Source organism: Vibrio sp. 10N.222.55.A1, assembly GCF_041473835.1.
Lineage (GTDB): Bacteria > Pseudomonadota > Gammaproteobacteria > Enterobacterales > Vibrionaceae > Vibrio > Vibrio crassostreae_C.
Genome location: NZ_JBFRSX010000012.1, coordinates 57,672 through 110,694, shown reverse-complemented (window position 1 = coordinate 110,694; position 53,023 = coordinate 57,672). Strand labels below are relative to the sequence as shown.

Annotated in this window: 48 protein-coding genes and 1 pseudogene (1 of these 49 running past the window's edge); 18 read left to right on the top strand and 31 right to left on the bottom strand. The window is 44.0% G+C overall.

Annotated features, from left to right (window positions below; genetic code table 11):
- Positions 1 to 631: 631 nt before the first annotated feature.
- The 5 genes from AB4493_RS03865 to AB4493_RS03845 all read left to right on the top strand — a co-directional run bounded on the left by AB4493_RS03865 (position 632) and on the right by AB4493_RS03845 (position 3,112).
- Positions 632 to 1,054, top strand: a complete 423-nt coding sequence (locus AB4493_RS03865; protein WP_372154544.1) for a hypothetical protein — start codon at positions 632 to 634, stop codon at positions 1,052 to 1,054.
- A 14-nt stretch (positions 1,055 to 1,068) separates the two neighbouring features.
- Complete coding sequence (locus AB4493_RS03860; RefSeq protein WP_372154543.1) at positions 1,069 to 1,533, top strand: hypothetical protein; 465 nt, start codon at positions 1,069 to 1,071, stop codon at positions 1,531 to 1,533.
- Positions 1,534 to 1,637: 104 nt separating this feature from the next.
- Entirely contained in the window at positions 1,638 to 2,042 is a 405-nt protein-coding gene (locus tag AB4493_RS03855; protein ID WP_372154542.1) for a DUF1801 domain-containing protein, read from the top strand.
- A gap of 194 nt (positions 2,043 to 2,236) precedes the next feature.
- Positions 2,237 to 2,518 carry a hypothetical protein gene (locus AB4493_RS03850; protein WP_017059577.1) on the top strand — a complete coding sequence of 94 codons (282 nt, stop codon included), beginning with the start codon at positions 2,237 to 2,239 and terminating at the stop codon, positions 2,516 to 2,518.
- 78 nt (positions 2,519 to 2,596) lie between these two features.
- The gene (locus AB4493_RS03845; RefSeq protein ID WP_171732990.1) at positions 2,597 to 3,112 is read left to right on the top strand and encodes a GNAT family N-acetyltransferase; all 516 of its coding nucleotides are present in this window, start codon (positions 2,597 to 2,599) and stop codon (positions 3,110 to 3,112) included.
- Between the two features lie 253 nt (positions 3,113 to 3,365).
- On the opposite strand, the gene AB4493_RS03840 is transcribed toward AB4493_RS03845, so the two are convergent.
- The 17 genes from AB4493_RS03840 to AB4493_RS03760 all read right to left on the bottom strand — a co-directional run bounded on the left by AB4493_RS03840 (position 3,366) and on the right by AB4493_RS03760 (position 23,226).
- The gene (locus AB4493_RS03840) at positions 3,366 to 4,025 is read right to left on the bottom strand and encodes a sugar transferase (protein ID WP_017063903.1); all 660 of its coding nucleotides are present in this window, start codon (positions 4,023 to 4,025) and stop codon (positions 3,366 to 3,368) included.
- Positions 4,026 to 4,034: 9 nt separating this feature from the next.
- Positions 4,035 to 5,222: a glycosyltransferase family 2 protein gene (locus AB4493_RS03835; RefSeq protein WP_229647965.1), complete on the bottom strand. Its 1,188-nt coding sequence runs from the start codon at positions 5,220 to 5,222 to the stop codon at positions 4,035 to 4,037.
- A complete protein-coding gene (locus AB4493_RS03830) occupies positions 5,219 to 6,319 on the bottom strand; it encodes a glycosyltransferase (protein ID WP_372154541.1) in 1,101 nt (366 codons plus the stop codon). Before AB4493_RS03830 ends, AB4493_RS03835 begins: the two co-directional genes overlap by 4 nt.
- 414 nt (positions 6,320 to 6,733) lie before the next feature.
- Entirely contained in the window at positions 6,734 to 8,158 is a 1,425-nt protein-coding gene (locus AB4493_RS03825) for a Wzz/FepE/Etk N-terminal domain-containing protein (RefSeq protein ID WP_017063900.1), read from the bottom strand.
- A complete protein-coding gene (locus AB4493_RS03820) occupies positions 8,155 to 9,273 on the bottom strand; it encodes a glycosyltransferase (RefSeq protein ID WP_017059584.1) in 1,119 nt (372 codons plus the stop codon). The genes AB4493_RS03825 and AB4493_RS03820 overlap by 4 nt, the downstream gene beginning before the upstream one ends.
- Entirely contained in the window at positions 9,266 to 10,051 is a 786-nt protein-coding gene (locus AB4493_RS03815; protein ID WP_017059585.1) for a DapH/DapD/GlmU-related protein, read from the bottom strand. The genes AB4493_RS03820 and AB4493_RS03815 overlap by 8 nt, the downstream gene beginning before the upstream one ends.
- A gap of 92 nt (positions 10,052 to 10,143) precedes the next feature.
- Positions 10,144 to 11,520: an O-antigen ligase family protein gene (locus AB4493_RS03810; RefSeq protein ID WP_372154540.1), complete on the bottom strand. Its 1,377-nt coding sequence runs from the start codon at positions 11,518 to 11,520 to the stop codon at positions 10,144 to 10,146.
- A gap of 252 nt (positions 11,521 to 11,772) precedes the next feature.
- The gene (locus AB4493_RS03805; protein WP_372154539.1) at positions 11,773 to 12,879 is read right to left on the bottom strand and encodes a glycosyltransferase family 4 protein; all 1,107 of its coding nucleotides are present in this window, start codon (positions 12,877 to 12,879) and stop codon (positions 11,773 to 11,775) included.
- Positions 12,860 to 14,371, bottom strand: coding sequence for a sigma-54 dependent transcriptional regulator (locus AB4493_RS03800; RefSeq protein ID WP_017059588.1), 1,512 nt, complete (start codon positions 14,369 to 14,371; stop codon positions 12,860 to 12,862). The genes AB4493_RS03805 and AB4493_RS03800 overlap by 20 nt, the downstream gene beginning before the upstream one ends.
- 223 nt (positions 14,372 to 14,594) lie before the next feature.
- The gene (locus AB4493_RS03795; protein WP_017066737.1) at positions 14,595 to 14,999 is read right to left on the bottom strand and encodes an Hpt domain-containing protein; all 405 of its coding nucleotides are present in this window, start codon (positions 14,997 to 14,999) and stop codon (positions 14,595 to 14,597) included.
- Positions 15,000 to 15,393: 394 nt separating this feature from the next.
- A complete protein-coding gene (locus AB4493_RS03790) occupies positions 15,394 to 16,626 on the bottom strand; it encodes a glycine betaine/L-proline ABC transporter ATP-binding protein (RefSeq protein WP_017059590.1) in 1,233 nt (410 codons plus the stop codon).
- Positions 16,619 to 17,518: a proline/glycine betaine ABC transporter permease gene (locus AB4493_RS03785; protein WP_017059591.1), complete on the bottom strand. Its 900-nt coding sequence runs from the start codon at positions 17,516 to 17,518 to the stop codon at positions 16,619 to 16,621. Before AB4493_RS03785 ends, AB4493_RS03790 begins: the two co-directional genes overlap by 8 nt.
- 147 nt (positions 17,519 to 17,665) lie before the next feature.
- A complete protein-coding gene (locus AB4493_RS03780; protein ID WP_372154538.1) occupies positions 17,666 to 18,658 on the bottom strand; it encodes an ABC transporter substrate-binding protein in 993 nt (330 codons plus the stop codon).
- A gap of 555 nt (positions 18,659 to 19,213) precedes the next feature.
- The gene (locus AB4493_RS03775) at positions 19,214 to 19,903 is read right to left on the bottom strand and encodes a chromosome partitioning protein ParA (RefSeq protein WP_372154537.1); all 690 of its coding nucleotides are present in this window, start codon (positions 19,901 to 19,903) and stop codon (positions 19,214 to 19,216) included.
- Positions 19,903 to 22,002, bottom strand: coding sequence for an SLBB domain-containing protein (locus AB4493_RS03770; RefSeq protein WP_372154536.1), 2,100 nt, complete (start codon positions 22,000 to 22,002; stop codon positions 19,903 to 19,905). Before AB4493_RS03770 ends, AB4493_RS03775 begins: the two co-directional genes overlap by 1 nt.
- Entirely contained in the window at positions 21,999 to 22,835 is an 837-nt protein-coding gene (locus AB4493_RS03765; RefSeq protein ID WP_372154535.1) for an OmpA family protein, read from the bottom strand. Before AB4493_RS03765 ends, AB4493_RS03770 begins: the two co-directional genes overlap by 4 nt.
- Before the next feature lie 61 nt (positions 22,836 to 22,896).
- Complete coding sequence (locus tag AB4493_RS03760) at positions 22,897 to 23,226, bottom strand: STAS domain-containing protein (RefSeq protein ID WP_017059596.1); 330 nt, start codon at positions 23,224 to 23,226, stop codon at positions 22,897 to 22,899.
- A 311-nt stretch (positions 23,227 to 23,537) separates the two neighbouring features.
- Between AB4493_RS03760 and AB4493_RS03755 the strand changes: the two genes are divergently transcribed.
- Positions 23,538 to 24,380 carry a DNA ligase gene (locus AB4493_RS03755; RefSeq protein ID WP_372154545.1) on the top strand — a complete coding sequence of 281 codons (843 nt, stop codon included), beginning with the start codon at positions 23,538 to 23,540 and terminating at the stop codon, positions 24,378 to 24,380.
- Between the two features lie 101 nt (positions 24,381 to 24,481).
- Here the strand turns inward: AB4493_RS03755 and AB4493_RS03750 are convergent, their stop codons facing one another.
- On the bottom strand, positions 24,482 to 25,852 hold the full coding sequence (locus tag AB4493_RS03750) for an MATE family efflux transporter (protein ID WP_372154534.1): 1,371 nt from the start codon (positions 25,850 to 25,852) through the stop codon (positions 24,482 to 24,484).
- 161 nt (positions 25,853 to 26,013) lie between these two features.
- On the opposite strand from AB4493_RS03750, the gene AB4493_RS03745 reads away from it, so the two are divergent.
- Positions 26,014 to 26,622 (top strand): riboflavin synthase, encoded by a 609-nt coding sequence (locus tag AB4493_RS03745; RefSeq protein WP_017065861.1) that lies wholly within the window; start codon positions 26,014 to 26,016, stop codon positions 26,620 to 26,622.
- A 108-nt stretch (positions 26,623 to 26,730) separates the two neighbouring features.
- On the opposite strand, the gene AB4493_RS03740 is transcribed toward AB4493_RS03745, so the two are convergent.
- Together AB4493_RS03740 and AB4493_RS03735 are read right to left on the bottom strand one after the other, a co-directional pair.
- On the bottom strand, positions 26,731 to 26,934 hold the full coding sequence (locus tag AB4493_RS03740; RefSeq protein WP_017059600.1) for a CPXCG motif-containing cysteine-rich protein: 204 nt from the start codon (positions 26,932 to 26,934) through the stop codon (positions 26,731 to 26,733).
- Positions 26,935 to 26,997: 63 nt separating this feature from the next.
- On the bottom strand, positions 26,998 to 27,864 hold the full coding sequence (locus AB4493_RS03735; protein ID WP_017059601.1) for a fructosamine kinase family protein: 867 nt from the start codon (positions 27,862 to 27,864) through the stop codon (positions 26,998 to 27,000).
- A 585-nt stretch (positions 27,865 to 28,449) separates the two neighbouring features.
- Between AB4493_RS03735 and AB4493_RS03730 the strand changes: the two genes are divergently transcribed.
- Positions 28,450 to 28,794, top strand: a complete 345-nt coding sequence (locus tag AB4493_RS03730) for a DUF3802 family protein (protein ID WP_010440912.1) — start codon at positions 28,450 to 28,452, stop codon at positions 28,792 to 28,794.
- A 108-nt stretch (positions 28,795 to 28,902) separates the two neighbouring features.
- Here AB4493_RS03730 and AB4493_RS03725 read toward each other — a convergent pair whose 3' ends face one another.
- The gene (locus AB4493_RS03725) at positions 28,903 to 29,388 is read right to left on the bottom strand and encodes a C40 family peptidase (RefSeq protein ID WP_050634347.1); all 486 of its coding nucleotides are present in this window, start codon (positions 29,386 to 29,388) and stop codon (positions 28,903 to 28,905) included.
- A gap of 104 nt (positions 29,389 to 29,492) precedes the next feature.
- Between AB4493_RS03725 and AB4493_RS03720 the strand changes: the two genes are divergently transcribed.
- Positions 29,493 to 31,538 (top strand): methyl-accepting chemotaxis protein, encoded by a 2,046-nt coding sequence (locus tag AB4493_RS03720; RefSeq protein WP_372154533.1) that lies wholly within the window; start codon positions 29,493 to 29,495, stop codon positions 31,536 to 31,538.
- Positions 31,539 to 31,653: 115 nt separating this feature from the next.
- On the opposite strand, the gene AB4493_RS03715 is transcribed toward AB4493_RS03720, so the two are convergent.
- Positions 31,654 to 32,463, bottom strand: coding sequence for a sterol desaturase family protein (locus AB4493_RS03715; protein ID WP_171733000.1), 810 nt, complete (start codon positions 32,461 to 32,463; stop codon positions 31,654 to 31,656).
- A gap of 68 nt (positions 32,464 to 32,531) precedes the next feature.
- Between AB4493_RS03715 and AB4493_RS03710 the strand changes: the two genes are divergently transcribed.
- Positions 32,532 to 33,278: a tRNA-uridine aminocarboxypropyltransferase gene (locus tag AB4493_RS03710; protein ID WP_372154532.1), complete on the top strand. Its 747-nt coding sequence runs from the start codon at positions 32,532 to 32,534 to the stop codon at positions 33,276 to 33,278.
- Positions 33,279 to 33,441: 163 nt separating this feature from the next.
- A complete protein-coding gene (nagK, locus tag AB4493_RS03705) occupies positions 33,442 to 34,350 on the top strand; it encodes an N-acetylglucosamine kinase (protein ID WP_017059606.1) in 909 nt (302 codons plus the stop codon).
- A gap of 174 nt (positions 34,351 to 34,524) precedes the next feature.
- On the opposite strand, the gene AB4493_RS03700 is transcribed toward nagK, so the two are convergent.
- The 6 genes from AB4493_RS03700 to AB4493_RS03675 form a co-directional block, all read right to left on the bottom strand.
- Positions 34,525 to 34,791: a DUF2960 family protein gene (locus tag AB4493_RS03700; RefSeq protein WP_017063882.1), complete on the bottom strand. Its 267-nt coding sequence runs from the start codon at positions 34,789 to 34,791 to the stop codon at positions 34,525 to 34,527.
- 299 nt (positions 34,792 to 35,090) lie between these two features.
- Entirely contained in the window at positions 35,091 to 36,908 is a 1,818-nt protein-coding gene (locus tag AB4493_RS03695; RefSeq protein WP_017071478.1) for a bifunctional molybdopterin-guanine dinucleotide biosynthesis adaptor protein MobB/molybdopterin molybdotransferase MoeA, read from the bottom strand.
- A complete protein-coding gene (gene mobA, locus AB4493_RS03690) occupies positions 36,908 to 37,492 on the bottom strand; it encodes a molybdenum cofactor guanylyltransferase MobA (protein WP_004733776.1) in 585 nt (194 codons plus the stop codon). The genes AB4493_RS03695 and mobA overlap by 1 nt, the downstream gene beginning before the upstream one ends.
- On the bottom strand, positions 37,470 to 38,189 hold the full coding sequence (locus AB4493_RS03685; RefSeq protein ID WP_108166541.1) for an energy-coupling factor ABC transporter ATP-binding protein: 720 nt from the start codon (positions 38,187 to 38,189) through the stop codon (positions 37,470 to 37,472). The genes mobA and AB4493_RS03685 overlap by 23 nt, the downstream gene beginning before the upstream one ends.
- A 10-nt stretch (positions 38,190 to 38,199) precedes the next feature.
- Positions 38,200 to 38,898 carry an ABC transporter permease gene (locus tag AB4493_RS03680; RefSeq protein WP_136974279.1) on the bottom strand — a complete coding sequence of 233 codons (699 nt, stop codon included), beginning with the start codon at positions 38,896 to 38,898 and terminating at the stop codon, positions 38,200 to 38,202.
- A gap of 231 nt (positions 38,899 to 39,129) precedes the next feature.
- Positions 39,130 to 39,936 (bottom strand): substrate-binding domain-containing protein, encoded by an 807-nt coding sequence (locus AB4493_RS03675; RefSeq protein WP_017077255.1) that lies wholly within the window; start codon positions 39,934 to 39,936, stop codon positions 39,130 to 39,132.
- Between the two features lie 302 nt (positions 39,937 to 40,238).
- Here AB4493_RS03675 and AB4493_RS03670 point away from each other — a divergent pair, with 302 nt between their 5' ends.
- The 3 genes and pseudogenes from AB4493_RS03670 to AB4493_RS03660 all read left to right on the top strand — a co-directional run.
- The gene (locus tag AB4493_RS03670; RefSeq protein WP_372154531.1) at positions 40,239 to 41,702 is read left to right on the top strand and encodes a sigma-54-dependent transcriptional regulator; all 1,464 of its coding nucleotides are present in this window, start codon (positions 40,239 to 40,241) and stop codon (positions 41,700 to 41,702) included.
- Positions 41,692 to 43,719 (top strand): cache domain-containing protein, encoded by a 2,028-nt coding sequence (locus tag AB4493_RS03665; RefSeq protein ID WP_372154530.1) that lies wholly within the window; start codon positions 41,692 to 41,694, stop codon positions 43,717 to 43,719. The genes AB4493_RS03670 and AB4493_RS03665 overlap by 11 nt, the downstream gene beginning before the upstream one ends.
- A 281-nt stretch (positions 43,720 to 44,000) precedes the next feature.
- Positions 44,001 to 44,564, top strand: a pseudogene (locus AB4493_RS03660) (methyl-accepting chemotaxis protein); the annotation flags it as partial.
- A 130-nt stretch (positions 44,565 to 44,694) separates the two neighbouring features.
- On the opposite strand, the gene AB4493_RS03655 reads toward AB4493_RS03660, so the two are convergent.
- Positions 44,695 to 45,582 carry a mechanosensitive ion channel family protein gene (locus AB4493_RS03655; RefSeq protein WP_017059614.1) on the bottom strand — a complete coding sequence of 296 codons (888 nt, stop codon included), beginning with the start codon at positions 45,580 to 45,582 and terminating at the stop codon, positions 44,695 to 44,697.
- A gap of 1 nt (position 45,583) precedes the next feature.
- Positions 45,584 to 47,929, bottom strand: a complete 2,346-nt coding sequence (locus AB4493_RS03650; protein ID WP_372154529.1) for an ATP-binding protein — start codon at positions 47,927 to 47,929, stop codon at positions 45,584 to 45,586.
- 462 nt (positions 47,930 to 48,391) lie between these two features.
- On the opposite strand from AB4493_RS03650, the gene AB4493_RS03645 reads away from it, so the two are divergent.
- The gene (locus tag AB4493_RS03645; protein WP_372154528.1) at positions 48,392 to 49,975 is read left to right on the top strand and encodes an ABC-F family ATPase; all 1,584 of its coding nucleotides are present in this window, start codon (positions 48,392 to 48,394) and stop codon (positions 49,973 to 49,975) included.
- 222 nt (positions 49,976 to 50,197) lie between these two features.
- Here the strand turns inward: AB4493_RS03645 and fdhD are convergent, their stop codons facing one another.
- On the bottom strand, positions 50,198 to 51,019 hold the full coding sequence (gene fdhD / locus AB4493_RS03640; protein ID WP_137001783.1) for a formate dehydrogenase accessory sulfurtransferase FdhD: 822 nt from the start codon (positions 51,017 to 51,019) through the stop codon (positions 50,198 to 50,200).
- Positions 51,020 to 51,474: 455 nt separating this feature from the next.
- Here fdhD and AB4493_RS03635 point away from each other — a divergent pair, with 455 nt between their 5' ends.
- From AB4493_RS03635 to AB4493_RS03625, 3 genes are all read left to right on the top strand, one after another.
- On the top strand, positions 51,475 to 51,936 hold the full coding sequence (locus AB4493_RS03635; protein ID WP_017059618.1) for a DUF3305 domain-containing protein: 462 nt from the start codon (positions 51,475 to 51,477) through the stop codon (positions 51,934 to 51,936).
- The gene (locus AB4493_RS03630; RefSeq protein WP_372154527.1) at positions 51,926 to 52,573 is read left to right on the top strand and encodes a DUF3306 domain-containing protein; all 648 of its coding nucleotides are present in this window, start codon (positions 51,926 to 51,928) and stop codon (positions 52,571 to 52,573) included. Before AB4493_RS03635 ends, AB4493_RS03630 begins: the two co-directional genes overlap by 11 nt.
- 299 nt (positions 52,574 to 52,872) lie before the next feature.
- A protein-coding gene (locus tag AB4493_RS03625; RefSeq protein WP_372154526.1) for a 4Fe-4S dicluster domain-containing protein crosses the window boundary here: on the top strand, positions 52,873 to 53,023 show its 5' end (the start). Its footprint extends 1,517 nt past the window's final position; 151 of the gene's 1,668 nt are visible here — the first part of the coding sequence; the start codon lies at positions 52,873 to 52,875; its stop codon lies off the right edge, out of view.

The window sequence follows — 53,023 nt, the reverse complement described above, 5'->3', positions numbered from 1 at the left end:
TTTTAAGTCATCGGGTTTCATGGGGTTACTCCTGTGAACGACCATCAGGGTGATGGTGTTACAAGAGTATGGTTTGCACTCGTTTTACTCTGCCGCGTAGCGGCTTCGTTCAACAAAGCATTTAAGACTGATTCCCAACGCTTGGCATTTTTCATTCCATCGTTGGGTTTTGTGTTTACGGTGGTATGGTTGGGTTTCGTGGTTGCGTTGCTCACACCTTAACAGGGCGATATGACCCCCTCTGTCAATAAGAGCGTAGAAGTTTCTGCTCCCGCATTTATAGAGCCTTTCTTGTTATTTAAGGGATAGTGTTATTACATAGATGAAGCAAGTAATGTCGTCGGTTCTCATGCTGATATACGTGGATTGCTCATCGTTTGATGAGTAGAGCCTACCTTACTTGTTCCGTCGTAGCACCTGTCTTCAGTCTATGCTCGTGGTTCAATATAGCCGAAGCTATATTGCCTAGCTTGTGTTCTAAGTCTTCCGTTACATTGGGTTTATGAAAGTCTGAGTCGTCCATCGAATAGTCGTGTAACAAGGGCATTTCTCATGCCGTATTTTTGGTAATTAGTTCTTCCTGTCGATTATCGAATTTGTCCTAAACCCACTATTAAGGCAGGGAACCCCAATGAATAGAACGCTATGGTTCGCACTCATTTCGCTTATGTTTTCAATGACAATGGTATTTTGTACATACAGTTATGGCATAGAGAGCCACGTTGAAGTCATCACACTCACTTTGGTACTGTCTGGCCCTCTGATTTTTACCTTTGCGCTTGTTGTCATTTTTTGTGGCGCACCTGTCATTAGCAAGTACAAGTTACTTGGAACCGTCGCAATTTGTGTGCATGGATTTACAGCCTCACTGCATGTGCTGTGGAACGGATTTATGTTTGTCGATGTGATTAATAAACAAGGCTTAGGTCCGGGACAAGGTTATTCTGGTTTGATACTTTGGGTTGGTAGTATCAAGGCGATGCTACTTGGTTTGGTTGTGGGAGTATGCCTGCATTACTTGCTACGATTATTTAGAAAGGCCGCAGTAAGATAGCGGTTGGCTAGTTAATGGGTTGTTCGTTGTCTATAGGAGTTGTCGCTGTGTTTTATAGTAAGGAATTCAACAAGGGATTGTTGCTCATCCTTGTTGCGATAAGTGCTTTCATTGTCGTTACCTCGGATAATAACCCTGGGACATTAATCGCTCACGCCATCAATGGTTTAATTGCTTTGCTCTTTTTCTCTATGACCATTGAGGTCAAAGACAATGTACTAAGCTGGTATTTCGGCTTTGGCTTTTGGCGTAAGAATGTAGAAGTGTCAGACATTACCGAGACATCGTTCTATCAAAGCAAGTGGTATCAAGGTATTGGTATCCGAATGCTGAGCGATGGTTGGTTGTATAATGCATCGATAGGTTCAGCGCTTAAGTTAAGCCTAAGCAATGGAAAGCATGTTTACATTGGTTGTAAGGATACAGACGGTTTAAAGCTGGCCTTGAAAACCGCTAACGAACAGATAACTCAAAATTGATTTACGAGGCTTGGCACTTTTCGTTTAAAGTTGGGCTAATGTTTAAGGTTCTATGCTTTAAGTGAGCTGGACTTTAATATCACAACAAATGAATCGGAGGTTGAATGGACAGAGCAATCAAAACACATTTCGACGAGTATCCCGATGATGTTCGAGCTCGGCTTGAAGAGTTGCGTTCATTAATCTTTGAGCTTTGCTCTGATTTGGATTTAGGTGACGTCGAAGAGTCTCTGAAATGGGGCGAGCCGAGTTACAGCGTTAAGACGGGTAGCCCAATTCGAATCGACTGGAAATTGAAATCACCAAACAACTATTTCTTGTTCTTTAACTGTCAAACAAAGCTAATCGACACATTCAGAGAATTGCACGATGGCACATTGGTATTCCAAGGTAATCGGGCAATCGTATTGAACCTAACTGAACCACTTCCCAAGGCACCGATTAAGCAGTGCTTAGAGCTAACCTTAACTTATCAACAACGAAAACATCTTCCGTTTCTTGGAGCGTAACTCTTACGCGCTGTCATTATATTTCTTAAACCGGTTATCTGTGTTCTAGCTATCACTCTTTAAAGCGCTAAGACTGTACCATCTTGATTAGTATCAAGAGGCTAGGGAATCTCTATAACCAACGCTGATTGTATTGCTTACCGTTTAAAAAGGTGTTCTAGTCACCTTGTATTTCAAACTTAAAAGGAAGTTGTATGAATTTAGATAAAGCCAAAAAACGTATCGCAAAGCAGGTTAAAAAAGGCGACCACGGATACCCAAAAATCACGTTAGCGTATTACGGGACGACCAAAGATCTCGCAACGGAAGTCGCGGTTCAATTTATGCTGGGTGAGGGCGATGGTGTTCAAGAAGAGCGTTTTTCTTGTGAAACCGAAATCCGAGATAATGAATTAGTTCAAACGACGTTACTCAAGATAATCGAGCGAGCAAATGTTAACTCAGTGATTGAAGTTGAAGGCGTGGCAGTTCTTTAGTTTGCTTTAGCCTGGAAACGAAGCCAACACGAGAACTCAGGTGTATAATCCACATTTTTATCGAATTAGGCAGGACACATGGCGATCTCGTTTGAAACTCAAAGACTAAAAGTAGAAGAAGTCGCAGGTGAACTTACTGTTCCTGAACGTTCGGCTCTGCTTGAGCGAGTACCTGGCATTCTAATCCCGTCAGTCGTTGAAAACCTTCCACCATACTTTCACGGTATTGTGTCAGGTGAGCTGGCTGAAATTTGGCTCGACCGAATGTTGTCGGGGAGCCGCTTACTTCAAGTGAAATCCAACGATAATCAATTGATTGGTTTTCTGTTCGCTTATGTAGAAGACGAAAGTGATGCTCATATTGGCTACTTGCTTGCAGAAGAGTTCTGGGGCAAGGGTTTAGCGAGTGAGCTACTGAAGGGTTTCATCACAGAAGTCGCTAAAATGGAGTCATGGTCAACACTGATTGGCGGTGTCGATCGTTCAAACATAGCCTCTGCCAACTTACTTAAAAAGCTAGGTTTTGTTGAGCAAGCCTCTGACGAAAGTGCTGTGGTTTTCTATGAATATAAGCTTTCTCGTCTTAACTCTTAATTCTTAACTCTGAGCTCTCAGCTCTTAATTTCTAATCTCTAACTCAAGCCACATCTGCGTTATACATTCATTGCCAATGTTTACGTCAATTGATAGGGAAGAAACCTTATTACACCATTCAACTGAGAACCGAGAGCAGCGAGTCTAGTTAACGTGGGCTAATTCGGCACTCTGTGTTTCATTAGCGACTTTCCAATCGCCCCCTAAGGCTTTATAGAAAACAGGCTTTGTATCCACATTAGACCATACTGGTTTAGCGACCTCGACCATCTACCATTACGATGATTGTTTTAGAGATGATGCTGAGATCAGCGGCAATCCAAGACTTAACCGAACATAGGCTTAGTGCATAACTGTGGTCAAAACCTACTTTACGACGTACATCATCAATACAGGTGTCGTAACCTTGATTTACTTGTGCAAGCCCTGTAATACCAGGCATTACACCGTATGTGCGGTCGGCAAAGTAAGGAATTTCGTTCTCTAGTTTGGTGTAAAAAGTAGGGCGTTCAGGGCGCGGGCCAATTAGAGACATTTCACCTTTCAGTACATTGATCAGTTGTGGCAGTTCATCAAGACGTGTCTTTCTCAAAAAGCGGCCAACAGGTGTGATTCGTGGGTCATTCGCGGTAGCCCAAACTGCACCAGAGCGAGTTTCTGCATCCTCGTACATGCTACGGAATTTCATGATCTCAAAGATTTCCATTTTCTCCGGTGTCGATTTACCAACGCGCAATTGACGGTAGAAAATAGGGCCACGAGAAGTGAGTGCAATCGCCATCGCAATCAACGGAAATACGGGCGCTAGCAAAATCAAAGCAATCAGTGAGCTTACAAAATCGAAAGTACGTTTAGCACGTGAGATTTTGTATTGGTATAGGTTTTGGGTAGATAGCTGTTCGATGTTCATCATAATAAGTCCTTAATGATTTGCTCGTGTCCAAGGTGAGTTTTCTAGTCCGATTAGGTAACGAATGCCACCAATGAAGTTGGCGTAGTGTCCAACTATCAAATAAGAGATTAATGAAATAGGTTTGTTTACTAGACGCTTTGGCAAGATGCAGCCAAGGACGCCAATGGTATAAACGGCAACTTGAGCCCATAACAGCGCTTCAAATACCAAGTAGTTGCTAAGTAAGATTGAGCACACTAAGCACACAATCATTAAATAGGGAGTGAGCAGGCGAAGTCCTTTTCCTGAAAAGAACGCAAACGCGATGCCTTTGAACTTCGGGCTGAACAAGGCAAATAATCGAATCGCTTGTTGCATGTTACCCGCTGAAATACGAAGTCTTCTTTTGAAGTCCGTTTCTAGGTTCGATTCCTCTAGCTCTAATGCCACCATTTGGGTTTCGTATTCTGCGATGTAACCTTGTTTAACGATTTGCATCGGTAAGATGAAATCATCATTAATAGTGTTGAGTGGAAGCAGTTCAAACAGGTGTGTTCTAAACAAGTAGAAAGCGCCATGAGAACCCAAGCTAGAACCTAACGAAGCCTCAGACTCTTTAACCGCGGTTTGGTACTGCCAATACGTGTTTTCGCCTTCATTGCCTGTTGGACAAAGTTGATACGTTGCGTTTACCACTCCAACCTTGTCACTTTCAAAATGAGCGGCAGCTATAAGCAAAGCATCCAATGAAATAAGGGCAGAAACATCACTCATCGCCGTGATATCACTGGTTATACGTGTCACTTCTTCATTAACAACCGCGACTTTACCTCGGTTTACTTGATGGTCATGTATCTCAAAATAGACATCACTGCACATCGCTTCTTGTATGGTCATTTGTGCAATGGCGACTGTGTTATCGGTGCAACCATCGCAAGCGACAATGACTTGCAGCTTCTTTTTGGGGTAATCGAGTGAAGCAAGGTTACGAATCTTGTCTGCGATCCACTGTTCTTCGTTAAATGCAGGAACAAGAACGGTGATGGTCGGCAACGTGCAATCTTGCTGTTCCTCTTTGTAGCAACGATGACTCTCTTCAACTTTGCGTGCGGGGTGGCTTTTCGCATACCAACGCAGTAACAAAGGGTAGGCTGCGTGATGATAGACAATCAACGCACCTGAAAACAAACAAAGTCCCGCAAGCAACCAATCAATCATGCGTAAGCTCCTTCTGATATATCGTTGTAAGACGAAACCATTTTGATGATGTCGAAGTTTTCGAGTACGTAACGACGAGGTGACAAAAAGCGTTCATTTTGCTTTTCTAATAGCGCACTAGCTAACCCCACAATGCTGCCGCTTTTGACGAGGGCGCCGCTGACTGGACATAAGGTTTCATCGACGGCACCAACGTCCATTGCGACGGTTGGAATATTGCATGCTTGAGCTTCAAGTGTAGAAAGCGGCAGCCCTTCGTGGCGTGAAGGTAGGCAGAACGTATCCAACGCTCCGTAAAACGTGGTCATGTCTTCAACTAAGCCAAGAAAGATGACTCGGTCACTCAGATTCAAGCGGCTAGTCAGTTGCTCTAGTTGATTGCGTTTAGTACCGCCGCCAGCCAATGCGACAACCATGTTTGCAGGTAAAAGAGTCAGTGCTTTAATAAGTTGGTCTTGGCCTTTGACATGTTCTAGTCGACCTGCACAACCGATGATGTGTTTGTCTGTCGGCAGGTTTAGTTTTGCTCTCGCGTGTTCTTTCGACATTGGCTTAAACTTCTCACAATCAACGCCATTTTTGATGGTAATGATGTTCTCATAAGAAAAAGCAGTGCGTAGTTGGTTATAAACACGTGTCGCGTCGGCAACTAACGTTGGTTGAGCAGCTTTTAAAGCAAGCGCTTGTAATCGACGACGTTTGTTGTTGTTCAGATGCCAAGCGTCATGTTCGGTATGGATTCGAGTTGGAACCCCGGTTACGCGAGCGGCATAACCAGCGTATAACAGTGGGCCAATATGATGGGTATGAACCACATCAGGGCGAATCGCGTTGAAGGCTTTAATTAGCTTAATAATGATATTGAATTGTACGCCTGGTGCTTTATCCAAAAAGACGATTTGCTTTTTGTATGGCTCTAGCTTCGGCCAGCTGTTTATAGACTCTTGTTTAGTACCCTCTAAACTGACAATCAACACTTGGTCTGTTGGTTTAGCAAGGCGGAGCAAATCCAGAGTTAGGGTTTCTAATCCACCCGGTGCAAGGTGCTGAACAACGTGTATGATCTTTTTGCCATGCTTCGTTAAATGCGTATTCATAGTTTGGACCCTGCCTTTATAATTGTTGTTTCGCCTTTCTGACGTTTCTATTGAAGTAAATTCTTTAAAACGTTTAACTACACAAGGAGATTGCAGAAGTTGTGCCAACTAAATAATCTTTATTTTTCAGTTACTTATGTTATTCAATTCCAGTGCGGTTTTCATTTCTCAAAATGGGAATCAAAACAAAATACGATTGAATGGCAGGTTGAATCATAGGGCTTGGGTAAATCGAGAGTAGCATTAGAACTTGGGGCTTTAAACAAACAAAACGCCAACCGAGTGTTGGCGTTTTGCTCTAGGATGCACGAAGCTTGGAAACTAGAAAGCTAGAAAGCTAGAAAGCTAGAAAGCACGAAGCTAAGAAATTAGAAAGCTGTGAATCTAGCAAGTCAAAAATGGCTTTGAGGCTGACTAGCTCATTTTAGGGATCACCGTTATCACAGGGACACCCAAGATATCTTCGATTTCGTCTTTGCGTTTGATTGAAGAATCAAACAGTTCAAACAATACCGCTAAACCAATACCCAAACCGATACCTGCAACGAATCCAGCCAGAATAAAAACAAAAGTCGGCATGTTAGATTTGACACTCGGTGTGAAAGGCAAATCGATAATCTTCACACGTTTGTTTTGCTCGAATACACCAAGCGAACCCGTTAGTTGAGCCATTTCATAACGCTCTGTCAGTTCATCATATAGTTGACGTTTGATTTCAACTTGACGTTTAAGGCGGTACATCTCTTTTGCATTTTCGCCGAAGTTATTGGCCTTGTGTTCTAATTCGAAAATCATAGTTCGAAGGCTTTTGGTCTCTTCAGTTAAAGACTCAAAGCGAGCACGAACCAGCTGTAGGCTGTGTAATTGAGTGACCAGAAGAGGTTGGGTATCAGAAAGTTTGTTCAGTGTCGTACTACTTGCGATGTCCCAAAGCTGGTCGCTGTTCATCGTTGGCTGGGTTACCTCGAGCAAACTCTTACGTTCATTCTCTAGTCTGTCTAGCTCACGCACTTTAGCTTGCACAGCACTGTGCTTGTCCGTGTATTTAGCTTGTAACAAGGTAAGGTCGCTACGAATGTCGATGATCTGGTCTTCTAATTTACCGATCACAGGGTTGGTTCTTGAAAGTTGTTGGTCGATTGACCCTAAACTTTTTTCGACACCCGATAACTCGGCCTCTTTTTCTGCCAGTGTTTGTTTGAGTGAAGCTAAGCGATTCAAACTTTGGCTCTGTACCTCAGGCGTCGAATGAACATTCTCATTCATGTATGCAGCTAGCGCTTCTTCTGCTTCTGCAAGCTCTGCACTACGTTTGTCGATATGGATTTTCAAGAAGTTACTTGAATCTTCAATCGATGAACGTTCCGGTGCAAGTAACTGTTCAATGAAATGTTCACTTACCGAGCGCAGCGTCGCTTCCATTCCATTTGGTGTGTTCGACGTTAGACTTATCTTTAGAAAATCTTTTCCAAGCTGAGTCACCGTTAGACGTTGAGACAGGTCAGTAATGATCTCTTGTTTCTCAATTTCAGGCATATCTGGCGTGGTTAATTGCAGTTCATCAGCGACCGAGTAAAGCACATGTCGACTGTGAAGCAGTGTTCTCAATGCGTTAAGTCGATCTTTGAGCATCGTCGAAACGGCAATGTCTTCCAAGAATGGATTCATCTTGGCCGTTTCTTGAATCAACATACTGGTATGCGCGTCATATTTAGTTGGAGCCAACTTGCTCACACCAAAGCCTACAAAGGGCAAAATAAGCATTGGCAGAACGATAACGTAGCGTTGGCGCCACATCGCATTGATGATGACTAATAACCGCAATTTCAGATTATTCATAATAGCTCCAACATCCAATGTACGAAGTTACCACGGTTCTGCCAGCTCTCTTGTTCGACGACAGAGATAGGTGAGTTGCTTAGCTCGCGTGCATGATCAAGCGCCCAAATCATTTGGTTGGCACTGCCAACCGTGGTTACGTGCCCTTGATATGGAACCAAAGCAGGGAACGGTGTTGTGATAATGGGTGTGCCCGCCGCAAGGTATTCCATTAGTTTGAGTGGGCTACACGCTCGGATCTGCTCGTTATCAACAAACGGCAACAAGCTCACATCCCAGTGTTGAGAATAGCTTGGTAGCGTGTGGTGTGGACGAGGGCCAAGGTAATGTACGTTACTCAACTTAGGCAGCATGAGCGTATCAAGCTCGTTTGGACCTATGAAAACAAAGTCCCATTCCGGCATCGCATTCGCAACATGATCAATCATTTCATAATCAAGCCACTTAGAAAGGCTGCCATAAAAACCAGCAATAGGGCGGTGGTTGCTTGGTAAATCTTTTGCTCTTGGTGCGGGTGTTGAAAATAGGTCTACGTCGACACCATGTGGTAGCAAGTGCGCTTTATGCTTTGGAAATTTATCCATCAATTTTTTGCTAGCCGCGAATATAAGCGTTGATTTTTCGATTAGCTCTGATTCGTGCTGTGCAACGGTGTCATGATCAACACCAGCCAGCGCGCTAAAATCATCACCGCAGTAATAGACCACAGATGACTCGCCTAAGTGTCCGCACAAATCAACAGCGGTCGGAAGAGAAGTCCATAGGATAGGCGCGTTCAGATTAAGCTCTGCAATAACCGGTTTTAGTTGGTGCAACATCATTTGCTGAGCCAACTTTCTAGAAAATTTAGAAGCAGGCGCAGGGATTGTCTTTAAGTTAACGATAGTAATGTTGTCGTGTCCCTCAGAGTCGAGCATGTTTTGAGTTACGGCCTTGGTTTTACCAAACAACTTGTTGAACGCTCGGCTAACATCTTTGGCGGACAGCTTCGGTTGTCTTAAGCCAATTGAGTTGACCCATAAGACTTTGTGCTGCTTAGCAAGGTGACGAACTAAATGTTGAGTCGATGAAGGCAGGCCACCAAAGTCTTCACCAAATACGATTAAATCACGCATGGTCACCTCCATGAGTCTCTAACGAATCGAACATATCGGATTCTGTCACTTCAACGGGTTTGATGTGACCGACAACTCGAGCTGGGTTGCCACCTGCGATTGCGAAGGCAGGAATATTCTTTGTTACTACGCTGCCTGCGGCTATTACGGCACCTTCGCCGATGGTTACGCCACCTTTGACCGTCACATTCGTGCCCAACCAAACATCGGGTTCAAGAATGATGTCACCGATTTGCTGAGGGTCGTCACCTTCACCTAGCGCTCGGCGTTTTGCATCAAGCGGGTGTCCAGAGTATCCAAATAGAAAAGCGCCGCCTGCGATTCGTACGTTGTCAGAGATAACCACTTTACCTCCAACAGCGATAGTCGACTGCCAACCAATGTCGACGTTATTGCCAATCGACAATAGTGGGTGTTCCAAGCCTTCAAGTTGTTGAGTACAACCAGAGAATGTCGTGTGGCCAGAGATACGGCAGTTGTCGCCAATCGTAATTTGCACCGGACCGCTGACAAAAGGCAGTCCACCATACAAATACAGGCGTTTGCCACATTGAGCCACACGACCTTTGAAAGCCGGAGTCCAGTAGAAGAATCGCGTAAAGCCAGAAACCAGATTCACCACTAGCTTGTGCGCTTGATATAGACAGCGATTAAATAGTTTAGGGGTAGGTAGCTCTGCGCTTCTGATGTTTTTCAAAATGAAAAACACATTTCTAATTCGAGAATTAGGATGAAACTTAAGCCAATGTTTGAATTGATGTATAGATACTGACGTCATAATGAAAATCCTCTTTTTTGTTATATAGAAGTACTTTCATATATTGTGCCATCTAATAAATATAATGTTTTCAATAGGTTAAAATGTGTCTTTTAGGTTTTCTCATTTTGACAGGCAGTTTGAGATACATTTGAGACGCAAACTGTGAGTGCTGCGAGGATATAAATCGGCCAGTTGAAGCCTTGAGTCAAAAATGTACCCGACACGATTGTTCCAATCAGACCTGCATAGATCGCATAGGCGACCGCATTGAGTTCGGGGGCGATTTCTGTGGCCGAGTTTTTTAACCTCGTTAGCGTAGAGCGAGAGGTTTTGATCAAAGCAACGATAAGGCAGACAAAAATGATCAGACCAATAAAGCCTGTTTCTGCCAACACACCAAACCAGGTACTGTGAACGGCGTGATTCAGTCCGTCCCAATGCGAACTGTAAAAGAAGTAGTTCGAGAAGAAGTTGTTCAACCCTACGCCGGTCAGTGGATTCTCAACTGCCATCTTTATTGCTGCTTCCCAAGCATAGATTCGACCCATTGCAGATTCATCGATACCTTGTTCAGCGGCACCACCAGAAGATCTGTCTGAGATACCAGCAACTAAATAGAGCACCACGGCCGCGACAGTTCCCACTGAGATTAAGAGAACTTTAGAGCGCACTAGCTTCCACGCAAAAATACCAATCACCGCAATACAACCCAGTAATCCGCCACGGCTTTGAGTGGCAATAATGGCGGCGAGCAGTAACAGACAAATTAAGGCACTGATTAAACGTTTGGATCGTGAGATGCCAGTCGTGGTGGCTTGGCTTATTGTAAAGGCGAGTGGGAACATCAGTACCAGTGCTAGGTCGTTCGGGTCACCTAACATAGAGCCAAAATCGCGGCCAATAGTCACGCGTGAGCCCTCGACAAGCCCAATACCATTTACTGAGTTGTACACGGCAATAGAGCTGACTAAAGCGCCAGCGTAGATAATCGTCATCGCGGTTTTTGCGAGATTTTCCGTGGTGTTTACTAGCCAAGTAATCGCAAGCGTCATCACTATAATTTTCCAATAAACGCCCTTGAATTCTGCTAGTGCTATTGGCCTGTTGGACGCGAAGATAATACCAATGAAAACCAATACCCAAAATATGGCGAGCCAATTTAAACAAGGGTGCCAGAAGATTTTAAGTTCTTTACTGATTAATGCATGCCATAGAAGAGCCGACAGAGCGCCTAATGAAAGCATCAGCGGTATTTTTAGCGAATAGAGCTGAGGTATAGCTTCGTGAATTCGGAAAAATGAAAAGACAACGAACAGTAAAACTAACCAGAATGTTTTGTTTAACACGAATAACCCGGCCAATGGCACAAGAGCGAGCGCCACAATGACAGCAGGGTGAGGCACAAAGTACCAAACAACACCAAGCCCAACACACAAGGTGCTGATCGTGATGATGACTGGCAATCTATTGGCTTCAGGGTTGACCATTGTGACCTCTATTGGCAAATAAACTCTTTAGGACTCGGCTCGTAATCTTTTTAAGACGTAGTTACGCCTGATGTTAAAGATTGCAAAGTGAGTGCCAGTTATGCATTTTGTTTAACTTACTGATTTAATGTTGGATTATTAAGTGAGGGCGTAGCCTTGAGGTGAGTTTTGTCATTTTGAGAATCAGTATAAAACTGACTAAAGTACTTAAATCATCAAGCCCAAATAACCAGTTATCGACTAAGGCTAGAATTAACGGTCGAGTTGATAGATTTCCAACAACTGCGGGACAACGGCTTGTGGAGAGTATTGGTTTTTCACGGTTTCTATCGCGTGACTCTTGAGAGAGTCACGTTGCTCGTTCGTCAATGACATCCACAAAGATAAAAACTGTTCTAGCTCAGCTTCTGAATTTGCAAGGTAGCCGTTAACTTGATGCTCGATGAGTTGAGGCAAGTTACCAACTGAGGTGGCGAGAACGGGAATGCCACGAATCATGGCTTCTAATGCCGCCATAGGTAAGCCTTCAAAGCGAGAAGGGATGATTAACAGATCGATTTGGCTCCAGACGTCGTCCATATTGGTCTGATGCCCATGAAAGGTCACATTATCAGGCTGCGATTTAACTAAGATGTCCATTTCTGGCCCGTCACCAAAAAGCTCAAACCGAACATCAGGAAACTGTTTGGCTAATGCAACAAATCGATCAGGCGCTTTTTCATGGCTCAATCGCCCCACAAAACCAACATGGAATGGGCTTGATGAAGGGGAGCTTGTTAACCCGGTTGGCATTTTAACAAAGTTATTCAATTGATGGGTTTGACTCGGCACTTTCGCTTTAATCTTTTCACTGACCACGAGCGACTGATCAGAAAGAAAACTGCTGTAACGGTCGAGCCAATCATAAAGCCATACTTTGCCTGTTGGGTTTTCACCTGCGTGATAAGTGGTGATTTGCTTTGTGTTGTTGAAACGAGGCGGAAGCTTGATTAACTTGCTGACCAAACTGGCTTTGTAACCATGAGCATGGATAAGCCTTGGTTGATAATGTTGAACTGCACGTTTCAGCTGTGTCGCGCTATTGCCATTTGAATCTACAGAACATGAGGCTAAATCGGAGAGGTAACTAAAAGGGATGTTCAGCGCATTCAACTTTTCAACGATGATCGCTTCAGGATTAAACTTAGTCAAAAGAACGATACGAACAGCCTCTGAATACTGAGCGCTTTCCGATATCAGGCCTTGTGCTAATTCTAAAACATGCGTTTCTATGCCTCCAAAAGTTTGGCTGTCGATCAACAGCCAAATCTCATGAAGGTTTATGTCGAGTACACCTTGGTTAGGCTTGATTGTACTCATCTTCCGATTCCCAAGCCTGTTTCTTACGATAAACAGTAGAAGGGCTAAGTTCTAACAGCACAGCAGCGTTTAACACATTCCCATCGCAATGATTGATGGCATGTTGAATGGCTTCACGTTCTATTTGCCACATTGGACGAATAGCACCTTCGCTTGTGGTAAATGCAGGCGTCATCGGCTCATTGTGAGCTTGAGCAACTGACGATTGTTCCAACTCTTCCGGAGTAATCGGTGGCAACTTAGCTTCTGGTGCTTCAACAACTGCAGGTTGAGGCGCAGTTACTCGAATTGGTGTCACTGATTTAGATGATGGAGCGGCATCTACTTTATTAATCGGAGGCGGTAACATGTCTTTAGTCACGCTCGTTTCATTGTTCAACACCACGATGTTACGGATGATGTTTTGCAACTGACGCACATTGCCTGGCCACGCATAACGTTTAAGTAGATTCTGCGTTTCTTTGTCTATTGATTTGAACTTCTTCTTGTCTTGCTTCGCGTACAGTTTCAAGAAGTGATTAGATAGGGTGACAATGTCACTTCCTCGTTCACGAAGCGGTGGCATTTCGATAGGCACAACGTGAACACGATAGTAAAGGTCTTCTCTAAAACGTCCTTCTTCTACTTCAACCAGTGGATCGCGGTTGGTCGCACAGATAATTCTGACATCCACTTTAATCTCGCGGTTGCCACCGAGTGGAGTAAACGTACCAGTTTGCAAAAATCTGAGGAGCTTCTTCTGCATCTCCAGTTCCATTTCACAAAGCTCATCGAGAAATAGGGTACCGCCATGCGCTTGCATTGCTGCACCTTTCCGGTCGGTTGTCGCACCGGTAAACGCACCTTTAACGTGACCGAAGATTTCACTCTCCATTAGGTCTCGAGGGATAGCGCCGCAGTTAATGGCCACGAAGGGTTTACCATTACGCTGACTCTCTTGGTGAATCGCTTCCGCACACACTTCTTTACCTGTACCACTTTCGCCGTTAATAAACACGCTGGCAGTGGTTGGTGCTACCGAATCAATGATCTTGTAAACCGCCTGCATGGGTAGGCAAGAGCCAATGAAATTATGAAAACGATCACGATCGAATTTGCTTTGCATGTTATCGACGAGGTTTTCGAGTTTCGCTCTTTTTAGATGCAAGCTAACAGAGGTCTTGAGTCGATCGGCTTGAATGGGTTTCTCTAAGAAGTCTTCTGCACCGCGTTGGATAAGGTCTACCGCGATGTTTACTGAACCATGCGCTGTCGCGATGATGACAGCGGTCGGTATTTCGTTAGCAGTAATCCAATCTAAGACTTCTTCGCCTGGCATGTCAGGAAGCTTAAGGTCGAGAATCACAAGCTGTGGAGAGTGCCTTTCAATGAAGGTCTTAGCTTCCGCGCCGGTTTCGACGTGGAAAATATCATAGGGCTCGTCTTTTACGTACTGCTTGTAGAGTACGGCGAGTGAGGTGGAGTCTTCAACTAACAATACCTTAGGGCGCATTGTGTATTCCTTTTGAAACTTTATCCTAACCAATCAATAACATAGTGATATGCAACCATCAATACGAGTCTTGTGTATTTGTTATCTACCACATGCAATCTTTTAAGAAGCGGCCTGTATAACTTCTCGCATTGCTGTTCATGATGGAGCCCATCTTATGGCGACTATATTAATAACGACTGTTTTGAGTTTTTAATCTGATACCGATAATGAACATGCAAAGCTAGCTGAAGCCTGCCTCTTTCCTTTCAAGCAAGGCTTTTATTGAACGCTCTGCGAGCTCTAGTAATTCATCAACTTGTCGAAATGCCGCATCATGACTCTGTTCTAAACATAGCTTTTCTAAAGCTCGAGCTAATTCACCCAAAGGGCGATTACCTAACGAAAGCGCTGTGCTGCCGAGAGTGTGGACCTCGAACTCAAGTGTTTGAGCGTCTTTCTGCGTGACAGCCTCTTTTATGGCGACCAAGCGTGTTTGTGATTCTTCGACATAATGGTCGATCAAGATAGGGATAATGTCCGCACTTGTATCGCGAATCATTTGCTCCAGAACGCTTTCATCGACAAGCTTGCTCACTTGTTGTGAGTTTAGATTTGTAGCTGCGTCTGACGCTAAAGTAGAATTCATCAAACTAAGTCCTTTTATTGAGCTTAATATCTGTTAATACTATTAAGTTTTAGTCATTTTCTAGAATAATTTCAACTGGTTGCCGTACAAATAGAGCATTTAATTGGCATCTCACTCATCTTGCTATTGGGTTTGTGACAAACCTAACGGACTGATTTTATTTTGTTTTCTCTTATGAAATATAAACTTAGGTGCCTATAAAGCCTAAGGTGCGGGTAGATCTCAGAAGAAAACGAGCCCGATACAAATAAAAAAGACCACTGCAGTGAAATAACAACAGTGGTCTTAGAGCGGTTTATGTAGTTTAGGCTAATCTAAATAGCAATAACTCAAATAACGATAACCCAAACAATGATAATTTAAACAGCCGTGCTTTAAATCACGAAAAGTAGGACTACGAAGCTTTATCAATTTTTGGCTTTGGGTCGGCTTCTACTTCTTCCTCGCTACTTTCTGAGAAGATATCAGCAACAGCGCTTCTCTCGAGTTCACCTTTTAGATTACCGTCTTCATCAACAACTGGAAGAGAGTAGTCACAAGACATAGTGTCCGGTAGCACTTCTTCAATCACCGCATCTGGTAAGATGGCAGGGACTTCTTCGTATATCTCATCACTAAAATCATGTACCGATGAATCTTCAACGGCGTCTTGTAGACTTTCTTGTGTGACTAGGCCTTGATAGCCGTCATCTGTTACGTGATAAGCGTAATCGTTTTTAAGCATCTTCATTTGTGCCAAAGCACCTTCAATTGTTTCTGATGTGATTCGATACAGAGGAGGCTGCATAACGGTTTCAACGGTCAGTGCACGAGCACGGTTTACGTCTTTCACGAACGCTTCCACGTAATCATCGGCTGGATTTAGCAGAATCTCATGTGGTGTGCCTTGTTGTACTAACTCGCCGTCTTTCAAAATTGCGATTCTATCGCCTAGGCGGAGTGCTTCGTCCAGATCATGTGTGATGAAAACAATCGTCTTATGAAGCTTCTCTTGAAGTTCAATAAGCTGGTCTTGCATTTCACTTCGAATCAAAGGGTCGAGTGCCGAAAAGGCTTCATCCATTAACAAGATTTCAGCGTTAGTACACAGAGCGCGCGAAAGCCCAACACGTTGTTGCTGACCACCTGAAAGTTGCGCTGGGTATTGCTTGCCGTAACCTTTTAAGCCCACCGTTTCTAACCATTCGTTGGCTTTCGCTAAACGGTCTTCTTTTTTGATGCCTTGTACTTCCAACCCGTACGCAACGTTTTCAACCACAGTGCGATGAGGCATTAAGCCAAAGCGTTGGAATACCATCGACATTTTATGACGACGGAACTCTTCTAGCTGTTTAGTGTTGAGGCTCATCACATCAATGCCTTCAACCATGATTTTACCTTGAGTCGGGTCAATCAAACGGTTGAAGTGGCGAATCAGCGTCGATTTACCCGAGCCAGAAAGCCCCATGATAACGAAGATTTCACCACGGTTAATCTCAAGGTTGATCTCTTTCAAACCAACGGTATGACCCGTATCCGCAAGAATCTGATCTTTGTGTTCGCCGTTTTGAACTCGGTTCATAACAGACATTGGTTTCGGTCCAAACACCTTGTACAGACCACTAATTTCAATCAATGGTTTAGTCATGCTTGAATCCTCCTAAATGCGCATTAGTTCTTCTTGCGTACGCTTGTGAAGCGCGGTCAAAAAGGATTGCGAGGGCCACAATGGCAAAGCCATTCATCAAACCTAATGTGAAGTATTGGTTGGTGATCGATTTAAGAACCGGTTGTCCTAGGCCTTTCACACCAATCATGGATGCGATAACAACCATAGACAGCGCCATCATGATGGTTTGGTTAATACCCGCCATGATCGTTGGCATTGCTAGAGGAAGTTGAACACCCCATAAGCGTTGCTTTTTGCTCGCACCGAAAGCGGTAGCGGCTTCAAGGACTTCTTTATCAACTAAGCGTATGCCTAGGTTAGTTAGACGAATTACAGGTGGGATCGCGTAGATAACCACGGCGATTAGCCCTGGAATCTTACCGATGCCCAGTAGCATTACCACTGGAATCAAATAAACGAACGCAGGCATGGTTTGCATGATATCGAGCATCGGCGTAACAATTGACTGAGCTCGATTTGAACGAGCCATCGCAATACCAATCGGAATGCCCAAGAATATTGAAACCAAGGTACATACAGTGATGATACTGAGCGTCCGCATGGTGTCTTCCCACATTCCAAAGTAACCAATGAGAAGTAGAGAAGCAACACAGCCTAGAGCCAGTTTCCAAGAACGGCTTGCTGCGTAGACAAGGCTGGTACACACAGCCAGGACTATAATCCAAGGTGTTGAGATAAGGAGTTTTTCAAACCAAACGAGGAATGAAAGAAGAGGGTCAAAGAGAGATTCAATCATTTCGCCGTATTCACGGGAAAATTCACGGTATGCGCCATCTAGCGTCTTTTTTATGGTTCGTAAATCACCGCGTTCCATCTCTGGAAAGCTTGATAACCAATTGCTGTCAGCCATTTTATATCCTTATAGTTCGGAGCCACTTGTCCATGCGATAAGAAAATCGCTAATGAAAAGGGCTCCGAATCATGAATAACATCAAGTATAGCGACGTTATTTCTGTTTTATTGTTGAAGCGTAATTACTTGTTATTAAATCAAGCTCTTACAGCTGAGCTTCAACTTTCTTAGCCACTTCTTCAGAAACCCATGGGTGCCATACTTCTGGGAATTCACTTAAGAAATGCAGACTCGCTTCTTCGCCATCAGCTTGGTTGTCTTCCATCCAAGCAAGTAGCGAGTTCATTTTGTCGTTTGTGAAACCACGTTTAGTAAAGTAGTCGTATGCTTCAGGAGCACGTGACGCAAAACTTTCAGTGGTAATCGTGTGGACAGGTGAAGGCGGGTACATGGTTGCTTTTGGCGATTCACAATCTTCTTTGGTGGTACAGTTAAGGAACTCTTCCTCATTAACGCCACTGCCAAAGTCGACTTTAACCATGTCGTATTTACCTAGAACAGCGGTCGGTGCCCAGTAGTAACCAAACCAAGCTTCTTCACGTTCATAAGCTTTTGCGATAGAGCCAGATAAGCCGGCACTCGAGCCTGGATCAACAATCGCGAAACCGCTGTTTTCTAGCTCAAGAGCATTAAACAAGTTTCCGGCGCTGATCTGACAGTTCCAGCCTGCAGGGCAGCTGTAGAATGCAGATGTATCTGGGTCTTCAGGGTGTTTAAATAAGCTTGCGTTTTTGCGTACGCCTTCGATGGTTGCCATTTCAGGGTACTGTTTTACTAGGTAAGCTGGAACCCAAAAGCCTTCTTCGCCGCCGTTCACAAGTGCTTTACCTGCGTAGCGAAGACGTTTTTCTTCAACACCTTTATCTAATGCGTCTTTTAAGCTGTTGCTCCAAAGTTCAGGTGCAACATCAGGCTGGCCTTTTTCGATCATAGACGTGCCTGTTGGCATAGTGTCGCCAGGGATAAGTTCAGCATCACACCCATAACCATGTTCAAGGATGAATTGGTCGATATTGGCGATCAGTGTTGCAGAGTTCCAGTTCATATCTGCGATTGTTACGCTGCCACATTCTCCAGCGTTAGCATTACCGCTGGCTGCTGCTACTAACAAAAATACGGAGCTTAACTTGTATTTCATATTGAGTTTCCTTTCTCTTTAATAATACAACTAAGGTAACCAAGGTAAATTGATTATCTAAATTGCTCGATGGTGATCCTTTCCGTGTATTTGAACCATTTGAGCAGAAGGAGGGATGGGTGAAGTTTGAATAGATAAACGTGCAAAGTCAGTGAAGTGTGATTTGCCAATTCATCCACTGTGTTTCAACAGCCATCGGATAACTTTGTCAAACTATTACAAATTCGTCAAAAACCACCTCTATTTATAATCTTAGGGAATAATCGTACGAATTCCATCTTTGATGCGATTTACATGGCACTTTAACCGTCTGTGTCACATTACCGCTAAAGTTAGGTGTGGGGCTGTTTATTTTTGAAGGAATTTAAAGGTGGTAAGACCATGAATGACGTGTGTGAAATGCGTTGAATGGTTTTTAAAATCTTATTTTTAATAACAATTTCGCCAAAAACACCCAATTTGGTTTTGAATCATTCAGAGCAGTTGGAGCTTGAAGTCTAATAGGATAGGTGGCTGTCATGGTTTTAATGACAGCCAGAAAGTAGCAAAAGAAAGTTACATAGGAAGGTTCAAAAACTCATTTTGATACAGCTTGTTTGCCAAGCTATCGCGAAGCTTAACGGGGATAAATTTCATTCGATTGATTTGTCTGACCAACTCTTGTGCAAAGCTAGGCTTTTGTTTCATGTTCATCACGCAGCCCATTAGGTTGATACTTTGTGCATCAAGCAGCTTTTTCGCTTGTTCTAGGTGGTGACTCGACGTTTCTCCATAGGCGACAACAATTAGTGTACTACCACAAGCGCTCGCGACAGACTGCGCCGGAATATTGCCTTTGTTTATGTTGAGAAGCGGTGAGGTATCAATGATGACTCTGTCGTATTTCTCTAACCATTTGTTGACCACGTTTTGTAACGTTGTCGGATCTTTATAAGCCAATTGCGTTGAAGCAACTTGTGGAGCAGGTACACCGATAAACGTACGCTGAGATTCAACATGTTCAATCAATTGACCTTGCTGATTATCTTCTAGCATATTCAAATCTTTGAAAGCAGGGTTGAATAAGTTGAGGTCAACATAAAGTGTTGAATGACCCGCAAGAAGAAAACGCTCAGCTAGTGCGGTTGCAATAGATGTTACGCCGTCACCTGAATGGCAGGCGGTGACGCATATTGATTTTTGGCCGTTAAGTTCAGAAGCTAAATACAGTTGCTCGACTTCGGCATGGGTCGCTGAAATTGTCATTATAAAGCTCCTATTAATACGATGGTGGTGGTGATACGCAGTATGTCATCAAGTCCGACGCGTGCTTTTTCAATAAAGCTTTCGCGACGGTCTGGGATGTAAATCGTGTCACCAGCGCGTAGCACCGGCAAGTTGTAAATGTTCGCCGTTTTGCTGAATTCAACAAGGTCAAAAGTACGAGCCTGACCTTGGCAGCAAGACATATTGACGATGGTAATTTTTTCTACATAAGCATTGTCGGTAGGTCCTGCTGCTTCTGCCAGAATATCTAGAATGGTCATGTTGTCGTTGAACACATAACGCCCCGGATTGTTAATCGCACCAAGCACACGAACGGTTTCTTCTTTCGGTGTATCTAACCAGTTTTTGCCTTTCTCTGGGATGTAAATCGTGTCGCCAGTGGTTACGTTTGGCAGTAACGATTCGTCACCGGTTTCGAAGTACAGTGATAAGTTAAGTTTGCTTACTTGCGAATAGGTTTTGTCACGATGCGTTACTCGAACGTTGTGGATGTCGGCATCCTTTGTTGGACCGTCAGCCGCAGACAAGATATCAAGGAAGTGCATGTCTTTGGTGAAGCGGTAACGACCGGGTGCATTCACTTGTCCAAAGATGTAGATCGAAGCATCAGAGCTTTGACGAACCCATTGTGATTTATTGTCTGAAGGATCTTGTGGCAAGTCGTGAACACGGACGATAGAGCCCGCTCGAATTTGTGGCATTTGGTCACGTGGCGCACCATTTCGAATAAAATCATCAAGGTTAAACACAACTAGCTTTCTACCAGTAACAACTTCGATTTTCGATGTGTCAGCGCGTAGCGTAGGGCCACCGACGTGTGCCAATAATCCCATGAAATTCATTTCATCTGACCATTCAATACGACCAGGTCGATTCACCTCACCAATCACGTTAACTGCTCTGTCTGGCGTGATTTTCAACCAAGACTTCTCGTTCATGTCGGTTTTTTCGGGAACGAAAATCGCGTCACCAGCTTTGATGCTAGGAGGGTTAGAGTTAGGTAAGCCTTCAGTGTAAGCCGCTAAATCGAATTTAAGCACTCTGCCATCTGCTTTGATAACACGGATTTGTCGTGACTCTGCAAATCGAGTTGGGCCGCCCGCATTCGCCAAGATATCCATAAAGGTCGCGTCTCTTTTGCCTTCAAAAGCACCAGGGGCTGCGACTTCGCCCATTACGTAAACCATGTTGGCGCCGGATTTGATCTCTTCTTCTTGCTTGGGAACGAAAATGGTCGCACCCGGGCGTAAAATTGGAAGCAGACTTTCGTCACCAGAATCTAAGTAACGTTTTAGGTTGAATAGCGTTGGGGTGTTGTTCGAAATCACTCGGATTTGCTCAACACTGGCATAACGAGTTACGCCGCCCGAACGCATAAGTACGTCGACAAGGTCGGTGTTCTCTTTGTAAGTGAACGAACCCGGCGCGTTCACCTCACCAAACACTTTGATGGAGTTACGAGAATCAGCACTGTCACCTGAGTTAGCAAGCTTTGCTGCGTCAAACTCTTGCTCGATGTTACCGACTAATGGAGAAGCTGGAACGAATAGTGAATCCAGTGATTGAAGAGTAGGTAATGCTGACTCGTCTCCTGAATCAAGGAATCGTTTGTAGTTAAACTCTTTCTTATCTGCGCCTCGCTTAAGAATCAGCTTATCCAGTTGCGCGCCCGGGCGTAAACCACCCGCAGCGTAAAGTGCCATTTGGATGCTAGAACCTAATGAGAGCGTGTATTCGCCAGGCTGTTCTACATAACCTTGCACGTAGATGATGATTTGCTGCTCTTTTACATACACTGAAGCGTTCGAAAGATCTTTGTAAGCGGTTGCCAGCGACTCTAGAACCACTTTGTTAAGCTGTTCGCTGTCGTAACCCGCAACAAACACAGCGCCTACTTCTGGAAGAGTAATACGGCCACGCTTATCCACTTGGAACCCCGTGTTTAAGGTACTTTCACCGGGTACGTTAACTTGGATTAGATCACCGACTTGAACCGCGTCTGAAAACTCATCGTTAGCATTGACGACATTCTCAAAGCATAACGATAGGGTGATGATAAAAGCGATCAAGGATTTCATAATCCACCTCCCATTTTCTCGGCATTCTTAGGCGAGATAATTTCAATACTTACTCGGCGGTTCGTTAAACGCGTGCCGTCGGATTCACCTTCAAAAAGAGGGACGGTTTCGCCAACAGAGACGGCTTTGATTCGTTGAGCGCCTAGTCCAAAAATAGTCAGGTAGCGTTCGACTTGTTTCGCTCGTCCAAGTGCTAACTTGTCGTTGTATTCTTCGGCACCCGTTGCATCAGCATGGCCGGTAACAACAAGGTCTAGGGATTTGTGTTCTTTAAGTAAAGTGGTCGCCTCGGCCAGTCTTCCCATATATTTAGGATTTACTTCAGTCGAGTTTTCCGCAAATTGGTTGTCAACATTAAGCAGGTCATACAACTGTTCAATAACCGACAGTTGCATTCTAAATTGATTTTCATTTTTTGGTGGCTCACAGCGGGCTTGTGAAGTTACGTAATCCAGTTGGACCTCAAGTTCATTTAGGCGTTTTCTTTGGATCACTAAGTCGTTGGCTGCATCCAGTAGTAGACCGCCTTGAAGTTCACGAGCAATACGGTTTTGCTTTTCGATTGCTTGAACAACAGCAGCGGGGAAACACCAACGAGCACCTTCTTGGATCAAAGCATCAAGGTGCAATTTAGCGAGCTGCCAATCAAAGCGTAATCCATGTTCTGGACCAAGAGGCTCGTCTGGCATGACAGGAGAGAAGTCTGAGTTTTGATAGTTAATAGAATCGTAACTTTCAGCCAAACCCCCTGTGCCTTGTTCAGGATAGCTAGTACAGCCACCCAGAACGAGAGCGGACAGAGAAAGGGCTATGTAGTTTTTCAGTATTTTCATGCCAACGTCCTATGTTTCTAATTTTTCTTATTATTTTTGTTACTTCTAGCTTAGTGGGTCTTCATGAATTTGCAGGATTTTTTGAATTTACTGGGATAGCGTGGCCAATACGTAGTAGGTTCATAATTTCAAGAGGCTGACCAGTCACATTTTCAAGTCGCATGTTGCGTTCGCGCTCAGTCAGACGTTTGAACATATAAACAATCGCGCCAACACCAGATGAATCTAAAAACTCAACCTGGCTAAAATCAACTTCGATTTCAGGGTGACCATCGTTAGAAATCACATCATCGATGTCGGTTTGTGCATCACGACTGCCTGCTGCATCCAGATCACCGAAAATAGAAAGTGTCAGTGTCGTTGTGTTTAAATCAGTCTTACGTAGTTCCATAGCGATATCTCCTTTTAAGTATGTATGGACAACTGCACTGAATGTGCCAACTTTTATGTTGTTATTTTTCAATAACTTATGTTTAGTGCGAATTCCTATCTCAAATTGAGAAAAGACGTTTCTCAATATGAGAACTAAAAACGGCGGAATATATGAGAGTCATAAGTCATTAATTCAATGAATAGATGAAAGGGTTAGATAAGGTTGGTGAGTGGATCGCATCTTCTAGCAAAGATTGTCTAACTGGGTGCTAGAGCACTTAGGATTAAAGGTATTTGTTGACCACTACAGTTATTAATACGGAGCAGATGATGAGATTAACCAAACTGGCTTTAGCCACTCTATGGGCGTGTTCGCTTTCTTCTCATTCATCCTATTTACCGCCCGACTATTTGGTGCTTGCAAACTCTTACCAGCAAGGCATAGATGTTTCTGAATACTGGAAGAGTGAAAAACTTGATGGGATTCGGGCTCTATGGGATGGACAACACCTTTATACACGCAATGGTAATCGTATTTACTCACCGAAGTGGTTTACGGAAAACTTACCTAAGGTCCATCTCGAAGGAGAGTTGTGGGCAGGAAGGGGCAAGTTCCATCTCGTTCAATCTACCGTTCTAGACCATACGCCGAGTGACACAGCATGGCGCCAAATCGATTTCATGCTGTTTGATATGCCAGGCGCCGCAGGAGATTACCAAAAGCGCTATTACAACATTTTGCATTGGGTAAGCGTGATTGGAGAATCTCATGTCAGCTACATAGAACATGTACCAATTCACAGTGAAGAGGCTTTATTTCATCAACTTGATAATGTCGATGAGCGTAATGGCGAAGGTTTGATGCTTAGAAAGATCACCAGTCGTTATCAAGCAGGCCGAAGTAATGACCTGTTAAAGCTCAAAAGGCATCACGATGCCGAAGCCACAGTTATTGGATACAAGAGCGGGACAGGGAAGTACAAAGGGATGATGGGGTCAATTTTGGTTCACACAGAAGAGGGTGTGGAATTTTATATAGGCAGCGGGTTCAGTGACCAAATGAGACTCGCACCGCCAGAGATCGGAAGCCGTATTACCTTTCGCTACAATGGTTTTACTCAAAACGGAAAACCCAAGTTTGCGCGCTTTGTTCGAGAGAAGAGTGAATACTAAGGCAGATGCGATCTACCTGACCATTAAACGAAAAAGAGCCCTGAAAATCAGAGCTCCTTTTTGTGTTCGAAATCAGATAGACCGACTTAGCGAGTACGAATCTAGCGAGAACTAAATTCTAACTGAACGTCATCGTCCTGCTTGTGCATCCAGTGTAGACGCATACCCAGCATAATCGCGGCTGACGTTAGACCGACGATGAAACCAATCCAGAAGCCGTGCGCACCCATAGGGTCAACAATCCAATCTTTCATACCCAAGATGTAACCGATAGGAAGACCAAGCAACCAGTAAGCCACAAAGGTGATGTTGAAGATTGAACGCATGTCTTTGTAGCCACGCAGAGCACCCGCAGCGATAACTTGGATGGCGTCAGTACATTGATAAACCGCCGCGAACAACAGCAACTGCATTGCAACCATAATTACTGCCGTGTTCTCTGTGTAAAGTAATGCAACCTGTTCTCTAAAAAGAATCGTTAACGCCGCTGTCATAAGGGCTGTCACTAAACCAACAATGATACCCACGTGTGTCGCGATCTTCGCACCTTCGGTGTTGTTTTCGCCCAACTTATGGCCAACACGAATACTCACGGCTGCACCGATACTCATTGGAATCATGAAGACCAGCGAAGAGAAGTTGATCGCGACTTGGTGCGCGGCAACAATCAATGAACCCAATGGTGCAACTAACAAAGAAACCACCGCAAACAGAGTTACCTCGAAGAAGATAGCGGCCGCCACAGGGAAACCAAGTCTAAACAGACGAATTTGAGCTTTAAGTTGCGGTTTATGGAACGTACCGAAGATGTTGATTTTCGCCAAACGCTTTGATGTTAAAACGTAAGCGAACAGTAGTGCAAACATCACCCAATATACGATAGCCGTTGCAACGCCACAGCCAACACCACCCAGAGCAGGAGCACCAAGTTTTCCGGATACGAACATCCAGTTCAGCGGGATGTTTAATAGCAAGCCAATAAAACCAATCACCATCGCAGGCTTGGTTAAAGACATACCATCGGTAAAGCTTCGCAATGTTTGGAACAACAAAAACGCAGGTACAGCAAACATCACCGCATTCATATAGCCGATGGTCTTTTCCGCCATGAGTTGTTCAATGTCCATCCACTCCAATATCAATTGTGTTTGAAAAAGCACACCAATGATTGGAAGGGAGATGACGAGCGCTAAAAATGCGCCTTGTTGAATTTCGAATGGAATTTTTACTTGTCGACCAGAACCATTCAGTTGTGCAACGACAGGAACCAACGCCATCAATAGACCAACACCAAATAGGATTGATGGTAGCCAGATACTTGCTGCAATCGAAACCGCCGCCATATCGATAGCACTTACGCCACCGGCCATCACGGTATCAACAAAACCCATTCCAGTTTGTGCAACAGATGCGATCAATACTGGGGTCGCAAGTTTGATTAGATTCGAGGATTCTTCTTTGTAACGATGCACAAACAACTCCAAATAAGAGGGAAAATTAGAATAATAGTGTAGGAAAGGACATTCTGAAGGAATCAGAGACAATGATCTTAAGCTTCCACTGGACGAATCATAAAGAAATGTCACAATAACTGCTATGAAAAACTGTTACTAAAATGCTAAATAGGAATCTTATGTTTACAGGTATCGTTCAAGGCATGGCAACACTGGTTGCTATCAACAAAAAAGAGTCGTTTCAAACTCATACCATTGAGCTAAGCGATGAAATGGTTGAAGGATTAGCAATTGGTGCTTCAGTAGCTCATAACGGTTGTTGCTTAACGGTAACGGAAATTTCTGGCAACCAGATTGCTTTTGATTTAATGCAAGCAACATTGCGATTGACGAACTTAGGCCAGTTGAATGTTGGTGACAAAGTGAATGTTGAGCGTGCAGCAAAGTTTGGTGACGAAATTGGCGGGCATAGCATGTCTGGCCACATTACTTTGATGGCTAATCTCGTTGATGTGATTAAGACAGAAAACAACCGCACGCTTTGGTTTGAGCTGCCCCAAGAATCAATGAAGTATGTGTTGAGCAAGGGCTACATCGGCGTTGATGGTTGTTCATTGACGATTGGTGAAGTGGAAGAGAACCGTTTCTCTGTTCACCTGATCCCAGAAACACTGAATCGTACTCTGTTTGGCGGCCGTGAAGTAGGCGACCAAGTAAACATTGAGTTCGATCCACAAACGCAGGCAATTGTTGATACTGTCGAGCGTGTATTAGCGAACCAGAAATAGCCACTAAGCGCATTGAATCGGTGGCAATAAAATCACACCGATGACCAAATTAAAAAAGAGCACGTGAGGTGCTCTTTTTTGATCATGGTTTAAACGAGAAACTGATTGTCAGAATACTTGTTCATCATCGGCATCAATCGAAAGGTTGATTCTGTCTCTTACTTCGTCAACCTGCATATCCAAATGAATGGCATTGCAACACGCTGGACAATCATCATAGAAGTCTTGGCTACCATTAGATGCATCAAGCGTGATGTTAATACCGTGCCCACAATGCGGACAGGAGACATGTTTCTCTGTGTATTTATGCATGGCAAATTCTCCTCACTGTAACTGATACCAATCGTATTCGGTTATAAACAGCTGTAATTGGTATTAAACGGCCTGTATCTTCTGAATGCATGCTTCAGTGTGTGCTAAATATTCGCCGCCAAATTGATTGCAGTGGTTAAGAAGATGGTACAAGTTGTAAATGTCTTTCCGATCAGTATAGCCAACGTCGAGTGGATTGACGCTCTGGTAACCTTCATAAAACTCTTTAGGGAAACCTTCAAACAATTCCGTTAATGCCAAATCACACTCATGGTCCCCCCAGTAACAAGCAGGGTCGTAGCAAATTGGGCCAAACGCAGAGTTAGCAACATTGCCATTCCAAAGATCCCCATGAAGCAAAGAAGGGCGAGGGTTGTGGCCAGCAAGACGCATATTCACCACATCAACGATGTCATCGATATCACCAAACTCGATGCCTTTCTCTTTGAGCAGTTGCAGTTGGAAACCAATGCGTTGCTCAGAGAAAAAGCGACCCCATTTCTTATGCCAAGGGTTGGGTTGAAGTGTGCTGCCGATATAGTTGTCTTGGTCGCAACCAAACTCTTTTTGCTCGCCCCATTGATGAAGCCGCGCAAGCTGAACGCCGAAATCGAAGCTATTGTTGCCCGTCTCGAGCGGTTTGGTCGGCAAGTAATTCAGAATAATGAACGAGCACTCTTTGGTTTTGCCAATAAGCACCAACTCAGGAACGTAAACAGTGGAGGTTTCTCTTAACAAGCGTAAGTTCTCAGCTTCAATTTCAAACTTAGGTAAAAATTCTCGCTGATTCACTTTCACAAAGTAACGCTCATTACCATCGCTGATCATATAGCAATCGTTAATGTCGCCACCAGAAACCTTGGTACGTTCAGTAATCTGAAAGTTAAATAGAAGAGTATCTGAAAGTTGTTGAGAAATGGCCTGCCACATAGGAAATCCTCAAAGACTGAAAGTTAAAAAGATTGAAGGTTAGAAATACTGTTTGTTTAATAGCAATAGTTTAGGATAAATCTGAACAATTTATAGACGCACTCGTCAATGTTCTTAGCTCTTCTTCATCTTACGCAGAATCAATTGGCCGAATTGTGAACTCGAACTGATTCAAGCTCTTTGAAATACAAACATAAATTGAAAACCTGACGTGATGAAATAGTTTGGAACTAGTCTCACAATCGAAACGGTTTTGAACGCAACAAACTGGAAAAGTGATTTGAGCTTGTTATTGTCTAGCGACTAAATTAAATGAGCTTTTAGAGTTAGTTGAAAGGGCTATTGTTAACTGGCGCAATACTTTGCTTCAAAGTTTGTCTTACACTTTGTTGGCGTGAATTGACTTGTGGCTCGAGTAGGCAGGTATACCACATAAAGCTATATCGATTTAATTTTAAGCTGAAATACTAACTAGGATCATTTTAATGCGGTTTTGGGCAATAAAGTGATGACAAATAGCTTCATTTACATAGTATTAGGCAAGTACGTATTAATCTGCTCTAGAGCTTAAAACGGAGAATTATTGTGGTTGTAGAAACCGATGGCTATTTGGCTTTAATCGAGCACTTATCATTCAACCTTGATGTGTTTACCAATAGTAATGGTGATACTGGAAACGAAAGTGTCGAAGACATTGTTACCGACATGATTTCAACGAACATCATGGCTATTTTCGAGCAAAACCCAGAGTTGCATTCGAGCGTTCGTTTTCAACTTTTGAAAGAAGCAGATGCCGTAGTAGCGGATCTTGGTGAAGTATTAGCGGGTGTGTGGGCTAAGAAAGCGACTAACGAACAAATTGTATTCCTCGATGAGTACATCGCGTTAGTAAAGAACCTGTTTGATACTGCTGTTGCTAAATACGATTAACGGTTTGTTTGCTCATTTATCGTCGTAATTAGTCAGCATAAATAACAACGGGCGTTTAAGTCGTATCTTTCTAGAGTTACCTCGCTCAGCGGTTTATCTTTCGAACCGCTATAAACGCCTAAAGTGCCAAAACTTGGATGCCCAGTAAGGGTTATCTAACCTAGAAATAATGACACCTTTCGATGTCGAGGCATGTAGAAATTGGTTGTTTCCTAAGTAAACGCCTACATGTCGCACCGTCATCGAAGTCTTGAAAAACACCAAGTCACCGCTTGTTGCTTCCCCATACGCAATTTCTTTTCCCTTTTTACTCTGGTCTTTTGTGGTTCTTGGTAGAGCTTGTTGAGTCGCATTTTGCACGGCGATTTGAACAAAAGCAGAGCAATCTATACCTCGAAATGATGTCCCACCGAAATGGTATGGCACACCTTTCCACTGTTCATACACGCTCATATAAGCGTTTGTAGTCAATTGTTCTGATTTTGATAGGGGTTTCTGTGCGGTTTGACTAAGCTGAGAAGGCGATGGTGACGAGCTACAAGCAGCCAATGTTGCTAAAGTTATTGTAACTACAGCCATTTTTCTGATTTTCATATGTAACTCTTCTGACAAAAAACTGAAATAAAAACGTCATCAAGGACTTCTAGTATACGACCTAACTTAAGGATATCTCTTTTCGTAGTCAAACTGGATTTCACATGCCCGACACAAATTTATCAATAAAACCCTCACGTTATACATTCTCGCTCATTCAAACCGTCACTGCTGTATTTATTTCCATTCTTTTACTTGTTAGTTTTTTATCAATGGTTAGCATTCGGGGCGTTGAACGGGTCGGGGGACATTTTGATGCACTCTCGGAACAAGCATTACCCCTTGCTCTACATAATGCTGAATTAACGCAAAGCGTATTAGAACAAGTAAAACTTCTCACTTACAGCACCCAATCAACCGACTTAGATACACTGAATGCCACAAGGGGCTCAATTGACCAACTCGCGACAGAGAGCAATACCACGCTAGAGGAACTCCTTTTTATCTCCCAATCTTTTCCTGAGGCAATCTCTTTAGAGCAACAACAAAACCTTGTCGATGACATGGCACAACTGCAAACCATGACCAACACGGTACTGCTGGCGCAGATCGAAATTCAAAGTAAGCAAAATCTGATCGACAGTAAAATGGGCGAGTTCCGTTATGGCGTTGGGTCTATCGGACCAGAAATGAATAGAATCAGCTCATTCTTGGTTGAAGACAACCCAGAAGCGAGCGATGCAGCGAACCGATTTACATCCAGCGCGTCTGCTATGGCGAACACCTTCTTGATGCTGATGATGCAATCTGACATTGATAAAGCACAAGACGAATACCGTCAATTGAGAAACCGAATCGCAGGCCTTAACTTGGCTTACAGCGATTTTGCCGATTGGCACCCAGACATCGCTGAGTTCGCGAGCTTGACGGCGCCTTACGAGATGGTGAAAGAAGGCTTTACCGAAGAAGGCGTGATCAAACAGATCCTCTTGAAACTCGAACTTGTTCAGCAGCAAGAGCAGAACTTAACGCAAGTTATCACCCTCGCGAATACAGTCATAAGCACATTGAATCAGTTGTCTTCTACCGCTTCCCATCTGATTGATGAAAGCGAACTGGTTGTAAATCAAACCATCACCAATATTGATCGTGTGTTGTTTATCAGCGGGCTGGTTATTGCCGTAATCATTGTGATTTCATGGTTCGTGTTACGCCGTTGGATGAATAAAGGGCTAAAAAACATTACTCAACAGTTGAGTTCACTTGCAGATCATGACTTCTCTAAACAGAGTGAATTGCTTGGGCCGCTAGAGCTTCAAGTTATCACTTCAAAACTCAATACGGTCGTTGATTCCACCGCGGACTCGGTTCGTTTAGTAACGCGTAACTGTGAGACGCTTTATCAAACGGCTGAAGTAAGCCATGACGCTGCAGAGCAAACCAATTCGAGCTTGAACGAACAGAACGAATCACTTCAGAATATGATCACCACCATTACTGAGCTGGAAGCATCGATTGGTGAGATTGCTCGTATTTCTAACGCATCGAACGACGATGCTCAAATAGCAGAAGATGAGTCAGTGAGTGGCAGCCAAGTGGTTGGCCTTAACCAACAACGATTACAAGCGCTTGAGCAATCTCTTAGCATGAGTGAAGAGTCGATGGCTGACTTGGATGGTCGAGTGAAACAGATTCGTGAAATGGTCGATATGATCAGCGGAATCGCTGAAAACACCAACTTATTGGCACTGAACGCTGCGATAGAAGCAGCGCGAGCAGGTGAACAAGGTCGAGGTTTTGCGGTAGTTGCAGACGAAGTGCGTAAATTGGCGAGCGGCACATCCCAGCAAACCACCAATATTCGTAGCATGATGAACGAGCTAGTAGCGGCAGCCGATCGCTCACGTGCTTCTGTAACGGAATCGAGAAGTGAGATGGCCAATGCACTGGAAACCAGTGGCGATGTAAGACAAGCCTTCGAGAAAATCGAATTTGCGGTTAGCCAGATCAAAGGGCGTGTTGAGCAAATCATGGTGGCTACCGAACAACAAGCTCGTGCAACTGTCGATGTTACCCATTCAATCACTCGAGTATCTGAGCAGGGCGAGAATACTAAGCTGCAACTTGAATCTATGATCGAGAGTTCAGAGCAAGTCGGAGAGATAGCAGGGCACCAACAAGCCATGCTTCATAAGTACGTATTGAAGTAAGTGTGTCAACGTCGTCCGGAAGTGGGAATTGCCGCTGAAAGGTGAGAAGCTACGCATATAAAAATGGTGCAATCTCTTATGAGTTTGCGCCATTTTTTATTATTTTCTTGAGGCGTTAGGTCTTGTCTTTCGAATGAGGGAAGGAAGCGAATGGTTGGCGTAACATCAAGTCGAGCCTTTGTTCTTTTCCGTCTCGAATTTCTGGTACACCGATGCTTACCTTATCGTGACCAAGCTTGGGTTGGGCGCGGTAAGTCTTAAACCAGATGTCCCACACTGATAAAAAGAACCCAAAGTTAGAGTGGGTCTCTTTGACGATCACTGAATGGTGCACTCGATGCATATCTGGCGTGACAATCACTTTACGAAGCTGCTTGTCGAACCATAAAGGTAAACGACCGTTGCTGTGATTGAACATAGCACTCACATTAAGCACAACCTCGAATATCACAACCGCTAGTGCGGGCACACCCAATACGAAAATCAACGCGACTTTAATTAACATAGATAAAATCATCTCGATGGGGTGGAAGCGGGTACCAGTTGTGACATCGATATCTAAATCGGCATGATGGACGCGATGAAGTTTCCACAGGACAGGGATACGGTGAAAGACTAAATGTTGAGTGTAAATGGCAAGATCTAATAACACGACACAAAGGAACACGGTGATTTCAAAGGGTAGGCGAATGTTATTGAACAGACCCCATTGATTTTGTTCCGCAATCAGTGCCGCTTGAAATGCCGCAACAGGTATTAATGTCGCCAATAAAACACTGTTAAGCGCCATTAATGAGAAGTTATTTCCCCAACGAAACCATTTATTTTGAGTCAACGTTTTTCTTGGCGCACGATATTCCCACAACGCACACAAAACAAAAGCGCTAATAAAGAAAACAAGGCGAAGCAGTGATGGGTCTTGCATGGGAATTCCTTCTATCATTCTAGGGACACTGTAAGTACAATCGTGCCACTTTTCTAGATTTATCGTTATTGTCCATGAGAATCCACGCTTTTCACCGTTTATATCAACACCGTTTGTCTCTTTCTACCAAGCCGTTTAACGCGCGCGGGTGTAAAGTGGTTCGATGTCAGTTCTGTAAAATCAAACAAGACAGCTGTATCTGTGAACATCAACCAGACGTAAATACGAACGTCGCGACCATGTTGATCTTATCGGACAACGAAATACTCAAACCAAGTAATACCGGCCGTTTAATCCTTGATACCGTTAAAGACAGCTATGCCTACCTTTGGCACCGCACTGAACCGAATCAAGAGATGCTTGATGTGCTGAAAGACGATAAATATCAGCCAGTCCTGGTCTTTCCTGAAGATTATACCGATGACAAATCGCGTGTGGTTGCAGATCTTGCTGAAATGCGAGATTCGAACAAGACGTTGCTGCTGATCTTTATTGATGGTAGTTGGCGTGAAGCACGACGTATTTTCCGTCGTTCAGAGTATCTGCAAGACTTACCGGTGTTGTCGATCGAACCAGAATCGGTTTCGCAATACATGATGCGTAAGTCAGACAACGAACAACATCTCTCGACTGCAGAAGTAGCGAGCTTGGTTTTGAAACAGGCTGGTGAAGAGCAGGGCGCAAAGACTTTACAGCTGTGGTTTGAGACATTTCGTGAAAGCTACATGCTAAGTAAGACGCGTTATAAGTCCGATCCAACCAAACCAAGCCTGAACGCTTTCATAGAGCACACTAAAAATGAGACGTCACTCTAACCTTTAACCGCTTTGTGCTGACTTGTTGTTCAAACAGATTCGAACACGAGATAAGTTTGTTATCCATCACGGTTTGTAGGGGGAGTGTTATGGATAATGCGTCCTAGATGTTTAATTTGAAAAATTTATTTGCCCGAATTTAGGGAAAAATTGGAGAGATTTCATGTATTACGGCTTCGATGTTGGCGGCACAAAAATTGAATTTGGTGCGTTCAATGAAAAACTTGAGCGAGTAGCAACAGAACGCGTACCAACGCCTACTGAAGATTATCAACTGCTACTTGATACGATTGCCGGTTTGGTGAAGAAGTACGACAGTGAATTTTCTTGCGAAGGTAAAATTGGTCTTGGTCTTCCTGGTATGGAAGATGCTGACGACGGCACAATGCTGGTTGTTAACGTGCCAGCTTCAACGGGGAAACCACTACGTAAAGACCTAGAAGCACTTATTGGTCGTAGTGTGAAAATTGAAAATGATGCGAATTGCTTTGCGCTTTCAGAAGCGTGGGATGACGAGCTTAAAGACGAACCATCAGTAGCAGGCCTAATTCTAGGTACTGGTTTTGGTGGCGGGTTAGTTTACGAAGGCAAAGTGTTCTCTGGTCGTAACCACGTTGCTGGTGAACTGGGCCATATGCGTCTTCCTATTGATGCTTGGTTCCACCTTGGCGACAACGCACCGTTACTCGGTTGTGGTTGTGGCAAGAAAGGTTGTCTAGACAGCTACCTATCAGGTCGTGGCTTTGAATTGATTTACGAGCACTACTTCGGCGAGAAGAAGAAAGCAATCGAGATCATTCAAGCGTACAACGAAGGTGAAGCAAAAGCGGCTGATCACGTTGATCGTTTCATGGAGCTATTGGCTATCTGTTTCGCGAACCTGTTTACCGGTCTTGATCCACACGTAGTTGCATTGGGTGGCGGTCTTTCAAACTTCGAACTTATCTACGAAGAGATGCCAAAGCGTATCCCTAAATACCTACTGTCTGTAGCGAAATGTCCAAAGATCATCAAAGCGAAGCATGGTGATTCAGGCGGCGTTCGTGGTGCTGCATTCCTTAACATTAAGTAATCGTGACTTAAGCTAGCTAAGGTTAGATAGTTAAAAAGTACAAATAAAAATGCCGCAATCTCGAAAGAGGTTGCGGCATTTTTTATTGTTCGGTGCTTTGGTTTCTTTAGCTGTTAGCTGTTAACTACAAACGAAAAGCTAGAAACGACATATCAAGAAAAGAGCCAAGAGGGCTTACTTCTTCTTTTTACCAACACCAAGATTGTCTTTTTGCTTCAACGTAAGCTTAGTAAAGCCAAGCTTGCGGAAGTAGTTGTCTTGGTAGTTGCGAACCGCTTTAGTATCAGAAATCAACTCAAGCTGTTGCTCAGTTTTTAGATACTCAGAGATATCGATGCCTTCAGCTGCAGCAACAGCTTCTTGGATCGTGCGGTGTTCTTGTTTTGAAAACAGTAACTCTTTGTCTTCGTCTTTGTAAGTGTACAGAATGGTACGAGCCATGGTTGCTCTCCAATAGAATTATTACTTTGCGCGCACTCTACATAAAAACCGTACGTGGCTCAAGGTAATGGTAAGAAATCTTAAGATTATCGTTCTAAACGTTTAGCGTAATTTAAGCTATTTGTCTTTTAGGAAACGAACAGGTTGTTTTTTCACGAACGAAAAAAACAAAAGCCCCTTAACATTGAAAAATCTATATAGGGGCTTCGTTTATGTTTTGGCGAAGATCTTCCAAATCATTTAAAAAGCAGCTAAGTTAATTAAAAAGCTGCTAAGTCAATTTAGGTGTTTGTTTTGAATCAAACGCGACCTTGCAGAGGAATGATCGTCACTGTCTCGCCAACTTTCACAGTATCAACTGCTGGAGAGATTTCGATTAAGCAGTTCGCTTCACTCATTGAACGCAGAATACCTGAACCTTGCTTGCCCGTTGTTTTCACTTCAAGCACGCCAGATTCATTCATCGAGAACACACCACGGCTAAATTCAGTACGGCCTTGGCGTGAGCGCAGTTGTTCAGTTGCTACAGCATTTGCTTTTACTGGTGTCCAGTTCGTTTGACCTTGAAGCTTGCGGATCGCAGGCTCAACAAAGTTAATGAACGACACCATCACAGCAACAGGGTTACCCGGTAAACCAAAGAACGGCTTGTTCTCAATCTTACCGTAAGCCAATGGGCGACCTGGACGCATGTTGATACGCCAGAAGTTGATTTCACCCAGTTTATCTAACGCAAGCTTGATGTAATCCGCATCACCAACAGACACACCACCAGAAGTCAAAACCATATCGGTTTCAAGCGACGCAGAATGCAGCACATCCATCATCTTCTGCTCATCATCTTCAATGATGCCGTAATCGACGATGTCACAGCCGAGCTTTTGAAGCATGCCGATAATAGTAAAACGATTTGAGTCATAGATAGAGTTTGGTTTTTGCTCGTGACCCGGCGCTTGAACTTCATCACCCGTAGAGAACACACCCACTTTCACTTTACGCAGAACAGGGCAGGTACCAAAACCTAACGACGCCATCATGCCCATTTCTGGCGCTTCAATGCGTGTGCCACGTGTAAAGACAGGTTGGCCGATTTCTAAATCTTCACCTGCCATACGGACATTTTGTCCAACCGAGATTTTAGCATCAGGGAAGCTAACTTTATCGCCATCTTGGACGGCTTGTTCACGCATCACGACAACATCAACGCCTTCTGGCATTGGTGCGCCGGTCATGATTTTAACGGCTTCACCTTGTTGCACGATTTGCTCGTAGCTGTGACCCGCCATGACTTCAGCAACGATGTTGTAACTGTCCAATTCTAGATCTTCACTACGAATTGCATAACCGTCCATTGCAGAGTTGGTATTCTGAGGAACGTTGATTGGCGAAATCACATCTTCAGCCAGCACGCGGCCGTAGCCTTGCAGTAATTCAACACTCTCTGTGAGATCGAGTGCGTCAATGCTATCAACAATCTTTTGTTGGCCTTGAGTAACGGTTAAACCTGCAGGAGAGAACGAATCACAACAAACAGCTGGCGCTGCGTCTTTTGAAGGTGAGCATGACACGGCTCTGCCTGTTGTAGAGACAAGGTCAAAGGACTGCGCGTAATCGATGATGAAATCACGAATCGCTTCTAAGTCGCTGATCGCCATTTGTGGCAGCTCTGATTCAACTTGGCTGTCTGCCGCGATAGCAATAATGTTGTTATCGTTTGGATATAACCAAGGTTTGCCCACTTCATCTCGGTGCAGTTCAATTTTAGGGAAGGCGATGTTCTTACAGCCTTCAACCAAAATCAGATCAAGCGTGTTGGTATCAAATCGAGTCAGCAGGTAATAAAAATCTGCTTCGGCTTCTGGTGTTTCTGTCATCATCACGTGACGATTACGAGAAGCAATCAACATTTGGTTCGCGCCCGCTTTACGTAAGCGGTAACTGTCTTTACCCGGCTTATCGACATCAAAATCGTGGTGAGCATGTTTTAACACGCCAACTTTTAAACCCGCATCAGTCAACAGAGGAAGCAGGGCTTCAAGTACGGTCGTTTTGCCTGTACCGCTATAAGCAGCAAAGCCCAATAAAGGAAGGTTAGGGCGTTGTTTAGAATCTTTCATTATTGAAGCGTTCCGAATTGGGTGAGTTCTTCTGGCGTGTTGAGATTAACAAAGCAGTTAGGAGAATCGCTGAAATCAACGTATTCTGTAACACACTCTTTGTATAGCAAGATGATTTTACGATCACCACGTTCCAAAAACGCTTCTAACTTTGGTAGAACACGTTTGTGGAATAGGGTGAATACAGGTTGCTTAAATTCGCCATCATGCGCGACAAGAATGTCGCTGTCTTCTTTAACTGCAGAACAAAAACGCTCAACAAGGTCGTCACTGATTTGTGGGCTATCGCAAGGGACAAAGCCGACCCAGTCTGTACTCGCGTTTTTAAGGCCAGCATGAATGCCGCCCAATGGACCTGGATAGTCAGGGAAAGAATCGGAGACAACCGGAGCAAATGCTTGGTAACTGTCTAAGTTACGGTTGGCATTGATGGTGATGCTGACATCTTGTTGTGACAGCTTGTTTATAACGTATTGAATAAGCGGAGAACCGTTGAGCTCAACAAGTCCTTTATCTTTTCCGCCCATACGGCTGGCCTGTCCGCCAGCCAAAATAACCCAACTAGTTTGCGTTGGAAGCAGCATAAATATTCTCTTGTGCTTTATCTTTCTGAATAACTTGCAGAAGCGGCGATTCGGTCAAAGTATTGTCTTTGATCCACCATTGCTTCTTACATAAGTCGGTTAACGCGTTAGTTTGGTGACTAGTGATGACTAAACTCGCGCCTCTTTGAAGAAGATCTTCGGCCATTATCACCAATCTTTCAATAGATTCTTTGTCTAAAGAGGCACTTGGTTCATCCATTAGCAAGATTGACGGCTTAAGAATCCAGGCTCGTGCCATTGCAACGCGTTGACGCTCACCACCAGACAACACAGAAATGTGTTCATCTGCCAAGGTTTCTAAACCTACCATTCTCAGCGCATTAATTATTTGAGCTCGCTTATCTTTTTGGCTCTCTTTGTTAAAGCGAATGCCATAAGCGACATTTTGGTACACCGAACCATCAAAAAGATAGGGGGTTTGATGCAGGTAGATAATGTCTTTGAACTTGAGCCTAGGGAATAAGATCTGCTGCCAGCTTTGTGTCGGAGACTGAAGGCGGCCAGAGCTTGGCTGAATCAATCCAGACAATATTTTAAGTAGGGTCGTTTTACCCACACCATTATCTCCTTTGAGATAAATGGCATCGTTGGGGCCGATCGACAATTCAGGGATATGGAACAAAACACGCTCTTTGTAGCGCATTGAGATTTGCTGCGTTGTTATTTTTATACTCATGACAGCGTTCCTAAGTTCTTAAATAGCCTTTTCCTCTCACACTGGAAAGGAAAAAGTTAAGGGCTAATGCCAATGCTAATAACACCATACCGAGGGCGACGCCTTGAGCGAATGCGCCTTTGTGGCTTTCCATAGCGATAGCTGTTGGGATGTTTCTTGTCATCCCCATAATGTTGCCACCGACCATCATTGAACAACCAACCTCAGTGACGATACGAGAGAAGGCAGCGATAGTTGCCGCTAAAAGAGGGAAGCGCGTTTCCCAAATTAAGGTACATGCCACACGTGTGGTTGATACGCCAAGCGTGCGCGCAGTTTCAACTGCTCGGCGGTCACTGGCTTGGAGAGCGCCGTGCATCATCGCAACTAGGATAGGGAAACAGATCACCATTTGACCTAGAATCATCGCCTTTTGGGTGAACAGTAATTCCCAATCACCGAGTGGGCCAGAACGAGAGAGCATCATGTACATCAACAAACCGATAACCACGGTTGGGATAGCTTGCAGGGTATTGATCACCGATAACAATGCCCACTTCCCGGGGAACTCGGTATAAGCCAATAAGAAAGCCATAAGGATTGCAGGAACAATCACTAATGAGATGGCGGACAAAGATACGCTGAAAGATACCGCGACGATTTTCCACAATTCGTGGTCAAAACTCACTAGTAGGTTCATTGCATCAATCGTTGTTTGCCATAGGGTCATGAAGTATCTCGTGTGAATCGATAATAGGTCTTTATCGGTAATGACTGATGTTAATCATAGCTGACACAAACTATTTGAGCTTGAATTGGCCAGCTATTGTTTTTAAGAGTGCTTCGTTAACTGTTTAGCTAAGTGTAGTGCTTGTTGGTTTTGACTACACCTTCAACGCTACGCTTTACTTACAATCAACGACTCATTGCTTACAATCAACTATTCTAAGCTTGCAACAAACTATTCTGCGCTCGCAACAAACAGCTGTTTGCCGTGCAGTTTAAAGTCGTTAATCAGTTTCTGGCCTTTAGGGTTAACCAGCCAATCACTGAATACTTTCGCTGCTTGGTAGTTAATGCTCGGGTAGCGTTCTGGATTAACAAGAATCACTTGGTAAGGGTTAAACAGGTTCTTGTCACCTTGGAAAAGGATTTTAAGATCCAATTTGTTTTGGTAAGCCAACCAAGTACCACGGTCTGTCATGGTGTAGCCTTGCATCTCTGACGCCATGTTCAGAGTAGGGCCCATGCCTTGACCAACACTGCGATAACCACCGAAGTTTGGTTCCATTTTAGTTTGTGCCCAAATACCCATCTCTTTCTTATGAGTACCAGAGTCGTCACCACGAGAAACAAAGGTCACGTTATTGTTCGCGATCGCTTTGAACACATCAGTCACTGCTTTTTGAGATTCAATCTTCGCTGGATCGCTTTGAGGACCAACAATGACAAAGTCGTTGTACATCAGCTTGCGAGGTAGAACCCCGTAACCTTGTTCAACGAAATTCGCTTCGGCCTTTGGTGCGTGAGTCATCACCAAATCAACGTCACCATTTTCGCCCATGCGAAGAGATTTACCCGTACCAGCGGCAAGAACATCAACCTTGATACCAGAATCTTTTTCGAACTCAGGCAATAAGTAGTCCAGTAGACCAGAGTGATAAGTACTTGTGGTTGTCGCCAACTTAATATGAGTGGTGTCTTCCGCGCTGCTAGCCGTGTAACTGACGATAGATAGAGCTGCAATAGTTAGGGGAATTGCTTTCATTATTATTATGTCCATTCTGTTATAAATGAATGACATGCCTTCAATTTTAAAGGGCTCAAAGAGGGCATGTGCATAAGACGCTAATTGTTGTAATTAGAAATCTACACCTTATAAGCAATCTTAATGCCAACAAATAATGCATCAGATTTCTTTAAATTGCTGTTATTTCGGACAAAACTGAGTCTTTTACCCCGTTAAAATGAATCAAAACATGAGCTAGGACAAAATGTCGCACATTGTCCCTGTTGGAGAAAAGGTTAATTGGTACACTCTGTCCCAACTTTTCTCACCGGCTAATCATTATGTCTTTACCTAGTTCATCTGCATCCAATCTCACCCCGAACACATTGACTCAGTATCAGGCGTTTTCCGTCTTGGTGGTCGATGATGAATTGGGTATGCAGGCTATCTTAAAGAAAGCACTGGGTAAGTTCTTTGGCAAGGTGTCGAGCGCAGGATCGGTTGAAGAGGCTGAAACGCTGCGTTCGAGCGAACATTTTGATCTGATTGTCCTTGATATCAACCTACCAGGCCGCTCTGGCATTGAGTGGGAAGAGGCGTTTAACGACAACGACAAACGCGCCGATGTGATTTTCATGACGGGTTATGCCGATCTAGAGATGACCATATCCGCGCTTAAGCTTGGTGCTTCAGATTTTATTCTTAAGCCGTTCAACCTCGAACAGATGATACAAGCGGTTCTGCGTTGTATGGATAAGCGACTCGACCAAAGAATGCAGTACGCGTTGAAGCGTGATGTGAGTCGTCATATCAAGACTGAACTGATTGGCAATTCAGACAAGACCAAACAACTTAAATTGCTGATCAGTCAATTTGCACCGTCTCGAGCGTCCGTCTTGATAGAAGGTGAGTCGGGTACCGGCAAAGAGCTGGTTGCTCGTGGTGTACATGAAGCCAGTAAACGCACAGGTCCATTTGTGCCAATCAACTGTGGTGCGATTGCTCCAGAACTTCTAGAAAGTGAACTGTTTGGACATACATCAGGCGCATTTACTGGTGCGAAGAAAAACCGTGAAGGTCTTTTCCGAGTCGCAAGTGGTGGCACCTTGTTCCTTGATGAAATTGGTGAAATGCCACTGTCAATGCAAGCTGCATTGTTACGCGTGTTAGAGCAAAGAACCATTCGTCCAGTCGGTAGCGAGAAGGAAATTTCCGTTGACGTACGAGTGGTGGCGGCGACCAACCGAAATCTTCAAGAAGAGGTCGATAAAGGGCACTTCCGCCGCGATCTGTTCTACCGACTCAATGTACTTAAGATTGATGTGGTGCCATTGAGAGAGCGCCCGTCAGACCTGATTGAACTTGTTCCATACTTTACTCGTCTTTTATCGAGCGAGCTTGGCATGCCAGTTCCAAATTGGGCACATGAAGATATCTTGGCGTTGAACGAATACGAATGGCCGGGAAATATTCGTGAACTTAAAAACTTAGTCGAACGATGCATTCTTTTAGACAAGCCACCAGCACACTATTGGCGCGAAGTGAATGGTGATCCAGCCCCAACCAGCATTTCAGTGACGGTGTCACATGGCGCGGAAATACCAAACTTGAATAATGTAGACGCAGCTGAGGGTTACCCGAACACTTGGACACTCAAAGAAGTCGAGAAATCTCACATAGAACAACTGGTGAGTTTTCATGATGGCAATAAATCTGCAGCAGCGAGAGATCTCGGTGTGGCGCGTAAAACACTAGAGCGTAAGTACAAAGAATGGAACACAGAAGGCTCTGAATATGCCGATTAGACGTCATTGGTGGACAAAATGGGCGTTCCGGTTCAAAACCATGGTGCGTTATCGCCTGCTATTTCTAACATCCGCTCCCATCATTCTTACCTTATGTGCGCTTGTCGCTATAACACTGTATTGGTCAGTACATTACACGTGGCAGGGTGCTCTGATTGATGTCGATGAGCGTTTGGATGTTGCCGACAACAGTATCCATCTAATTCAGAACCAACAGGCCTATAACGTTCAAGCATTTGCTGAGTCTTACAACTTCCGAATCAAACTCACGAGTGATATTTCGAAAGAAGAGCTCACACGTTGGGTTTCTGAAAACAAATCTCGCTATGAACTCGACTTTCTACGCTGGCGCAGCGTCGAGAGCATGGAAAAGAAACTCGAATATCTAAACTTAACTCACAAGCCTTCATTTTTCAGTGTCTTAAGCCGTAATGAACTCAATTATCTCGATCGTGACCTCGCTAAAAAAGCGGAAGTTCCGATGCTCAACGGGCAAGAGGTCGAGACTCGCGGATTGGTAAGCCGAACCGTTGTACCCATCAAAGATGAACATGATCATGTGATTGGTTTTCTGGATGGTGGGATCTTACTGAATAACAGTACTCAACTTGTTGACCAAATCAGTAACCTTATCTATCCACAACGAGAAGGTTTTAATCGTCATATAGGAACGGTCACGGTTTTCCTTGATGATCTTCGTGTTAGCACCAACGTGCCTTTGAGCAGTGAAGACAGTGTAGGGCGCGCCATTGGTACACGTGTTTCTCACGAGGTTCACTCGAAAGTCTTGAATGAAGGTAAAGAGTGGCTAGATCGAGCGTATGTTTACGATGCTTGGTACATCACAGCTTACCAACCAATCCATGACCAGTTTAATAATGTGATTGGTATGCTTTACACCGGTTATTTGATTTGGCCGCTGATAGAAACGTACTTGACCAACCTTGGCGAAATTAGCATTACCATTGTGTTGCTTCTGTTGGCATCCGGTTTGATCGTTCACCGTGGCGCACGTGATCTTTTCAACCCAATCGAACGCATTCATAAGGTCGTCAAGCTAGTCCAGATGGGGCAAGACAAGCGAATTGGTACGCTAGGTTTGGATGATCAACACGAACTGACACTGCTCGCTAAACAATTCGACAAGATGTTGGATCTACTGCACGAGCGCAATCAAGAGATTCAACAAGCGGCGTCTGAACTTGAGTGCAAAGTGCATTCTCGTACCGCGAGTTTGAAAGAGAAAACTGAAGAACTCGAACTGCACATCAAGCTTCTCAATCAAGCCAGAGATAAGCTGGTGGTCAATGAAAAACTGGCCGCGTTAGGTGAATTAACGGCAGGTATTGCTCATGAGATCAATAACCCAACCGCCGTGATTCTTGGCAACGTTGAACTGATGAAGTTTGAACTGGGCGATGAAGTGAGCCGTGTAGATGAGGAAGTCCACGCGATCATGGAGCAGATTGACCGAATTCGAAATATCACACGAAGCCTGCTTCAATACAGCCGTCACGGCGGCGTACAAGACGAAATTACGTGGCAACATATCAACCCAATAGTGGATGAAAGTATTACGCTCGTAAAAACAGGTGCGAAGAAGAAAGGCATTGTGTACGTATCGCAGCTGAACGCTAAAACCTCAGTCGAGGTCAATCGAAACCAATTGCTACAGATTCTGGTTAACCTACAAATGAACGCGATTCATGCAATGGACGGTCAGGGCACGTTAACCATTTCGAGTGAAGACTGGGTTGAAAATGGTGTGTCTCATGGCGCTATCGTTCATGTTCAAGATGAAGGCTGCGGTATTAAGGAAGAACAACTGAAACGTATCTTCTCGCCTTTCTATACCACCAAACGAGATGGCACGGGCTTAGGGTTGTCAGTATCTCAGAGTATATTGAGCCAAACTGGCGGCGAGATCCGAGTTGAATCTGAGGTAGGTAAGGGAAGTTGCTTTAGTATCTATCTTCAACAGAAAGCGACACCTCAATTGCTTGTATCAAACCTATAAGTTCTAAGAACTCATTCACTGATATTATCATCTGATAATATTTCTAACGCGCTTGGGCTATTACACGAACGTTTTAGCCTAAGCACGAAAATTCTGCACTACTAATATATCGCAAACCAAATCTAAACCTCTTTCGGTTTGACGAGCACCTCTTTTTTGCTATGTAACACAGTGCATATCTTTTGATCTTGATGCATATCATCCGAACTGTACGAAATTTTGATACCTTGACCGAAATCCATAATAAAAACAAATAATAAAGTCAGTCAGCTATGAAATTAAGTAACGCGAATAACTTAGTCAGAGATCTGCAATCAGGCGTGACTGAAATAAGCCAAGTCGTTGGTGTGATTCGTGATGTATCAGAACAAACGAACTTGTTAGCGCTCAACGCAGCAATAGAAGCGGCACGTGCAGGAGAGCAAGGCAGAGGATTCGCAGTGGTTGCTGATGAAGTTCGAAATCTTGCTAGCCGCACTCAAAATTCAACTAACGAAGTGCAATCCACGATTGAGAAACTGACTCAACAAGCAGAACGGACCTTTAAGGCAATGCAAAGCAGTAACGAGAAGGTTGATCACAGTGTTGTCGCGTCTAACGAAACCCGTCAACAACTCGATGTGATTGTGAATGAACTGCATAACGCCAATGACATGGTGGCACAAATTGCCGCAGCCTCGGAGCAGCAAAGCACGGTAGCCACTGAAATGAGTGAAAGTGTTACTGGGATTCATCTCGCTGCAAATGAGGTACTCCAAGCCTCACAATCGCTCGCAGAAGACAGTCAGAAAATGGCGAACACTACAGAACACCTTACTGAGCAATTGAAATACTTTAAGGTTTAGCATCAATAGGACTATTAGCTTAAAGATAAAAAGCTCATAAAAAACACCTCCGCACTTGCGATAAGTTCGGAGGTGTTTTTATTTATGGCTAGTCATTTGCTATAAGCAACAAACGTCTAAAGCATCAAGCCTAATGCGCCGCTACTGAAATTTTCGGTGGGTTGATGTTGTGCTTCTTAAACTCTTTCATCACACGCAAAGTAATGTCGGTTTCAAACAGCTTCTCATACGCAGTATCCACAACGTAAGCCTTACAAGTTAGCTGTATTGCTAGGTAGTTATCGGTAATCGTCTGTTTAACCAAAACCGTTACAGGTTTCGGCAAGTGGATATAACGACTTGAAGACGCCGCTTCTTGAATTAGATCGCGGGCTAGGGTGATGTCTTCATCCATACCAACGTAAAACGGAATCACCACCTGCATGTCCAACGCACCGTAGTTACCACTGGTGGTCACTTCATTTAAGAACTTGTTGTTCGGAATGGTAATGATGTCATCGTTCAGGGTTCTCATTCGCACTGAACGCAAACCAATGGTAATGATATCACCGTAGTTGCCTTCGAACGTGACGCGGTCACCAACTTGAAAGGGCCTATCAATCATTACCGTGATGCCCGCGATGAATGAAGCTGCCAAATCTTTAAGCGCAAAGCCGACTGACACGGCGAGGGTACCACCAATCAAAGCCAGTATTTGGTCGTTGATTCTAAAGCTCATCATGAACACGATAAGACCTGTGCTCACATAGATAAAGAACTGAGTAAACGACTGCAGTTTCTGTAGCAGCATTCGGTATTGCACGAATTGGCTACCAAAACTGGTCACCATCGAGTTGATAAACTTAAGCAGTAACCACATCGCAGCAATAACGATCATGGAGAAGAACACGCCGCTCCATCGCACTAGACTCGCTATCTTTGAGATGTTTTCTACATTGGCTAACTCTTCCGTCGCAAAGATCGGGAAACTGACAGCACTTGCCAAGCCAACAAATAGTAGGATAAATAACTTCTTCATTTTACTTCACCAGTAGATGTTGACGGTCGAGAACGTTAGTAATGTGGCGGAACCAGTGCTCGGAAATTCGAGCCTTTTCTTCATGCCAACCAATATAACCACGGCTTTCAAAGTAACGCAGAATGCCGGTTATCTCAGCCGTGCTTAGCTGCGTACAATCAGACAAGACTTCCGGAGACGCGATTTCCAACTGCACGATAGAACGAAGCACAGCCAGCATAGGTTTTGGCATGTTTTCTAGTTCTTGTGCTTCTGGAACATGGAACAAGCGCACCACGGCTTGATCGGTATCTTTGTTTCGATTCAATGAGAGTCGGAAGAAGCGCAACGCAACGGTAGGGTTACCATCAGAGTAATGCCACAAGATTCGGTAGAAGCCTTGGCGTGCGCGATCTTCCTCGCTCATGTCATCTTGGTCCCACTGTTTAGGCACCACCAAACCATCAAACGATAACGGCTTCTCAAGCTCCGTATTAATACGGCTATTTAGAAGCTCACCGACTTGTTTCTCTGTCCAACGCGGAAGGAAACACACCAAGTCAAACAGCAAACGTTCGCCACGCGCTCGATCGACAAACCGCCAGCTTGATTTGGCGATCGATATCACGACACGGTGGTTCTTTTTAGAACGACGCAGTAGATTGGTTAAACGTATCAGATCAGACAAGCCGCCAACCATTGGCTTAACTAGACGTTGTGCATTATCGATCGCAATCAAGTACGTGGTCTTGCTTTTACGAAGGTGAGCCAAGATCTGAATCTCAGTCGCTTTCTCTTCCAAGCCGATGCTCACCGCTAGATGCGCTAACAGCTCTTGATAACCAGCGTAAGGGCAACTTACGTAGACAGGTTCAGCGTTAGAGACTTTGTGCAGCAGGGTATAAAGCAGCGTTGTTGCGCCCACACCACGTTCACCTGAAACAATACAGATAGCAGGGCTGTCTGACATCAAGTAGCGAGACAGTTGCTTAACCTCATCACCGGCGTAATCAATCAGCGTGCTGTCGATATTACCCGGAAGAATGTATTCATAGGTTTGATCGCCTTTGATTCGAACCAAGTTTTGCTGACTCTTGTCAAGGTCAGACTGCTTAGCCACTTCAATTCTAAACAGGTACGCCAAAGCTTGGCTAAACAGTGTGTAATTAGACAGTAAGGCCATGATGCGGTGTTGGAAGTTGTAAACACTCAACCATACGATGCCAATGGCCGTCGCCAATATATTAAGTAAGAAGGTATCCTTGCGGTTTACTGCCCAGTTCACCCATACCGGACGATCAGAGATGTGTTGCAGCGTATCGAAGACTTTCGCACGCCATAATCTAAGCACTGAAATGGTAACCAGTACAAACCAGAAAAATAGGGCGCTGTAGATCCAGCTATAGATAGTGCCTTTGCCTAGCGTGATACTCGATATTTGCAAAGTCACACCCGCAACAATGAAGCTCCAAACATAACGGCGAATGGTCGATAGGCGCAGCGCAATCACTTCTTGATTAGATGTGCGGCCCAAACGATACGCAAATTCCAAAATAAAGCTGATAGCAATCGAACCACCTAGAATCCACCAAGTGAAGATCTCAAGGAAAATCAGGTGTTGCAGGCTAGGGATGCTGGAGAGCATTCTTAGAGAAAGCGTAATCGCAATTAACCAAGCAATCGCACGATCAGCGCGGCTGATGTACCAGATCACACGTACTAAAAATGGAGGGTTCGTTTTCGCTTCAAGAAAATTAATTCTGAACAACTCAATCAAACGAGTGCTATTGGCAAGCCACCACGCTAAACCAAAATAGATAAACAACACTTTTAACGATGCACCAATCACAGGCACTGGCGAAATAAAGATGTCTTTAACGAGCGCTTTAAAGCTACGAATTTGGAAGTAAACAAGATACTCAATGTTGAGCTTGGTTAATTCCCACTCTTGCTTAAATTGAGTTACGCCGTAGGGGCCAAAACCCGTTAGGCGCTCTTTATTAGCGGAATTCGTCTGCTCTAACAGGTGTTGCTTGCTCACATTCAAGCTATTCAAAGTGACGTAACTGGTTTGAACGGCAAACCATTGATCGGCGTCGTTGTTCGCTCTGTAGGCTTTTATCTGTTGCTCGAAGGTTTTGATTTCCTGCTTTTGAACTTGTAGCACTTCAGCGAGCAATATATTGACTTGGCGTCTGTCCGACGGTTCCATAAAGAGGGGGTCGGGTAACGAATCAATTCGATCATCGAGATCAACAGCAGAATCGGATACCTGCGGCTGAGATTGTAAGTCATATTCCAAGTTGGCATGACTAGGCCAAGAGAGAATGGCCAAAGTGAGGATTAAGAAGCGCGATAGTGAACGCATAAAAGTCTCTTAGAATTATGAGGTTAGGATTACTATAGTTAGATAATCTGACTTTGTGAAATCCAACCCCGTGTCGGGGGCGAGTACTTTATTCCTGTTTCGAGCGATTTTGTCATGAAATTGTCAGGGATTAGGCTAGTATTTGAGCATCTTTATTATGTCTTCTGTTGCGTTGATCGGGTTGGCTTTTACTGTGACCAATCAGCATACGATATATTCAATGGTTGGCATGATTTGGGACGTTATATACCGCCCATTATGGTGCGCTGTTCGATATTTTGTTTTTCCTTAAAATCGACGGTTTTACGGCGATAAATAGAAAACCAAAAATGTGAGTCAGTTCAAACTATGATTTGGCTATGTTATCACTTACTTAATGGCCAGTAATTGCAATCAATACTTGCAGTTAAAGCCCTGAACAAGTAACGTTGCGGCGTTTTTCACATTAAAAAGGTAATGGCATTGATCTCCACAGCAAATATCACCCAACAATTCGGCGCTAAGCCACTTTTCGAAAATATTTCAGTTAAGTTCGGCGAAGGCAACCGCTACGGTTTAATCGGCGCGAATGGCTGTGGTAAATCGACGTTCATGAAGATCCTATCTGGTGAACTTGAGCCAAGTGCTGGTAACGTAAGCTACGATCCAAACGAGCGCGTTGCTAAGCTAAACCAAGACCAGTTTGCTTACGAAGAATTCACGGTAATCGACACGGTTATCATGGGTCACAAAGAGCTTTGGGCTATTAAGCAAGAGCGTGACCGCATTTACTCTTTGCCAGAAATGAGCGAAGAAGACGGCATGAAAGTGGCTGACCTTGAAGTTCAGTTCGCTGAAATGGACGGTTACATGGCAGAAGCTAAAGCTGGTGAGCTTCTTCTAGCGGTAGGTATTGAAGAATCAATGCACTTCGGTCTGATGAGCGAAGTAGCACCGGGTTGGAAACTTCGTGTTCTATTGTCTCAAGTACTGTTTGCAGACCCGCATATCATGCTTCTTGACGAACCAACGAACAACCTGGACATGGACACCATCAAGTGGTTGGAAGATACGCTAAACCAACGTAACTGCACAATGATCATCATTTCGCACGACCGTCACTTCCTAAACTCTGTTTGTACACACATGGCTGACCTTGATTACGGCGAACTTCGTCTATTCCCAGGTAACTACGATGAGTACATGACGGCTGCGACTCAAGCTCGTGAGCGTCTACTGTCTGACAACGCTAAGAAGAAAGCACAAATTGCTGAACTTCAAACGTTCGTATCTCGTTTCTCTGCTAACGCATCTAAAGCGAAGCAAGCAACGTCACGTGCTAAGCAGATCGATAAGATCCAACTAGACGAAGTTAAAGCGTCTAGCCGTCAAAACCCATTCATCCGTTTCGAACAGTCTAAAGAGCTATTCCGTAACGCACTTGTGGTTGAAAACCTATCTCAAGGTTTTGAAGAAGACCTATACAACAAGTTCGACGGTATTTTCGAAGTAGGTGAGCGTGTTGCTATCATCGGTGAGAACGGTGTGGGTAAAACAACACTACTTAACACACTAGTTGGCGCTCTTGAGCCTCGCACAGGTGAGTACAAGTGGTCTGAAAACTCAAACATCGGTTACTACGCTCAAGATCACGCACACGATTTCGAGACAGACATGAACTTGTTTGATTGGATGAGCCAATGGCGCCAAGAAGGCGAAGACGAGCAAGTTGTTCGTGGCTTCCTAGGTCGTATGCTATTTGGTCAAGACGACATTAAGAAATCTGTAAAGGTTATCTCTGGTGGTGAGCAAGGTCGTATGCTTCTTGGTAAGATCATGATGCATAAACCAAACATCCTGCTAATGGATGAGCCAACAAACCACATGGATATGGAATCTATCGAAGCGCTTAACTTGGCTCTTGAGAACTACAAAGGCACATTGTTCTTCGTATCTCACGACCGTGTATTCGTAGACTCGCTTGCAACTCGTATCCTTGAAATCAAAGATGGCAAGATCAACGATTTCCGCGGTACTTACGCTGAGTTCTTGAAAGCACGCGGCTAAGCTTTAAGTTAGCCTTAGTTTTCAACTCTATGCGTTGGAAATTAAGCTATAAATTGAAAATTAAAAACGCCGTCATACTAAAAAGCATGACGGCGTTTTTGTATCTAGCTAAGTTTCTATGTATTTATCCTTGATGGGTCACTAACTATTTACATCAGAACTTTACAATTAGAAGCGGTTAGTGAATCACCAATCAAACCTACGCTTTTTTCCGACTGCTGATTATTCACCTTTCACATCAAAGTCAATCTTGTCTGCACCCGTGAACACTTGGAAGCGTAAACCTTTAGCGCGAGCAATCGTAGTGATGCCGAACTTCTGCGCTAAATCTAAGCCCATTTGTGTAACGCCAGAGCGTGACAGTAGAACAGGGATACCCATCTGAGCAACCTTAATCACCATCTCAGACGTTAAACGACCTGTGGTATAGAAGATCTTGTCTTCACCTGACTCTTTGTTAAGCCACATCTCACCAGCCAATGTATCAACGGCATTGTGTCGGCCAACATCTTCAACAAACGATAGAACCTTGTCGTCTTTGCAAACCGCACAACCGTGCACAGCACCTGCTTTCTTGTAGGTATCGTTGTAATGAGTCAACGCTTCAAGCGCTGTGTAGATTTCAGATTGCTTAATCTTGTTTTGAGGCACTTGGTAATCTTCCAACTGCTTCATCACGTTGCCATACATAGTGCCTTGACCGCAGCCAGAGGTTACTGTCTTCTTCTTAAGCGCTTGCTCAAGTTGGCTTGTATCTTCTTTGGTGATAACCGCAGCAGAGCTGGTTTCCCAATCGATGATAATAGATTCAACCGCTTCCGGATCGGAAAGGAAGCTTTGGTTTTTCAAATAGCCTAATACTAATGACTCAGGACGAGAGCCCAATGTCATTAAGGTTACGATCTCTTTCCAGTTCAACATCACGGTAAGAGGGCGCTCACACGCGATCTGTTTCGTTAGCTTTTCGCCATATTCATCAAACACTTCAACTTCGATTGTCTGAAGAGGGTTCTCACTGGTTTTTATTATGTTTGGTTTTACCACAGTCATTTCCTACTTAATGAGATAGCGATTTTATGAGATAAGAAGTCAACAAGAGCAATAAGGCTCTCATTCATTAATGCGCTAGTTTGTTGATTCGCTATGGCCTAGATTTCGATTATCGTTCTCGAACATGCCATAGATCTGTGAATACATAGCTCTGTGAAGAACATTAGCGAATTAGCTAAAGCAAATCTTATTCCAAAATAACGGGGATTGATGGAAACATGAAGCATTAGATTAAAATAGCGCAAAATATGAGAGTTCACCGGGTGGAGTTGTCTGAAATAACCAGTATCGACTAACGTTATAGTGACAACTTGATAACGAACGCTATAGATACGCTCTCGCAGTTAATCCGTATTGGCGTGTTTATTGCTTTATGGGGTGTATATGAATGCACACAGTACAAAATGTCCTAAGTGCATTCAGACCAAAGAAAATCAATTGGGTGAAGTATGTCTGAGATAAAAGAATTCAAAGAACAATATGAAAAAACAGAAGCAGCTTGGCCAATCGGTGTCCAAAGAATAGAGAAAGAGATCAAAACTGGCATTTGGGTAACAACTCAATGGGAACTCATCGGTTTTGAATTATCACCTGAACATGAAACCCCAGACGTATGTTTGCTTCAGTTGCACAAAGACGAACGTACCGACTACCGCTTCAATCTAAGCTCTCAGCAACCTAAGCTATTCTTAGTTATGGATAATGTTGACTCCGGTAAACCTATTATTCAATTACTGACAGCATCACAAACAGTCGCAGGCCAATACATGGACGGAGATAACCAAGTATTGTCTTACGACATGCCATTGCCTGTACAAGCTTGGATGGAAGCATTCATCGGTCGTCATGGCGAGTTATTAGAAGCAAGACGTAAGAAACGTAAAGGCGCGGGTCGATCAAATGGCAACTAACTTTCTTAGCCGTTGGTCTCAACGAAAGTTCGATGAATCGACTGATAAAGCGCGTGAAGCTGAACAGCCTCTTGAGGAAACCTCGGTTACCTCTCCTGAGTCTGCTTCTCAAACACGCACCTCTGCTGAAGAACTCGCACCAAATGACCCAGCTTCTATCGAGCCAACTAACGCTTTAGAAGAGTCAGGTGACACTAAAGAGTCGGCATCAGAGGCGACTGAAGAGCTGTCTATGGCTCAATTATTGGTATCAGAAGCATCAGAAAGCGTAAAAAAAGCCGCATTACGTAAGTTATTTCTCTCAGAAGAGTTTAACGTACGTGATGGCTTAGACGATTACGATGACGATTACAGTAATCTTAAGTCACTTTCTGAAGGTGTCGCTGAAAGCTTACGTGATTGGGTAAAAGAGAAGGCAGAAGAAGAAACCTCAAGCGAACAAGAGCAAGTCACTGAAAATAAGGAAGAAGGTTCAATTAACAACGCTGAAGAAGCGGAATCAGACCTTGTTGAAAGTGACGAAATTACGGGACAACAAAAAGAACTGTACAAAAACACAGTATCGGATAATTTCGACACCGATGCTATCGAAAATGACCCAAAAGAGGTGGGACAAAATATACCACACAAAGAATAGGTACATTTTGACTAAACACTCAATGAACCGCTTGCGACAAAATGTCCCAAGCGGTTTTTTTATACGCACAATAAACGTTATAAAGAATTAAACCACTGAAATATAAGGCATATTAAATTGGCATGGCATTTGCTAAATAACGTTCATTATCAACTTTTTTGTAGATAGACGAGTTCACGGTCTGACGAGCGGCACACTGGCTAAAGGGTTAGTTGTTAACGGATTACTCAGCAAGTTCTCTATCGCTTACTACAATGAAGGTTGAACAGATTATCCATGTCCAAAGATGGAACTGAGCAATGCTTAAACAATTATTAGAACAAGCAACTTCAAATAACGCGAAAGCAAGGCTGTATGCATTTGAAAATACAGTTGAGTTAACAAACCTAATTCCACCGACAGTCAGTTATGAAAGCGGTGGTAATACGCTGATTATTGGTCCAACGGCGA

Excerpts from the sequence above, each read along its gene's own strand:
- AB4493_RS03865 (WP_372154544.1), top strand. The coding sequence starts at position 632 with ATGAATAGAACGCTATGGTTCGCACTCATTTCGCTTATGTTTTCAATG.
- AB4493_RS03860 (WP_372154543.1), top strand. The coding sequence starts at position 1,069 with ATGGGTTGTTCGTTGTCTATAGGAGTTGTCGCTGTGTTTTATAGTAAG.
- AB4493_RS03855 (WP_372154542.1), top strand. The coding sequence starts at position 1,638 with ATGGACAGAGCAATCAAAACACATTTCGACGAGTATCCCGATGATGTT.
- AB4493_RS03850 (WP_017059577.1), top strand. The coding sequence starts at position 2,237 with ATGAATTTAGATAAAGCCAAAAAACGTATCGCAAAGCAGGTTAAAAAA.
- AB4493_RS03845 (WP_171732990.1), top strand. The coding sequence starts at position 2,597 with ATGGCGATCTCGTTTGAAACTCAAAGACTAAAAGTAGAAGAAGTCGCA.
- AB4493_RS03840 (WP_017063903.1), bottom strand. The coding sequence starts at position 4,025 with ATGATGAACATCGAACAGCTATCTACCCAAAACCTATACCAATACAAA.
- AB4493_RS03835 (WP_229647965.1), bottom strand. The coding sequence starts at position 5,222 with ATGATTGATTGGTTGCTTGCGGGACTTTGTTTGTTTTCAGGTGCGTTG.
- AB4493_RS03830 (WP_372154541.1), bottom strand. The coding sequence starts at position 6,319 with ATGAATACGCATTTAACGAAGCATGGCAAAAAGATCATACACGTTGTT.
- AB4493_RS03825 (WP_017063900.1), bottom strand. The coding sequence starts at position 8,158 with ATGAATAATCTGAAATTGCGGTTATTAGTCATCATCAATGCGATGTGG.
- AB4493_RS03820 (WP_017059584.1), bottom strand. The coding sequence starts at position 9,273 with ATGCGTGATTTAATCGTATTTGGTGAAGACTTTGGTGGCCTGCCTTCA.
- AB4493_RS03815 (WP_017059585.1), bottom strand. The coding sequence starts at position 10,051 with ATGACGTCAGTATCTATACATCAATTCAAACATTGGCTTAAGTTTCAT.
- AB4493_RS03810 (WP_372154540.1), bottom strand. The coding sequence starts at position 11,520 with ATGGTCAACCCTGAAGCCAATAGATTGCCAGTCATCATCACGATCAGC.
- AB4493_RS03805 (WP_372154539.1), bottom strand. The coding sequence starts at position 12,879 with ATGAGTACAATCAAGCCTAACCAAGGTGTACTCGACATAAACCTTCAT.
- AB4493_RS03800 (WP_017059588.1), bottom strand. The coding sequence starts at position 14,371 with ATGCGCCCTAAGGTATTGTTAGTTGAAGACTCCACCTCACTCGCCGTA.
- AB4493_RS03795 (WP_017066737.1), bottom strand. The coding sequence starts at position 14,999 with ATGAATTCTACTTTAGCGTCAGACGCAGCTACAAATCTAAACTCACAA.
- AB4493_RS03790 (WP_017059590.1), bottom strand. The coding sequence starts at position 16,626 with ATGACTAAACCATTGATTGAAATTAGTGGTCTGTACAAGGTGTTTGGA.
- AB4493_RS03785 (WP_017059591.1), bottom strand. The coding sequence starts at position 17,518 with ATGGCTGACAGCAATTGGTTATCAAGCTTTCCAGAGATGGAACGCGGT.
- AB4493_RS03780 (WP_372154538.1), bottom strand. The coding sequence starts at position 18,658 with ATGAAATACAAGTTAAGCTCCGTATTTTTGTTAGTAGCAGCAGCCAGC.
- AB4493_RS03775 (WP_372154537.1), bottom strand. The coding sequence starts at position 19,903 with ATGACAATTTCAGCGACCCATGCCGAAGTCGAGCAACTGTATTTAGCT.
- AB4493_RS03770 (WP_372154536.1), bottom strand. The coding sequence starts at position 22,002 with ATGAAATCCTTGATCGCTTTTATCATCACCCTATCGTTATGCTTTGAG.
- AB4493_RS03765 (WP_372154535.1), bottom strand. The coding sequence starts at position 22,835 with ATGAAAATACTGAAAAACTACATAGCCCTTTCTCTGTCCGCTCTCGTT.
- AB4493_RS03760 (WP_017059596.1), bottom strand. The coding sequence starts at position 23,226 with ATGGAACTACGTAAGACTGATTTAAACACAACGACACTGACACTTTCT.
- AB4493_RS03755 (WP_372154545.1), top strand. The coding sequence starts at position 23,538 with ATGAGATTAACCAAACTGGCTTTAGCCACTCTATGGGCGTGTTCGCTT.
- AB4493_RS03745 (WP_017065861.1), top strand. The coding sequence starts at position 26,014 with ATGTTTACAGGTATCGTTCAAGGCATGGCAACACTGGTTGCTATCAAC.
- AB4493_RS03740 (WP_017059600.1), bottom strand. The coding sequence starts at position 26,934 with ATGCATAAATACACAGAGAAACATGTCTCCTGTCCGCATTGTGGGCAC.
- AB4493_RS03735 (WP_017059601.1), bottom strand. The coding sequence starts at position 27,864 with ATGTGGCAGGCCATTTCTCAACAACTTTCAGATACTCTTCTATTTAAC.
- AB4493_RS03725 (WP_050634347.1), bottom strand. The coding sequence starts at position 29,388 with ATGAAAATCAGAAAAATGGCTGTAGTTACAATAACTTTAGCAACATTG.
- AB4493_RS03720 (WP_372154533.1), top strand. The coding sequence starts at position 29,493 with ATGCCCGACACAAATTTATCAATAAAACCCTCACGTTATACATTCTCG.
- AB4493_RS03715 (WP_171733000.1), bottom strand. The coding sequence starts at position 32,463 with ATGCAAGACCCATCACTGCTTCGCCTTGTTTTCTTTATTAGCGCTTTT.
- nagK (WP_017059606.1), top strand. The coding sequence starts at position 33,442 with ATGTATTACGGCTTCGATGTTGGCGGCACAAAAATTGAATTTGGTGCG.
- AB4493_RS03700 (WP_017063882.1), bottom strand. The coding sequence starts at position 34,791 with ATGGCTCGTACCATTCTGTACACTTACAAAGACGAAGACAAAGAGTTA.
- AB4493_RS03695 (WP_017071478.1), bottom strand. The coding sequence starts at position 36,908 with ATGAAAGATTCTAAACAACGCCCTAACCTTCCTTTATTGGGCTTTGCT.
- mobA (WP_004733776.1), bottom strand. The coding sequence starts at position 37,492 with ATGCTGCTTCCAACGCAAACTAGTTGGGTTATTTTGGCTGGCGGACAG.
- AB4493_RS03685 (WP_108166541.1), bottom strand. The coding sequence starts at position 38,189 with ATGAGTATAAAAATAACAACGCAGCAAATCTCAATGCGCTACAAAGAG.
- AB4493_RS03680 (WP_136974279.1), bottom strand. The coding sequence starts at position 38,898 with ATGACCCTATGGCAAACAACGATTGATGCAATGAACCTACTAGTGAGT.
- AB4493_RS03675 (WP_017077255.1), bottom strand. The coding sequence starts at position 39,936 with ATGAAAGCAATTCCCCTAACTATTGCAGCTCTATCTATCGTCAGTTAC.
- AB4493_RS03670 (WP_372154531.1), top strand. The coding sequence starts at position 40,239 with ATGTCTTTACCTAGTTCATCTGCATCCAATCTCACCCCGAACACATTG.
- AB4493_RS03665 (WP_372154530.1), top strand. The coding sequence starts at position 41,692 with ATGCCGATTAGACGTCATTGGTGGACAAAATGGGCGTTCCGGTTCAAA.
- AB4493_RS03655 (WP_017059614.1), bottom strand. The coding sequence starts at position 45,582 with ATGAAGAAGTTATTTATCCTACTATTTGTTGGCTTGGCAAGTGCTGTC.
- AB4493_RS03650 (WP_372154529.1), bottom strand. The coding sequence starts at position 47,929 with ATGCGTTCACTATCGCGCTTCTTAATCCTCACTTTGGCCATTCTCTCT.
- AB4493_RS03635 (WP_017059618.1), top strand. The coding sequence starts at position 51,475 with ATGTCTGAGATAAAAGAATTCAAAGAACAATATGAAAAAACAGAAGCA.
- AB4493_RS03630 (WP_372154527.1), top strand. The coding sequence starts at position 51,926 with ATGGCAACTAACTTTCTTAGCCGTTGGTCTCAACGAAAGTTCGATGAA.